61 protein-coding genes and 2 tRNA genes (1 of these 63 cut by a window edge) are annotated in these 54,449 nt (G+C 54.0%); 30 read left to right on the top strand and 33 right to left on the bottom strand.

Annotation, left to right across the window (positions count from 1 at the left end):
• Window positions 1-216 precede the first annotated feature (216 nt).
• Together M0644_RS05240 and M0644_RS05235 are read left to right on the top strand one after the other, a co-directional pair.
• Window positions 217-537: a DUF1815 family protein gene (locus M0644_RS05240; protein ID WP_149818796.1), complete on the top strand. Its 321-nt coding sequence runs from the start codon at window positions 217-219 to the stop codon at window positions 535-537.
• Between the two features lie 84 nt (window positions 538-621).
• Entirely contained in the window at window positions 622-1,497 is an 876-nt protein-coding gene (locus tag M0644_RS05235; RefSeq protein ID WP_149818795.1) for an alpha/beta fold hydrolase, read from the top strand.
• Window positions 1,498-1,555: 58 nt separating this feature from the next.
• On the opposite strand, the gene M0644_RS05230 is transcribed toward M0644_RS05235, so the two are convergent.
• Window positions 1,556-2,794 carry a DUF4912 domain-containing protein gene (locus M0644_RS05230; RefSeq protein WP_149818794.1) on the bottom strand — a complete coding sequence of 413 codons (1,239 nt, stop codon included), beginning with the start codon at window positions 2,792-2,794 and terminating at the stop codon, window positions 1,556-1,558.
• Window positions 2,795-3,122: 328 nt separating this feature from the next.
• Here M0644_RS05230 and M0644_RS05225 point away from each other — a divergent pair, with 328 nt between their 5' ends.
• Window positions 3,123-4,373: a SufS family cysteine desulfurase gene (locus M0644_RS05225; protein WP_286626904.1), complete on the top strand. Its 1,251-nt coding sequence runs from the start codon at window positions 3,123-3,125 to the stop codon at window positions 4,371-4,373.
• Here M0644_RS05225 and M0644_RS05220 read toward each other — a convergent pair.
• Genes M0644_RS05220 through M0644_RS05200 form a run of 5 tightly spaced genes read right to left on the bottom strand, consistent with a single transcriptional unit; the run spans window position 4,370 to window position 7,637 of the window.
• A complete protein-coding gene (locus M0644_RS05220; protein WP_286626903.1) occupies window positions 4,370-5,728 on the bottom strand; it encodes an OB-fold nucleic acid binding domain-containing protein in 1,359 nt (452 codons plus the stop codon). The genes M0644_RS05225 and M0644_RS05220 overlap by 4 nt on opposite strands.
• A 27-nt stretch (window positions 5,729-5,755) precedes the next feature.
• On the bottom strand, window positions 5,756-6,388 hold the full coding sequence (locus tag M0644_RS05215; protein WP_286626902.1) for a hypothetical protein: 633 nt from the start codon (window positions 6,386-6,388) through the stop codon (window positions 5,756-5,758).
• Entirely contained in the window at window positions 6,385-6,786 is a 402-nt protein-coding gene (locus M0644_RS05210) for an HI0074 family nucleotidyltransferase substrate-binding subunit (RefSeq protein ID WP_286626901.1), read from the bottom strand. The genes M0644_RS05215 and M0644_RS05210 overlap by 4 nt, the downstream gene beginning before the upstream one ends.
• On the bottom strand, window positions 6,762-7,073 hold the full coding sequence (locus tag M0644_RS05205; RefSeq protein WP_286626900.1) for a nucleotidyltransferase family protein: 312 nt from the start codon (window positions 7,071-7,073) through the stop codon (window positions 6,762-6,764). The genes M0644_RS05210 and M0644_RS05205 overlap by 25 nt, the downstream gene beginning before the upstream one ends.
• Window positions 7,074-7,091: 18 nt before the next feature.
• Window positions 7,092-7,637, bottom strand: a complete 546-nt coding sequence (locus tag M0644_RS05200) for an Npun_F5560 family protein (RefSeq protein ID WP_286626899.1) — start codon at window positions 7,635-7,637, stop codon at window positions 7,092-7,094.
• Between the two features lie 59 nt (window positions 7,638-7,696).
• On the opposite strand from M0644_RS05200, the gene rsmH reads away from it, so the two are divergent.
• The 7 genes from rsmH (at window position 7,697) to M0644_RS13115 (ending at window position 12,040) form a co-directional block, all read left to right on the top strand.
• On the top strand, window positions 7,697-8,569 hold the full coding sequence (rsmH, locus tag M0644_RS05195) for a 16S rRNA (cytosine(1402)-N(4))-methyltransferase RsmH (RefSeq protein WP_286626898.1): 873 nt from the start codon (window positions 7,697-7,699) through the stop codon (window positions 8,567-8,569).
• An 88-nt stretch (window positions 8,570-8,657) separates the two neighbouring features.
• Window positions 8,658-9,098 carry a hypothetical protein gene (locus M0644_RS05190; protein WP_190278241.1) on the top strand — a complete coding sequence of 147 codons (441 nt, stop codon included), beginning with the start codon at window positions 8,658-8,660 and terminating at the stop codon, window positions 9,096-9,098.
• Between the two features lie 9 nt (window positions 9,099-9,107).
• On the top strand, window positions 9,108-10,874 hold the full coding sequence (locus M0644_RS05185; protein WP_286626897.1) for a penicillin-binding protein 2: 1,767 nt from the start codon (window positions 9,108-9,110) through the stop codon (window positions 10,872-10,874).
• A 24-nt stretch (window positions 10,875-10,898) separates the two neighbouring features.
• Complete coding sequence (psbP, locus tag M0644_RS05180) at window positions 10,899-11,450, top strand: photosystem II reaction center PsbP (protein WP_149818780.1); 552 nt, start codon at window positions 10,899-10,901, stop codon at window positions 11,448-11,450.
• Window positions 11,451-11,460: 10 nt separating this feature from the next.
• Window positions 11,461-11,533, top strand: a tRNA-Ala gene (locus tag M0644_RS05175).
• A 1-nt stretch (window position 11,534) separates the two neighbouring features.
• Window positions 11,535-11,810 carry a hypothetical protein gene (locus M0644_RS13120; protein WP_149821683.1) on the top strand — a complete coding sequence of 92 codons (276 nt, stop codon included), beginning with the start codon at window positions 11,535-11,537 and terminating at the stop codon, window positions 11,808-11,810.
• Window positions 11,798-12,040, top strand: a complete 243-nt coding sequence (locus M0644_RS13115; RefSeq protein ID WP_315863011.1) for a hypothetical protein — start codon at window positions 11,798-11,800, stop codon at window positions 12,038-12,040. The genes M0644_RS13120 and M0644_RS13115 overlap by 13 nt, the downstream gene beginning before the upstream one ends.
• Before the next feature lie 16 nt (window positions 12,041-12,056).
• Here the strand turns inward: M0644_RS13115 and M0644_RS05165 are convergent, their stop codons facing one another.
• From M0644_RS05165 to M0644_RS05150, 4 genes are all read right to left on the bottom strand, one after another.
• Window positions 12,057-12,797, bottom strand: a complete 741-nt coding sequence (locus M0644_RS05165) for a hypothetical protein (protein ID WP_286626894.1) — start codon at window positions 12,795-12,797, stop codon at window positions 12,057-12,059.
• Window positions 12,689-13,270 carry a CRISPR-associated endonuclease Cas3'' gene (locus tag M0644_RS05160; protein ID WP_286626893.1) on the bottom strand — a complete coding sequence of 194 codons (582 nt, stop codon included), beginning with the start codon at window positions 13,268-13,270 and terminating at the stop codon, window positions 12,689-12,691. The genes M0644_RS05165 and M0644_RS05160 overlap by 109 nt, the downstream gene beginning before the upstream one ends.
• Window positions 13,271-13,512: 242 nt before the next feature.
• Window positions 13,513-14,634 carry an aldo/keto reductase gene (locus M0644_RS05155; protein ID WP_286626892.1) on the bottom strand — a complete coding sequence of 374 codons (1,122 nt, stop codon included), beginning with the start codon at window positions 14,632-14,634 and terminating at the stop codon, window positions 13,513-13,515.
• Window position 14,635: 1 nt separating this feature from the next.
• Entirely contained in the window at window positions 14,636-15,151 is a 516-nt protein-coding gene (locus tag M0644_RS05150; RefSeq protein ID WP_190278239.1) for a bifunctional nuclease family protein, read from the bottom strand.
• Window positions 15,152-15,412: 261 nt separating this feature from the next.
• Here M0644_RS05150 and wecB point away from each other — a divergent pair, with 261 nt between their 5' ends.
• Window positions 15,413-16,537 (top strand): non-hydrolyzing UDP-N-acetylglucosamine 2-epimerase, encoded by a 1,125-nt coding sequence (gene wecB / locus M0644_RS05145; protein WP_149818770.1) that lies wholly within the window; start codon window positions 15,413-15,415, stop codon window positions 16,535-16,537.
• A gap of 26 nt (window positions 16,538-16,563) precedes the next feature.
• Window positions 16,564-17,214, top strand: a complete 651-nt coding sequence (locus M0644_RS05140; protein WP_190278238.1) for a diacylglycerol/polyprenol kinase family protein — start codon at window positions 16,564-16,566, stop codon at window positions 17,212-17,214.
• Here M0644_RS05140 and M0644_RS05135 read toward each other — a convergent pair.
• Together M0644_RS05135 and M0644_RS05130 are read right to left on the bottom strand one after the other, a co-directional pair.
• Entirely contained in the window at window positions 17,201-17,845 is a 645-nt protein-coding gene (locus M0644_RS05135) for an alpha/beta hydrolase (protein WP_149818768.1), read from the bottom strand. The genes M0644_RS05140 and M0644_RS05135 overlap by 14 nt on opposite strands.
• Before the next feature lies 1 nt (window position 17,846).
• The gene (locus M0644_RS05130; protein WP_315863010.1) at window positions 17,847-18,803 is read right to left on the bottom strand and encodes a LysR family transcriptional regulator; all 957 of its coding nucleotides are present in this window, start codon (window positions 18,801-18,803) and stop codon (window positions 17,847-17,849) included.
• Between the two features lie 95 nt (window positions 18,804-18,898).
• On the opposite strand from M0644_RS05130, the gene M0644_RS05125 reads away from it, so the two are divergent.
• A complete protein-coding gene (locus M0644_RS05125; protein ID WP_190278236.1) occupies window positions 18,899-19,645 on the top strand; it encodes a pentapeptide repeat-containing protein in 747 nt (248 codons plus the stop codon).
• A gap of 9 nt (window positions 19,646-19,654) precedes the next feature.
• Here the strand turns inward: M0644_RS05125 and ispF are convergent, their stop codons facing one another.
• The 3 genes from ispF to uvrB all read right to left on the bottom strand — a co-directional run bounded on the left by ispF (window position 19,655) and on the right by uvrB (window position 22,895).
• Window positions 19,655-20,137 carry a 2-C-methyl-D-erythritol 2,4-cyclodiphosphate synthase gene (gene ispF / locus M0644_RS05120; RefSeq protein ID WP_149818762.1) on the bottom strand — a complete coding sequence of 161 codons (483 nt, stop codon included), beginning with the start codon at window positions 20,135-20,137 and terminating at the stop codon, window positions 19,655-19,657.
• Window positions 20,138-20,217: 80 nt separating this feature from the next.
• Window positions 20,218-20,727, bottom strand: a complete 510-nt coding sequence (gene apcB, locus M0644_RS05115; RefSeq protein ID WP_149818761.1) for an allophycocyanin subunit beta — start codon at window positions 20,725-20,727, stop codon at window positions 20,218-20,220.
• 158 nt (window positions 20,728-20,885) lie between these two features.
• The gene (gene uvrB / locus M0644_RS05110; RefSeq protein ID WP_286626885.1) at window positions 20,886-22,895 is read right to left on the bottom strand and encodes an excinuclease ABC subunit UvrB; all 2,010 of its coding nucleotides are present in this window, start codon (window positions 22,893-22,895) and stop codon (window positions 20,886-20,888) included.
• Between the two features lie 360 nt (window positions 22,896-23,255).
• Here uvrB and pyrR point away from each other — a divergent pair, with 360 nt between their 5' ends.
• Both pyrR and M0644_RS05100 read left to right on the top strand, forming a co-directional pair.
• Window positions 23,256-23,798: a bifunctional pyr operon transcriptional regulator/uracil phosphoribosyltransferase PyrR gene (pyrR, locus tag M0644_RS05105; protein WP_190278235.1), complete on the top strand. Its 543-nt coding sequence runs from the start codon at window positions 23,256-23,258 to the stop codon at window positions 23,796-23,798.
• Between the two features lie 15 nt (window positions 23,799-23,813).
• Window positions 23,814-24,608 (top strand): site-specific DNA-methyltransferase, encoded by a 795-nt coding sequence (locus M0644_RS05100; RefSeq protein ID WP_286626884.1) that lies wholly within the window; start codon window positions 23,814-23,816, stop codon window positions 24,606-24,608.
• A 113-nt stretch (window positions 24,609-24,721) separates the two neighbouring features.
• Here the strand turns inward: M0644_RS05100 and M0644_RS05095 are convergent.
• Window positions 24,722-24,808, bottom strand: a tRNA-Ser gene (locus M0644_RS05095).
• Window positions 24,809-24,945: 137 nt separating this feature from the next.
• Between M0644_RS05095 and M0644_RS05090 the strand changes: the two genes are divergently transcribed.
• Both M0644_RS05090 and M0644_RS05085 read left to right on the top strand, forming a co-directional pair.
• The gene (locus M0644_RS05090) at window positions 24,946-25,935 is read left to right on the top strand and encodes a cysteine synthase A (protein ID WP_149818753.1); all 990 of its coding nucleotides are present in this window, start codon (window positions 24,946-24,948) and stop codon (window positions 25,933-25,935) included.
• 88 nt (window positions 25,936-26,023) lie between these two features.
• Window positions 26,024-26,863, top strand: coding sequence for a M48 family metallopeptidase (locus tag M0644_RS05085; RefSeq protein ID WP_226972018.1), 840 nt, complete (start codon window positions 26,024-26,026; stop codon window positions 26,861-26,863).
• Here M0644_RS05085 and shc read toward each other — a convergent pair.
• Window positions 26,860-28,803: a squalene--hopene cyclase gene (shc, locus tag M0644_RS05080; protein WP_286626882.1), complete on the bottom strand. Its 1,944-nt coding sequence runs from the start codon at window positions 28,801-28,803 to the stop codon at window positions 26,860-26,862. The genes M0644_RS05085 and shc overlap by 4 nt on opposite strands.
• An 87-nt stretch (window positions 28,804-28,890) precedes the next feature.
• On the opposite strand from shc, the gene M0644_RS05075 reads away from it, so the two are divergent.
• The 4 genes from M0644_RS05075 (at window position 28,891) to cobT (ending at window position 31,877) form a co-directional block, all read left to right on the top strand.
• Complete coding sequence (locus tag M0644_RS05075; RefSeq protein WP_286626881.1) at window positions 28,891-29,604, top strand: phycocyanobilin:ferredoxin oxidoreductase; 714 nt, start codon at window positions 28,891-28,893, stop codon at window positions 29,602-29,604.
• 79 nt (window positions 29,605-29,683) lie between these two features.
• Complete coding sequence (locus M0644_RS05070; protein ID WP_286626880.1) at window positions 29,684-29,977, top strand: nucleotidyltransferase family protein; 294 nt, start codon at window positions 29,684-29,686, stop codon at window positions 29,975-29,977.
• A gap of 44 nt (window positions 29,978-30,021) precedes the next feature.
• A complete protein-coding gene (gene pgeF, locus M0644_RS05065; protein WP_149818742.1) occupies window positions 30,022-30,792 on the top strand; it encodes a peptidoglycan editing factor PgeF in 771 nt (256 codons plus the stop codon).
• Complete coding sequence (cobT, locus tag M0644_RS05060; protein WP_286626879.1) at window positions 30,789-31,877, top strand: nicotinate mononucleotide-dependent phosphoribosyltransferase CobT; 1,089 nt, start codon at window positions 30,789-30,791, stop codon at window positions 31,875-31,877. The genes pgeF and cobT overlap by 4 nt, the downstream gene beginning before the upstream one ends.
• 29 nt (window positions 31,878-31,906) lie before the next feature.
• Here the strand turns inward: cobT and M0644_RS05055 are convergent, their stop codons facing one another.
• From M0644_RS05055 to M0644_RS05015, 9 genes are all read right to left on the bottom strand, one after another.
• Complete coding sequence (locus M0644_RS05055; RefSeq protein WP_286626878.1) at window positions 31,907-32,443, bottom strand: hypothetical protein; 537 nt, start codon at window positions 32,441-32,443, stop codon at window positions 31,907-31,909.
• Window positions 32,440-33,408, bottom strand: coding sequence for a metal-binding protein (locus tag M0644_RS05050; RefSeq protein ID WP_149818737.1), 969 nt, complete (start codon window positions 33,406-33,408; stop codon window positions 32,440-32,442). Before M0644_RS05050 ends, M0644_RS05055 begins: the two co-directional genes overlap by 4 nt.
• A 43-nt stretch (window positions 33,409-33,451) precedes the next feature.
• The gene (locus tag M0644_RS05045) at window positions 33,452-35,242 is read right to left on the bottom strand and encodes a serine/threonine-protein kinase (protein ID WP_286626876.1); all 1,791 of its coding nucleotides are present in this window, start codon (window positions 35,240-35,242) and stop codon (window positions 33,452-33,454) included.
• 94 nt (window positions 35,243-35,336) lie between these two features.
• The gene (locus M0644_RS05040) at window positions 35,337-36,137 is read right to left on the bottom strand and encodes a tetratricopeptide repeat protein (RefSeq protein WP_286626874.1); all 801 of its coding nucleotides are present in this window, start codon (window positions 36,135-36,137) and stop codon (window positions 35,337-35,339) included.
• 38 nt (window positions 36,138-36,175) lie between these two features.
• The gene (locus M0644_RS05035; RefSeq protein WP_149818733.1) at window positions 36,176-36,658 is read right to left on the bottom strand and encodes a 2Fe-2S iron-sulfur cluster-binding protein; all 483 of its coding nucleotides are present in this window, start codon (window positions 36,656-36,658) and stop codon (window positions 36,176-36,178) included.
• 51 nt (window positions 36,659-36,709) lie between these two features.
• The gene (locus tag M0644_RS05030; protein ID WP_286626872.1) at window positions 36,710-37,381 is read right to left on the bottom strand and encodes a V4R domain-containing protein; all 672 of its coding nucleotides are present in this window, start codon (window positions 37,379-37,381) and stop codon (window positions 36,710-36,712) included.
• 56 nt (window positions 37,382-37,437) lie between these two features.
• Complete coding sequence (locus M0644_RS05025) at window positions 37,438-37,923, bottom strand: phycobilisome protein (protein WP_286626871.1); 486 nt, start codon at window positions 37,921-37,923, stop codon at window positions 37,438-37,440.
• 9 nt (window positions 37,924-37,932) lie between these two features.
• On the bottom strand, window positions 37,933-38,508 hold the full coding sequence (locus M0644_RS05020; RefSeq protein ID WP_190278233.1) for a hypothetical protein: 576 nt from the start codon (window positions 38,506-38,508) through the stop codon (window positions 37,933-37,935).
• Window positions 38,489-39,226, bottom strand: coding sequence for a V4R domain-containing protein (locus tag M0644_RS05015; RefSeq protein WP_149818725.1), 738 nt, complete (start codon window positions 39,224-39,226; stop codon window positions 38,489-38,491). Before M0644_RS05015 ends, M0644_RS05020 begins: the two co-directional genes overlap by 20 nt.
• Window positions 39,227-39,558: 332 nt before the next feature.
• Here M0644_RS05015 and M0644_RS05010 point away from each other — a divergent pair, with 332 nt between their 5' ends.
• Both M0644_RS05010 and larC read left to right on the top strand, forming a co-directional pair.
• Window positions 39,559-39,939: an MGMT family protein gene (locus M0644_RS05010; RefSeq protein ID WP_149818723.1), complete on the top strand. Its 381-nt coding sequence runs from the start codon at window positions 39,559-39,561 to the stop codon at window positions 39,937-39,939.
• A gap of 72 nt (window positions 39,940-40,011) precedes the next feature.
• A complete protein-coding gene (larC, locus tag M0644_RS05005; protein WP_286626869.1) occupies window positions 40,012-41,211 on the top strand; it encodes a nickel pincer cofactor biosynthesis protein LarC in 1,200 nt (399 codons plus the stop codon).
• Here larC and M0644_RS05000 read toward each other — a convergent pair.
• A complete protein-coding gene (locus M0644_RS05000) occupies window positions 41,203-41,421 on the bottom strand; it encodes an Hfq-related RNA-binding protein (protein WP_149818719.1) in 219 nt (72 codons plus the stop codon). The two genes, larC and M0644_RS05000, sit on opposite strands and share 9 nt — an antisense overlap.
• 29 nt (window positions 41,422-41,450) lie before the next feature.
• Between M0644_RS05000 and dapF the strand changes: the two genes are divergently transcribed.
• Genes dapF through M0644_RS04980 form a run of 4 tightly spaced genes read left to right on the top strand, consistent with a single transcriptional unit; the run spans window position 41,451 to window position 45,055 of the window.
• Window positions 41,451-42,311: a diaminopimelate epimerase gene (dapF, locus tag M0644_RS04995; protein ID WP_149818717.1), complete on the top strand. Its 861-nt coding sequence runs from the start codon at window positions 41,451-41,453 to the stop codon at window positions 42,309-42,311.
• Window positions 42,312-42,318: 7 nt separating this feature from the next.
• Window positions 42,319-43,221 carry a VWA domain-containing protein gene (locus M0644_RS04990; protein WP_149818715.1) on the top strand — a complete coding sequence of 301 codons (903 nt, stop codon included), beginning with the start codon at window positions 42,319-42,321 and terminating at the stop codon, window positions 43,219-43,221.
• Window positions 43,222-43,230: 9 nt separating this feature from the next.
• A complete protein-coding gene (locus M0644_RS04985; protein WP_149818713.1) occupies window positions 43,231-43,950 on the top strand; it encodes a peptidase in 720 nt (239 codons plus the stop codon).
• A complete protein-coding gene (locus M0644_RS04980; RefSeq protein ID WP_286626868.1) occupies window positions 43,943-45,055 on the top strand; it encodes a DUF819 domain-containing protein in 1,113 nt (370 codons plus the stop codon). Before M0644_RS04985 ends, M0644_RS04980 begins: the two co-directional genes overlap by 8 nt.
• Here M0644_RS04980 and M0644_RS04975 read toward each other — a convergent pair.
• Window positions 45,047-46,366: a class I SAM-dependent methyltransferase gene (locus M0644_RS04975; RefSeq protein WP_286626867.1), complete on the bottom strand. Its 1,320-nt coding sequence runs from the start codon at window positions 46,364-46,366 to the stop codon at window positions 45,047-45,049. The two genes, M0644_RS04980 and M0644_RS04975, sit on opposite strands and share 9 nt — an antisense overlap.
• An 80-nt stretch (window positions 46,367-46,446) precedes the next feature.
• A complete protein-coding gene (locus M0644_RS04970) occupies window positions 46,447-47,718 on the bottom strand; it encodes an FAD-dependent hydroxylase (protein ID WP_286626866.1) in 1,272 nt (423 codons plus the stop codon).
• A 120-nt stretch (window positions 47,719-47,838) separates the two neighbouring features.
• Between M0644_RS04970 and M0644_RS04965 the strand changes: the two genes are divergently transcribed.
• A complete protein-coding gene (locus tag M0644_RS04965; RefSeq protein WP_286626865.1) occupies window positions 47,839-48,429 on the top strand; it encodes a DUF3318 domain-containing protein in 591 nt (196 codons plus the stop codon).
• Here M0644_RS04965 and M0644_RS04960 read toward each other — a convergent pair.
• A complete protein-coding gene (locus tag M0644_RS04960) occupies window positions 48,426-49,583 on the bottom strand; it encodes a DUF445 domain-containing protein (protein ID WP_255451733.1) in 1,158 nt (385 codons plus the stop codon). The two genes, M0644_RS04965 and M0644_RS04960, sit on opposite strands and share 4 nt — an antisense overlap.
• Window positions 49,584-49,709: 126 nt before the next feature.
• On the bottom strand, window positions 49,710-50,024 hold the full coding sequence (trxA, locus tag M0644_RS04955) for a thioredoxin (protein ID WP_149818701.1): 315 nt from the start codon (window positions 50,022-50,024) through the stop codon (window positions 49,710-49,712).
• Between the two features lie 128 nt (window positions 50,025-50,152).
• On the opposite strand from trxA, the gene M0644_RS04950 reads away from it, so the two are divergent.
• Window positions 50,153-51,799, top strand: coding sequence for an AarF/ABC1/UbiB kinase family protein (locus M0644_RS04950; protein ID WP_286626864.1), 1,647 nt, complete (start codon window positions 50,153-50,155; stop codon window positions 51,797-51,799).
• A 4-nt stretch (window positions 51,800-51,803) separates the two neighbouring features.
• Here the strand turns inward: M0644_RS04950 and M0644_RS04945 are convergent, their stop codons facing one another.
• The gene (locus M0644_RS04945) at window positions 51,804-52,085 is read right to left on the bottom strand and encodes a DUF3593 domain-containing protein (protein WP_149818699.1); all 282 of its coding nucleotides are present in this window, start codon (window positions 52,083-52,085) and stop codon (window positions 51,804-51,806) included.
• The gene (typA, locus tag M0644_RS04940) at window positions 52,085-53,875 is read right to left on the bottom strand and encodes a translational GTPase TypA (RefSeq protein WP_149818697.1); all 1,791 of its coding nucleotides are present in this window, start codon (window positions 53,873-53,875) and stop codon (window positions 52,085-52,087) included. The genes M0644_RS04945 and typA overlap by 1 nt, the downstream gene beginning before the upstream one ends.
• 139 nt (window positions 53,876-54,014) lie before the next feature.
• Here typA and M0644_RS04935 point away from each other — a divergent pair, with 139 nt between their 5' ends.
• A protein-coding gene (locus tag M0644_RS04935; RefSeq protein WP_286626863.1) for a sigma 54-interacting transcriptional regulator crosses the window boundary here: on the top strand, window positions 54,015-54,449 show its 5' end (the start). Its footprint extends 2,034 nt past the window's final position; 435 of the gene's 2,469 nt are visible here — the first part of the coding sequence; its start codon is at window positions 54,015-54,017; the stop codon falls past the right edge of the window.

Here is a 54,449-nt window from a genome sequence, read left to right as displayed (position 1 = left end):
CTAGAGGACTCTCCCCAACGGGCAGCTGTCAAGTCTCCTCTTTCATAAGATTGTCTCGATAACAAATTTTAGCTTTTCTGATTTTTCTATCAAATTTTACAAATGGCTGCAGGGTTTTAACAACGTTGGTACAGCATTGCCCTTTCTTAAGATTGTCTTAATATTTCCCTAGCAGCTGTGCTATAACTTTGTTCATTGCTTGGAGTGAATCGTCCTATGTTTTACCGCTTAGCCGAACAACACCGCCAGTTTATTCGCGATTTAGTGCTGAACCTGCAAGCTCTGGCAATCGCCCTAGAAAATCGAGGCTACATGGCCTCCTGCTACACCTGTGGCGGTGAACTCAACAGTGCCTCCTTCATGGTCAGTTTGGCCGACAACCACCTGATTCGCTTTTTGGTCTCTGACTATGGGATCACTTGGACTGAAATGCGCGATGACCGCGAACTCATGAAACTCGAAGGGGCAGAGGCCATCAATCAACTGCAAGAACTGGCCAATCTCCTCAAGGAAGTCCGTATCCCCACTGCGGTTTAACCCTGTCGGGGCTATCCTTCGTTCTTTTGTCGGTGCTAGCTTAAAAGTAGCTGGACTTTCCTTCTACTTTGATCCCCACCCTCAATGACTGAAGCGTCCCTTAGTTGGCAACACCAGTACCTCAGCGTTAACCAAGTACGCCTGCACTATGTCACCCAAGGCAGCGGTGATCTTGTGATTCTGTTGCATGGCTTTCCAGAGTTTTGGTACTCTTGGCGATTTCAAATTCCCGTGCTGGCTCGTCATTTCAAGGTTGTAGTGCCAGATCTACGGGGCTACAATGACTCCGAGAAGCCTGCCCACGGCTATGATCTCGATACCCTCAGCCAAGATGTCACGGCGCTGATCCAAGAACTGGGCTATGAACGCGCCCACATTGTCGGTCATGATTGCGGTGGCCTGATTGCTTGGCATGTGGCGGCACGTTTTCCGCAGAGGGTGCAGCATTTAGCCGTCTTGAATACCCCCCACCCCTACCGTGTGGGACTGGAACTCTGGCAACAGGTAGAGCATTTTTGGCGCAACTGGCCACTGTTGGCCTGCCACATCCCCGGCTTAGCGGAATACTGGCTAGGGCATAATCTGCAGAGTTTTTTACAGGATCTCTTTCAACGCTACTCCATCCGCAAGGCTGCCTTCTCGGCAGAAACTGTGCAACTCTATCAAGCCGCCCTTGAAAAAGCGGGGGCGATCGCTGCGGTGCTCAAAAGTTATCGCCATCTTTTTTCACCCCAACAGTGGTGGCACCTACTGCAACAGCACACGGAAGCCATTACCAGCCCCACCCTGATTCTCTGGGGCGCCGATGATCCCCTCGCCCAACCCAGCCTTGCCAATGGCATCGAAGCGTGGATCCATGCACCGTGGCGGCTGAAATATCTGCCCGACTGTGGCCACTGGGCACAACAGGAAGTGCCGGGGCTAGTCAATCGTGAACTGCTTGCCTTTTTGCGTGCCTAAAAAAATCCCCCCACCCATCGGCAGAGGGAAAGGCATGGATTGAGCTAACCATCTTAGCTTAGGCTAGCCACTCCAGCACCGCTTCTTCCTTGGTATTGGTGCGACGTTCGGGGGTTTCGCGGGTGAACTTCATGTGAATGGCGCGGTTTTGTTCCCCATCTGCCGCCACTGCCAAGATCGGGAAGTCGATGAGGCCATCTTGGAAGGACATCTGGAAGCGGAAGGTGCCATCGGGATTGAGTTTGATCGGGCGCCCACCAATGGTGACGGTGGCATCTGGCTCCGTAGCCCCATAGACAATGAGTTCAGCATCCGCCACCAACCAGAATTTGCGGGGACGAATGGGAGCCGCCGAAGCTGAGAAGCCAACGCCCGACATCGTCAGACCCGAGACCGTCGGCACAGCCCATAGGCCAACCCCCGAGGGGAAGACGTAGGAACTGATGGCCATTTCGGGCAACTGGGAGATGGAGCCGGGGACTTGGTGCATGGAACCAAAGAGAGAACCTGCCACCCGCTGCGCTTCGGCTCCTTCGGCCATGGCAAAGATGCCTTCGTAAATGGGATGGGGTTCGGCAGTGCCCGCCAAGGGTGCCCCCAGATCAAAGAGGGTTTTGCCCCGCAGATCCATATCCCAATCCACCGTAATGAATTGATCCCAGACCCAATCTGAGGGGTAGGTGGGGGGAATATGCACAGGGGCAGAACGGGCTAGAACCAACCAGCGGCCATCGGCACAGCGGTAACCAATTTCCACCACATAGTCGCGATCGCTCACGGGGATGGGCAGATACCACTCCCGCGCCAACTCATCGCAGGGGTACTCCTGAACACTGTGGGGAATTTGGCTATCGAGGTTGATATTCGTGGCATCGTAGAGCCGTAGAGCCAGTTGCTGACCCCCTTGCCGCCGCAATTCTTCGCGGTGCTCGTTGGGCACATCCCAATAGGCGTAGGCCCACTGCGGATCCCGGGGCATGAGGACAATGCGGCTTTCACCATAGCCCCCCGGCAAATCCCCAAGGCCTTCATCTACAGAGGCCAAGAGAACATCCTCTTGAGCAGGACCGAGGTCAAATTTTGCTGCTTCCACTTTTTCTTGCGACTCCAGATTAGAGGGGACAGGTTGGACAGAAATGGTAGTGGTGGATCCGTTGGCTTGCGCCTGCTTTTCACGGATGGCAGCGAGGAGTTGATCTTTGCGCATACGGCTATAACGGGACACTTGCAGTTCACTGGCGACGCGCCGCAACTGCCGCAAGGTCATTTCTTCTAAAGGGGGGCGATCTTTCGGCATGGGTGCCTCCTTATCGTGGGTTGATAGACAGAGCTATCCTTTGCCCTTGATCTTTGGCAAAAAAGTCTTGGGGCGTCAAGGGAATTCGGGCATACTTCTAGGAATTTATACGCAGTTTAGTCTTTTGCAGGGATCAAATGTCAAGATTTCATAACATTTATTCTGCACGGGGATCAAGATAGCGGTTTGCTATTCCTGTTCAGCCTCAAACCACCTTCTGCGAGGGGGAAGGGAGTATAGTGAGAAATGTATCCCTGCAAATGCCGTGGGGACTTGCCAGGAAATTCCTGAATGTTACTGATGTCACCACAACCACACCACAACCACTATGACGATCGCCCCGAGCCGCTCCCTCGCTGACCTTTGCCGTGCTGACTTTCCGATTTTGGCGCGACAGGTGCACGATCGCCCGTTGATTTACTTTGACAATGCGGCCACCTCCCAAAAGCCCTTGGCAGTTCTCAATACCCTTGAGGACTACTATCGTCGCTACAACTCGAATGTCCATCGGGGCGTACACACGCTGAGTGCTGAGGCGACCACGGCCTACGAAGGGGCACGGGAAAAAGTGGCGCGTTTTGTCAATGCCCCCCATGCCGAGGAGATTATCTATACCCGCAATGCCAGTGAGGCGATTAACCTCGTGGCCTATAGCTGGGGCATGAATACGCTGCAGGAAGGGGATGAAATGATCCTGACGGTGATGGAGCACCACAGTAATTTGATTCCGTGGCAGTTTGTGGCTCAGAAAACCGGTGCTCGCCTCAAGTTTGTCGAACTGACGCCAGAGCAAACGTTTGATCTTGACCACTACGCAAGTCTTTTGAGCGATCGCACGCGGTTAGTGGCCGTCGCCCATGTATCCAACACGCTGGGGTGCCTCAACCCGATTCCCGAGATTGTGCGTCTTGCCCATGCCAAGGGGGCGCGGGTACTGGTGGATGCCTGCCAAAGTGTGCCTCACCTCCCCATTGATGTGCAGCAGTTGGGCTGCGATTGGCTGGTGGCCTCCGGTCATAAAATGTGTGCACCCACGGGCATTGGTTTCCTCTGGGGACGCGCGGAACTCCTGCGGCAAATGCCCCCCTTCTTGGGCGGTGGCGAAATGATTGCCGATGTCTTTTTTGAACATGCCACCTATGCGGATATTCCCCACAAGTTTGAAGCGGGAACGCCAGCGATTGCGGAGGCGATCGCCCTTGGTGCAGCGGTAGATTACCTGAGTCAGTGGGGAATGGAGCGCATCCATGCCTACGAACAGGAACTGACGGCTTATCTCTTTGAACGCCTCCAAGAGCTTCCCGGTGTCACAGTGTATGGCCCCAAATCGGGCGATCGCGCTGCCTTGGCCAGCTTTACCGTTGGTGAGGTGCATCCCCACGATCTCTCGACCATCCTTGATCAGTCGGGGATTGCCATCCGCGCAGGACACCACTGCACACAGCCCTTGCACCGCTATTTAGGGGTTCAGTCCACGGCACGAGCCAGCCTCTATTTCTACAACACCCGTGCTGAAATTGATCAGTTTATTGCTGCCCTTGGAGAAGCCATTGCCTTCTTTAGTGATGTCTTTGCCTAGAGCTTGAGGCTCAGCAGTTCACTGGCTTGGGCGTGAAAACCGGCACTGGTGAGGGCATGGCGGGCGCGATCGGCATCTTCAACGCGAAACTGCGGTCCTAGGCGCACGTACTGGGCATGGTAGCCATCGGTAACTTTGACCACCACCGGCACCTTGGGCATGTCACCCACCTGTTGTTTGAGCACTTCCGAGAGGCGACTTTGGGCTTGAATGTCCCCCGCTTGCTCAACAGGCAAATCCACAAGCACCAGTTTCACTTCTTCAAGGGGTTCGGCATCTTCAATAAGGAGTTGGGGGCGATCGTCGCGCATCTCTAGGGTGCCCCACAGCAGTAGCCGATGATCAAGCTGCAATTGGCCATGAATCCGCTCGTAGGCTTTGGGAAAAACCACGGCCTCTGCCTGGCCCGTGAGGTCTTCCAACTGGACAATGGCCATTCGCTCGCCGCGCTTGGTGGTAATGGGCTTGAGGCCCGTCAGCAGGGCAATGACACTCACCATCCCTTGACCTGTGTGCTGCTCGAGATCCGCCAAGCTAATAGGGGCAATCATGGCCGCTGGTCGGTGAATATCTTTGAGGGGATGGTTCGACACATAAAATCCTAGGAGGTCTTTTTCTTGGCGGAGCTTTTCGGCATCCGGCAAATCATCCACTGGGGGCGCACTGGGGGCTGGGTCATAGCTACCGCCGAATTCATTGCCGGAGCCACCCGCCAACATATCAAAGAGGTTGACTTGCCCCACCGCCCGATCCTTGGCGCGCGCCTGTGCCCACTCCAGCACAAGGGGGAGATCCTGCATCAGTTGGTTACGGTTGCGCTGGGGATGGAGACTATCCATGGCACCACAGGCAATGAGGGATTCAAGGGCACGACGGTTGAGAATGCGGCTATCGCCCCCCGCACGCGGAACCCGTTCGCAAAAATCCGCCAAACTTTGAAAGGCGCCCCCCTCTGCCCGTGCCTGTAAAATGGCCTCAATCACCCCCTGACCGACATTGCGCACTGCCGACAGACCAAAAAGAATTTTGTCCCCCACGGGCGTAAAGTCAATATCCGAGCGATTCACATCGGGGGGAAGAACCTCAATCCCCATGCTCAGGCAAGTGGCAATATAGCGCTGTACCTTGTCTTGGTCGCCACTATTCGCCGTGAGCAAGGCGGCCATGTACTCGACGGGAAAGTTGGCCTTGAGAAAGGCGGTTTGATAGGTCACATAGCCGTAGGCCGTGGAGTGGGACTTGTTGAAGCAATTGGCGGCGATCGCTCCATTGGCCAAGAGAAAATTGTGATCCCCAGCTAAACCAATGTCATAGACCGCTTGCCAACCCACTAGCCGCCGGCGGACAATCTTCACGCTTCACCTTGCCAAACGCTGCGCTCTCTATTCTAATCGTCGCACTGTGTCGCGAGCAGGAATCCGCACATCCCGCAATGGTATCCCCCTGAGACACTGGTAGTGAGCCGTCAACCAGTCGGGGGTTTGCACACCAATACTGGCTAGAGCCGCCACGGTTGGAAAAGGCCACAGCTGCTCAAAGATCACTTCCCCCTGCCAGCCAAATTGCAGAAAATAGCAGCCCACCGGTGCCTGTAAGTGATCTAGGAGTCGCCGTCCGAGGTCATAGAGGGTTTGTCGCTGGCGATCGCTGGCATGGATGGGTAACTGCCATGTCCCTTCAAGGCAGCCAATGATTTCGCCAAAGAGCGTCCCCTTTGCCGTTTGCGCTAGTGGCAACTGATAGAGACCCCCTGTGCTGGTTCGTATCCCCCACTGGGTAACCAAGGCACGCAACGCTTGACACTGCTGCCAAAGCTCGGATGCTGCCCAATGGGTGAGGCTATAGTCTAGCACCTGCGGTTGGGGAGCGATCGCGATCGGGGCATCGAGGGGACAGATGGCAATCTCGGCACTGTCCTGACACTGTTGCAGCAGGGGTACCACTTGGGTCACGACTTGATCCGCAGACAGTTCGGCTTCCCTTGGCTGTGCCGCACACCAAATCCGTATTTTCAATCCTCTAATCCTCCTGCTGTGAGGGCAGCTAACCAGCGATCCATGAGCATGGCGTGCTGTGCTAACCGCGAGAAAATTGCATCTGCCAAGGTCTCATTGTAGGTGTAGACGGCTAAGTTGCGATCGTCCACCATTTTTAGCGCTAAACGGCCTTCCTCTGGAGTAAGTAGGCCAACAGCCAAGCAAGCACGGATCACGCCCTTCGGTGAGGCGATGTCTAATCCTTCGCGTTCCCGTAGATATAGCTGTGCTGCTTTCCAGACGGCTTCTAGGGTGTATTCAAATCGCTGAATTGCAGCATCACGAATAATCGTATCTGTGCGCTTGCCCAAGGGCAATTCTTGCAAAGTAGCTAGTGCTCTTTGGGCAACCACTAATCGTTCCCTGAGCCGATCCACTCAATTCCCTCTGCAATCACTCGCGATCGAAAGTCGGCGGACACTTCTGATAAATCCACGACATCGACTGGATAGATCAAATTGGACATCTCTAGGTGCTCCCGCAACTCACTCAACAGCCCCACGGGCAGTGGTGCAAGGGGCAAAATCCCGACATCTAAGTCAGAGCTTTGGCGCAGAGCACCACGGGCAGCCGAGCCGAATAGATAGACCTTGACGGGAAGCCCTGTAAAAAAGTCTTCTAGTATTTTTTTGAGTTCCCGCAGATCTTCGTTGGCAGCGGTCACGCTTTGATTCCTGTCCACCTAGGTATTAAAGCTGGGAATCAAGCCAACACGCGCAGGTTGCAATGAGGGGAATCCCTGCTGTTGTTGCTGGCGGGCTTGAGCGGCCAAGAGGGTTTGCAGATTCCGCAGTTCGGCACGCAGTTGGGCATTTTCTTTTTCGAGGCTTTCAATCTTCAGTTTGACTTGACTGAGCCGCTCACTAAATTTTTGCCGATAGACTTCGGGCATTTCTTGGATGACGCGCTCTAGCATCTCATTGCGATCGCTCAATTCAATGACTTGAGCTTTCAATTCATTCATTTCCGCTTCACGACTTTGGCTCTGCTGCTGGTAGGCAAGGATCTGTTCTTGATAGGCAGCAATTTGTGCTTCCACCTGTTGCACTTGGGCTTGCAGCAACTTCAGAGCTTCGGCATTGGCGGCCTCGGTCTTGCGGGCTTGGTAAAAGCGCACAAATAACTCAGGATGCTGCACCATGAGTTGATAGAGTTCCTCTGAGAGTTGCTGCACGAGTTGATCCCGTATCAGCAGTTCATCGGCTAAGTTGAGGGAAGTATCGTTCACGGCGGCTGCTCTCCAAGGGACTGTGCTGTGGCAAATTTTACGCTGCTTCTGATCCACTCATGCAAGATTTGGAATTTTCCACCTACCATCAACCGGTGCTGGCAACTGCGGTGCTTGCGGCACTCCAGCCCAAGGCCGGGGGACTATACTTGGATGCAACGGTGGGGGGTGGCGGCCACACGGCGCTGCTCTTACGGAGTGAACCCACTTGTCGGGTGCTGGCGATCGATCAAGACCCCATGGCCTTAGCGGCGGCTCAGGAATTCCTCGCCCCCTTTGGCGATCGCGTCCAGTTTTGGCACGGCAACTTTGCTGATCTGCCTGTGGCTGAGCCGATGTTTGATGGCATTCTCGCAGATTTAGGCGTGAGTTCCGCCCAGTTGGATCGTCCAGAGCGGGGCTTTAGTTTTCGCTTTGATGCCCCCCTCGATATGCGCATGAACCCCAATAACCCCTTGACCGCCGCAACGGTGATTAATCACTACAGCGAGCGAGAACTGGCGGATATTTTCTATGAGTATGGCGAAGAACGCTTTGCCCGCCGCATTGCCCGCCACATTGTTGCCCGTCGTCCCCTTGCCACCACCCAAGAACTGGCGCAGTTGGTTGCCCACTGCCTCAAGGCTTCTCCGCGGCAACGCATTCATCCAGCCACACGGGTTTTTCAGGCCTTGCGTATCTATGTGAACCAAGAGCTAGCGGTGCTCGACCAATTTTTGGCGCGATCGCCCCAGTGGTTAAAGCCCGCAGGGCGCATTGCCGTCATTAGCTTCCATAGCTTGGAAGATCGGCGGGTGAAGCAGGCGTGGCGTGGCAATCCCCTCTTGGCAGTTGTGACTCGTAAACCGATTGTGGCGGATGCAGCGGAAGTTGCTCTCAACCCGCGATCGCGATCGGCAAAGCTACGAATTGCAGCGCGTACTTTTGCATGAATTGCCCGAATGATGGTTTATTTATGGGTATCTTTACAGTGCGTCATAATCTTTTAGGGTAATAAATTGCTGAGGAGTGCTGGCGTCTATGGTTGCTGCCCCTAAATTCAAATCCCGATTTATTCCCCAATCGTCGCCAACCCTAACGGAAATTCGGCCCCTCCCCAAGCCGCAAATGCCCCTGTGGCAAAAAACTTTGCTGGGGATTCAATGGGTTTCTGGGGTGGCGGCCACCAGTGCCCTCGTGGCTGTACTGCCTCTCTATGGTTGGTCAGCCCTCTCTGAGCGGCAGTGGAGTCAAGCCTATGACCGCTTAGAAACCCTCAAACGGCAGGAGCGGGAGCTATTGGTGAGCAATGAAACCCTCCGCTATCGGGTGACGCAGCAAGTGCAACGCGCTCCTCAAGGGCTTGTTCCCCAAACGCCGCAACACGTTCTTTTTGTGCCCAATGAGGGCAAGATTGCTGCCAAAACTCATTTTGAACGCCCCCCCGTGACACCACCGCCGCAGCGCACTGTCAATTACTGATCGCTCTCCATGACAACGGCCCGCCCCCAAAACCAATCCCTGCCACCCTTGCGAGTTGGCTTGATCTTTGGCTTTTTGCTGATGGTGATGGGGGGTGTGGTTGCTCGCCTAGTTTATTTGCAAGTGGTTCAGGGGGAAACCTTAGCGGCACGGGCACAGCAACAACAACGGCGCTATACTCCGCCAACCTTGGCACGCTACCCAATTACCGATCGCCGAGAGACGGTTGTTGCCCTAGATCGGCCTGTGTTTACCCTCTTTGCCCATCCAATTCAGTTCAAAGTTGAGCGGCGGGCGATCGCCCGCGATCTGGCCCCTTTACTCAAGCAATCTCCAGAGCAACTGTTGGCCAAATTCAGCACCTACCCCACAGGCGTCCCCATTGCCTACGACATTGACGAGGAAACTGCTGCTAAAATTCGTGCTCTCAACCACGATGGTTTGGAACTGAACCAAGCGTGGCAGCGCATTTATCCGCAGCAGGAACTCATGGCGGGCGTTGTCGGCTATGTGGATCGAGAGCACCAAGGTCAAGCGGGGATTGAGTTTAGCCAAAACCAGTTTTTACTGGTTCCCCATAACCGCCAGCTCCTGTCAACCAATGCTTTGGGTCAATGGTTACCTGCCCTTGCCCCTGCGGATCCCCGTGCTTTGAGTCAGGGGTACCATGTGCGCCTCACGATTGATACTCGTTTGCAACAAACAGCACGCCAAGCCCTGCAACAGCAGTTACGCAAATTCAACGCTAAGCGGGGCACGGTCATTGTCCTAGAAGTGAAAACTGGTGCACTGCGGGCACTGGTCTCAGAACCTTCCTACGATCCCAATCATTACTACCGTGCTGATCCGGCACTGTTTCGCAACTGGGCGGTATCGGATCTCTACGAGCCAGGATCAACCTTTAAGCCGATCAACACCGCGATCGCCCTTGAACTCAATGCCATTACTCCCGATACAGTGCTACCCGATGAGGGGCGGATTACGGTGGGGGGCTGGCCAATTCAAAACAGTGATTTTAGTCAGCGGGGCGGCCGCGGTGCCCTCAATATTGCCCAAATTCTTGCCTACTCCAGCAATGTGGCCATGGTGCACATGATGAACCGCATTCCCGCCCGCCACTACTATCGCTATCTGCATCGCTTGGGGCTGACCGAGAAGGTGGGCAGTGATCTCCCCTTTGAAACCGCCGCTCAATTAAAGCCCCCGGAGCAATTTATTAACTACCCCATTGAACCGGCAACAACGGCCTTTGGCCAAGGCTTTTCCCTGACCCCGCTGCATTTGGCTCAACTATTGGGGGCGATCGCCAACGGCGGCGAGCTGGTCACTCCCCATGTCATTGATGGCCTCTACGATGAAAATGGCCAACTGCAAAAACGCCTTGAGCAACGCCCCCCTCGACGGGTCTTCTCGCAGCGCACCAGTCAAGCAGTGGTCAAAATGCTGGGAGAAGTTGTGCGCTTCGGTACAGGGAAACCCGCCCATATTCCCGGCTACCGCTTGGGGGGTAAAACCGGCACAGCACAAAAAGCAATTGGCGGTACCTACAGCAATCTGCGCATCACGAGCTTTGCGGCTATTTTTCCCCTTGATCAGCCGCAGTATGTGATTTTGGCGGTAGTGGATGAACCCAAGGGGGATGATGCCTATGGCTCAACGGTGGCGATTCCCATTGTGCGAGCGGTAACGGAGTCACTGATTACGATTGAGGGCATTCCCCCCTCACATCCAGAGGAATTGCGCCGCCCCGCTACGCCAGCTTCGGTGTCACAATAGGGAAGAACAGCGCAAAAGGACGGTATGATTCAACGGTTTTTTGCCACAGCGTTGGCGATTCTTGTGGTGCTGCTGGGAGGGTGTTCGGCCACCAGTGGGCTACAGGCCTATGTGGATAGCTACGATGGCTATGAGTTTCTCTACCCCCGCGGTTGGGTACAAGTACAGGTGGATGACCCCGTGGATGTGGTCTTTCACGACATTATCGAGACGACAGAAAACGTCAGTGTGGTCGTGAATACGGTTTCCAGCACAAAGTCTCTTGAGGAATTGGGGTCACCAGAGGAGGTGGGCGATCGCCTGCTGCGCAATATCATTGCCCCAACTGAAAGCGGGCGCAGTTCTGCCCTGATTTCCGCTAGCTCCCAAAAGGCAGATGATAAGACCTACTACATTCTGGAGTATGCCGTCACTCTGCCGGGGGATGGGGACAATGCTCAGCAGCGACACAATTTATCGAGTATTGCTGTGAGCCGAGGAAAGGTCTATACCTTGAGTGTGTCAGCTCCCGAGGAGCGCTGGCCAAAGGTAGAAGACCAATTTAAGACCATCGTGTCCTCGTTTACCGTATATTAAAGAAAGAATCGGGGAGTTAGCTCAGTTGGTAGAGCGTCGCGATCGCACCGCGAAGGTCAGGGATTCGAGTTCCCTACTCTCCATATTTTTGCCCCCTTTTCAATTGAGGAGTATTGGCAACGGCTGCTCATCAAGCACCCTGATATTGAAGAGTTGGAAGATTGTGTGCGGTTAGCTCTTTCTACACCAGATGAGGTTCGTCGCAGTAGCCGAGATTCAGGAGTATTATTGTTTTATCGGGTACAGCGAGAAAAACGTTGGGTTGTTGCAGTGGCACGATGCTTAAATGGAGATGGTTTTTTAATCACTGCTTATCAAACTGACGCCATTAAAGAAGGGGAGACAGTGTGGCTCAAATAAGAGTATTTTATGAGCCAGAAACAGAGCTGTTAAGTGTATTCTGGCAAGTTCCACGAAGAAACCAGGTTGCGACAGAACTTGGAGATGGGGTGATTTTGTTCAAGGATGGGGTGACTGGGGAGCCAATTGGTTTAGAAATCCTGTCATATCGTCCCGGGGACGATCGCTTTGATGCTGTCAGTGTCGTTTCAATCCTCGATCGCCCCGAAGGACGATCGCAACTCCTCTAGTTTAACTCTGGTTGACCTAAAAAATAAGATCGCTGGGATCTGCGACGATGGGGCTTGTTGCGATCGCAATCCCTTTGAGAGGGTCATAGTCACCCTGCCAAGCCCAGAGGCCGGCAGCAATCAGTTCCCGCAGGTGCTCAGTGTCATGAAATTCCTTGGTGCGTAGGTTGACAAGGTAAGGCTGCAATGCGCGGATCTCTTTTGCCCTTAAGCCGCGTTGCTGAATACGGCGAATTAACTGTTTTACTTGATTGTGTTCATCTTTATTTTTTGCTTGATCGGGCACAATGACAACTGGATACGTGTGATCCTCGATGAGACGAAAGCGTTGCGCAACTTCGGGAAAATTGAATGACTGACGATACTGCTGAATTTTTTCGGTATCAAGATCACGAACTTGGTAAAGCTGCTGGAAATACCTCTGAAAAACTGTAGAGTCATTTAGGTCAACCATGGCTTGCCTGAGTAAAGTGCGAGTAGTTTCAACAGCGCTGCAATACTCCCGTTGAGGCGTGCGACCCTCTTGGGGGTCAAAAATCACGACCCGTCCCAAGGATGAACGTTGCCCTTCACGGTTACAGCGACCTGCCGCCTGCACAATGCGATCCAGTGGTTCCATGGCGCGATAAACGACCGCAAAATCTAAATCTACACCCGCTTCGACCACTTGAGTAGAAATAAGCCAGCAGGGTTGATTGTTTCGCAGGCGATCGCGCACCTCCTGTAGGACGGCTTGCCGATGGGCACCGTAGAGCAATGTTGAAAAATGTCTAGCTCAGGGCTAGCAATGGAAGTTAACTCTTTTTGAAAATCTGCTGACGGGTCTAAATCAATCCCATCCGCCTTGGCTAGGCCTTTAATATGCTCGTAGGTTACCCGATCAACCTCCGCCAACCGATTCTGCAAATCTGCCATATTAGGCAGGCCGCTATGGTGGCCATAGATCATTGGTGCAAGAGGCTGACACTTCTGAAAAGCGAGGAGCGCACCATACTTAGCGTGAGGGAGTTTCTCTTTAACAGCTTGATTTTGGGCACAGGCTTGGAGATAAGCCTGAAAATCAGGGTTGTATTTGCCTAAGTCGTGCCAAAGGCCACCATAGTTGCCCAGTTGAGGTGTACCTAACTTTCCAACCAGCTTCGACGCTCTACCAGCCACTTTAGAAAGATGCGCTGACAGGGAATGCCATTGACCATCTTGGTTTGGAGTATGAGCATAGTAATTTGACATAATTTCACATAATTCTTTCTCAGCTTATATACTTCACATTGACATTGAGAGCAAGAATTTTGACCCGACCTTGACAATACTGCGCAACATCGTGGCGGGATGACAAGCTATCTTCACTTTAGATTTTAGCGAAGCCCTTGAGTTGGGAACAGGACGGGAATATTGGGATTGACCCATACTTGACAGTCGAGTTCGGTACTGGGTGGGAAAATAGGAAGTTTTTTCGATTTTTGATTATTTGATTAAATGTTCTGCCAAAGGCGCGATCGCGAGGTGCCCTGCAACTGCTCATGGGTTTCGCGCAATAGCCGAGGAATCTCCAAGCCACTGGGACAGCGGGGCAAACAATCGCCACATTCAGTACAGCGGTTGGCGGGTTGACCGGGAAACCAATGCCCGGCACGACCAAACATCCCATAGCGATACTTGCTAAATTCTGTCATGTCGTAGGCGACGGCTAAGTTGTGAAGCCGCAGCACTTCGGGGATGTGAATTTCCTCAGGGCAGGGCAAACAAGCATAACATTGTTGACACAAATCGGTGCCCAAGGTTTCCTGCATCACTGCTTGCAGGCGATCGCCCACCGCTTGCTCTTCAGCGCTCAGGGGTGCCACCTGATCAGCCACGGCCAAGGGAAAGGCCAACTCGGCAACGGTGGCCGGTCCAATACTCAAGGTGGTGATGGCAGGCTGACTCAGCAGCCAGCGATAGCTCCAATGGAGAGGGTGAAAGGGCGCACAGAGATCTTGGAGCCGTTGGGAAGGCCGGTAGAGTTGTCCCCCTTTATCGGCTGGCGAAATGATAAAAATCCCCATATCCCGCTCAGCGGCAGCGGCGATCGCTGGGGCATTGCGTTGCTGAAAGTAGGTGTAATGCAGATTGACAAAATCAAATTGATTGCTGGCGATCGCCCGCGAAATCACAGACAACGATCCATGACTGGAAAAGCCTAAAGCACCAATTACCCCCTTTGCTTGCAACTGCCGCAGCATTGCCATCCCCTCAGTGCTCAGCCATGCGAGATGCTCAGGGGTGTTGAGGCCATGGAGGGCGACACCATCTAACCGTGAGACTTGAAGACGCTCAAGGGATTGAGCAATTTGCCGCTGGACGTGATCCGCATCCCCTTGGGGCAAGAGTTTAGTGGTGATAAAAACGGTGGGCTGACCCAGTGCCTTGAGGGCACGACCAATATAGGCCTCACTGGCACCGTAGGCGGCGGCGGTTTCAATGTGGTTAATGCCGTGGGCGATCGCCCCCTCAATGACCGCCTGCATCACCTCTGGACTGCCCAAGGCGCGCATCGTTCCAAGGGAAAAAACCGAGAGGTTCAGCCCCGTGCGACCAAAGCGGCGGTAGCGCATTCTAGCCTGCGGAGGAATCCTCTTCCATTCCCCGGCCCTGCTGAATAAAATCTTCAGGGCGAATCGAATCTAAAAAGCGGCGAAAGGCTTGGCGTTCTTCCTCGTCAGCATCGCGATCGACGGGAATCGAGGCATCGGCAACAACCGCTTCCATCACCCAAATCGGGCAATCACAGCGCAGGGCAAGGGCAATGGCATCGCTCGGACGAGCATCAATCTCTTTACGAATGTCTCCTTGGCGCAGGGTGAGCACTGCATAGTAGGTGTTGTCTTCCAAGGAATGGATGACCACCCGTTCTAGGGTCATATTCCATTCGTTGAGAATGTTGACCATCAGATCATGGGTCATCGGTCGCGGTGCTCGTTGATTTTCCAAGGCCATTAAAATTGCCCGCGCCTCATTATCACCAATCCAGATGGGCAGTGCTCGCCGTCCAGCACCGTCTTTGAGTAAGACAATTGGAGTGCGACGGTTAGTGGCATCGAGGGCAATCCCAGCAACGGTCATTTCAATCATGGCCACCTCAGCGAGCGCAATGGCGGTGCATTCCCTTCTATTATTAACATACAGTCCTTCCCACCAAGATGGCACACCCCTACCACTGTAAGACTCCCTATGGGAGAAGTAACGGAGGGGCGACGCGCAGGCATTCCTTAAGACTCCATGCTTTAGAAAAAGACTGGCGAACGACGGAATCATGGGCAGTGGCAACTAGACACTTTTTTGACGCTCGCTTCTCGGTACACTAAAGTTATTATTTTTGGTATTTAGACGGCTATGATTGCTTCCTCGATCCCGATCTGCATTACGTTGGGTACGCGCCCGGAGGCAATCAAATTGGCACCGGTCATTCAAGCTTTCCAGCGATCGCCCCTGTTTGAACCCTACGTTGTCCTCACGGGACAGCACCGCGAAATGGTGGATCAAGTGATGGCACTGTTTGACCTGCGGGCAGATCGGGACTTGGCCATTATGCAGCCCAAGCAAACCCTGACCGAAATCACCTGTCGTGCTCTCCAAGGCCTTGAGCAACTCTATCAAGAACTCCTGCCCCGTCTTGTTTTGGTTCAGGGGGATACAACAACCGCCTTTGCCGCTACCCTTGCCGCCTTTTATCAGCAGATTCCTGTCGGCCATGTGGAAGCGGGCTTGCGCACCGACGATCTCTACAACCCCTATCCAGAAGAAGCCAACCGCCGCCTTATTTCCCAATTAGCGCAGTTGCATTTTGCCCCTACGGAACAAGCCGTCAAGAATCTTCAGGCGGCCGGGGTCACGGGTAGTATTCACTTGACGGGCAATACCGTGATTGATGCGCTGCTGCAAGTGGCCGATCGCCAGCCAGTGTGCCATGTCCCCGGCCTTGACTGGCAACAGTATCGCGTGATCCTCGCCACCGTTCACCGACGGGAAAACTGGGGTGCCCCCCTAGAAGACATTGCCAATGGTTTCCTGAAAATCTTAAACACGATTCCCGATACCGCTTTGCTCTTGCCCTTGCACCGCAATCCCACCGTGCGTGAACCCCTCAAAGCCTATTTGGGGCATCATCCTCGCGTTTTTCTGACGGAGCCACTGGACTATCCTGCTCTTGTGGCAGCGATTAAGGGATCAACACTCCTGCTGACGGATTCCGGTGGTCTCCAAGAGGAAGCCCCTAGCCTTGGTAAACCGGTACTGGTGTTACGGGAAACCACTGAGCGGCCGGAAGCGGTCACCGCTGGCACTGCTAAACTGGTGGGCACGTTTGCAGATACGATTGCAGCGGCAGCCATTGAACTGCTCACGGATCCAGTGGCCTACAACCGCATGGCGACGGCGATTAATCCCTTTGGCGATGGTCATGCGAGCGATCGCATCCTTGAGATTGTGACCCAGTTTTTTGCCCAGCAGACACAGTAAGGAGCCACGGCCATCTGAGGATAGCAATGACAATGTTCTGGGCAGGAATTTTGGTCACAAGTTGGCTGGGCTTGGTGCTGTTAACCGCAGAACTGATTCACGCTTGGTTTCCCAATGCCAAGGAATGGTCACGGAAAGTGGTTCACATTGGTGCGGGTCAAGTGATTCTCATTGCCTATGCCTTGGGGGTACCCACGAGTTGGGGAATTGTGGCCGCAGCGATCGCTGGCGTCGTCACACTGCTTTCTTACCGCATACCGATTTTTCCCAGTATTAGTGGCGTGGGGCGCCAAAGCTGGGGCACCTTTTTTTATGCGGTGAGTATTGGCACATTAATGGCGCTCTTTTGGAACACGCTGCCGGAACTGGCGGTTCTGGGAATTTTAGTGATGGCTTGGGGAGATGGCTTGGCTGCCCTTGTGGGGATTAACTGGGGACGCCATCCCCTGCCGCGAACCAGTAAAAGCTGGGAAGGAACCCTGACCATGTTCTGTGTGAGTACCGTGGTGGCGGCTCTATCCCTCACCCCCATTGCGGCCTTAGAGTTGCTCTGGATTGCCCCCTTAGTAGGTCTGGGTGCGACCCTTTTGGAACTGATTGCTTGGCGAGGGGTTGATAATCTCACAGTTCCGATCGGTAGCGCTTTGCTTGCCTATGGGTTACTCAATTTGAGTTGATGTTAGGCAGGGTCTTCTCAATAAACTGGCGGGCGATCGCGATCGCGTCTCCATTAATTTCATGGGCCATGGGTAGGGCATGAAACGCTCCCTTCACTCCTGCGGCTTGCAAGGCTTGCCAACTGGCTTGGGCACTGGCAAAGGGCACCACAGGATCCGCTGTGCCATGGATCATCAACACGGGTGGCGAGGTGGCTGTCACCACTGGCGGGCGCACTAAATAGCCACTAAAGACCAATAATCCCGCTAAAGGCAACGTTAACCCCACAACCAATGTCAATGCTCCCCCTTGGGAAAATCCCCCTAAAATTGTGCGGCTGAGATCAATGGGCAAGCTGGCAATCCACTCCCGCAGTGCCGCTTCACTGGTGGCTAGATCCGTTGCCCGCTCATCGAGCAGTAATGAGCCACTGCGGGCATCGTGCTGATTCAGGTCGTACCACATCCGCCCTTGGGGGACGTAAGGATGGGGAAAGGGAGCTTCCGCTGCATAGGTTTGGGCTTGGGGAGCCAGCAACGATCCAAGGGAAATCAGATCTGCGGCATTGGCACCCCAGCCGTGGAGCAATAGAAGGCTGTGATCGGCCGCGATCGGCGGATCGGGAAAGGTGAGAAATTGGAGGGTTGTCATGCTAGACAGGATTGAGTTCCTTGGTCGGCGCCGCCACACTGGGATAGGTGAGGCTCGATTCAATCATCTCCCGACCCTCAGTGGACACATAGTCAAAGAAGGCCTGAGCCACGACCGACAGTTGTTTGCCCGCAGGATAGACCAAATGCCAGTGCCGCTGAATCGGGAAATGTTCGACATCGAGAATCGTCAACTGGCTGGACTCGCGATCAAGGGCTAAGCAGTGGTGAGACAGGACAGAAATCCCTAGGCCGCCAGCGATCGCCTGCTTAATGGACTCGTTACTTCCCAGCTCAAGGCGGATATTGATCGGCACACCGTGCTCTGCAAAGAGCTTCTCCACCGCTTGGCGGGTGCCCGATCCCTGCTCCCGCATAATAAAGGGTTCTCCCGCCAGTTCTTGGATCGGGATTTTACTGCGGCCACTGAGGCGATGGTGACTGGGGGCAACCACCACTAAGGGATTATCCAAAAAGCGGTGGCACTCCACATCCACATTCTCCGGTGGGCAACTGGGAATATAGAGATCGTCCATATTGCCTCGAATGCGCTCTACCACCTGTTCATGGTTGGTGACCGTCAGGGCGACATCAATCCCCGGATAGCGCTGGCAAAATGGCCCCAGCAGCCGCGGAATCACATATTTGGCCGTGGTAATGACACACAGCCGCAAGTGTCCCTGCTTGAGACCCTTGAGATTGGCAACGGCCATTTCAAACCGCTCAAGGCGCTCAAAGATGTCTTGGCAGGTGGCCAGTAGTTCCTTGCCGGCTTCTGTGAGATAGAGCCGCTTGCCCACTTGCTCAAAGAGGGGCATACCAACGGCACGGGTCAACTGCTTCATTTGAATCGAAACGGTGGGCTGCGTCAGAAAGAGTTCCTCGGCAGCGCGGGTAAAACTTCCGTGGCGAGCAGTGACCTCAAAAACCTTAAGCTGATGTAGGGTTGCTTGTTTCAAACCCATTCTCCTTTCGTCAGCGATAGGGCTACATAGACGAAATTCTATCAAATTTCGCGCCATGATAACGAAATGTGAAGAATCTCAAGGCAAGAATGATGATCAAAGGGCACTTAAATCAGGTAATGAGCGATCGCCTGCGGGGGGGAAAACACCTCTGGAACGAATGGCGGCGAGCTTATCCTCAGCTTACTGTAGATTTGAGTGAAATGAATCTTACGGGCATGGATCTGCGGGGCTATGACCTGCGGGGCTGCAATCTCAGCCGTGCCTGTCTGCGAGAGGTGAACCTTGCCCACGGGGATTTGCGCTTTGCTAACCTCTATGAGGCGGATCTGACAGCGGCGAACCTCGATGATGCCGATTGCCGAGGGGCGTTGTTCTTAAAAGTGGTGGGCGATCGCGCCACTGCCCAGCGGGCAAATTTTCAACTGGCCAACTTGCAGTACGCTCGGTTGACCTATGCCGATTTCTCTTGGGTCACCCTTGAGCAGGCGGATTGTCGCCACAGCAATTGGTGTCAAGCAGATCTCAGCCATGCCCGCGCCGCTGCCAGTGATTTTTCCTTTGCGCTGTTGATGGCAGCCAGTCTCAATGAAGCTACGCTGCGGTTTGCGCAACTGGTGCAGGCTTGTCTTGAGGGGGTTCAGGCTTACCGCTGCAACTTCTATGCGGCCAATTTAGCCTATGCAGGACTGACGCGGGGCTATTTCTCCCATGCCCTTTTTGTGCGCGCCAACCTCAGTCATGCCATCTGTCGCTGGGCCAATTTTCGCCATGCCAATCTCCAGCAAAGCCAGTGCGAGCAAACGGATTTTCACTACAGCCTGTATGTTAGCTAGTAGTTCATCTTAAGCTTCTGACTGGAGCAGCGCCACGGCATAGGCAGCAATGCCCTCTTCACGCCCCACTGGCCCCAGTTTTTCATTGGTGGTGGCTTTGATACTAATCTGGTCGCGATCGATCCCTAGGGTGGTTGCAAGGCGATCGCGCATCTGGTCGAGGTAGGGTTTCAGCTTCGGACGCTCTGCCACCACTACGGCATCAATGTTGCCCACTTGCCAACCCCGTTCTGCAATCAGTGCCGCTACTTTCGCCAGCAAGACTTGGCTATCTGCCCCTGCCCACTGCGGATCACTGGGGGGAAAGTAATGGCCAATATCGCCAAGGCTGAGGGCCCCCAAAAGGGCGTCCATAATGGCGTGGGTGAGGACATCGGCATCACTGTGCCCCAAGAGTCCCAAGGTGTGTTCTAGTTTGATACCGCCTAAAATCAGAGGCCGCTCGGGCACCAATTGATGGATGTCGTAGCCATTACCAATGCGAATTTTCATACTTGCTGCACAGGACAACGAAGGGGCGATCGCCAATGCCACCGCCCTCTATTGTTGCAGAGTCTTCTACCTTGGCCAAACTAGATATTCACTTCACTCAGTTGCCGACACATGTAGTCAAAGGGTTGTTCGACAATACTCGTGTCCTCGATGCCCGCCGCTGCCACGCGATCGCGCACAATCTCCTTCATGATTTGAATACCGCGCACCGTTGGTCCAATGGGCACCCCAAGGGAGTTGTAGGTTTCCCGCAGACCTTCGAGGACGCGCTCGTTGAGGACATCCACATCCCCGGCCACAATGGCGTAGGTGGCATAGCGTAGGTAGTAGTCCATATCCCGCAGGCAGGTGGCGTAGCGGCGTGTGGTGTAGGCATTGCCGCCGGGTTGAATCAGTTCCGGCTGCTCTGTGAAGAGGGCAGAACCCGCTTCCTTCACAATGGCTGCGGCATCGCCATTGATCACTGCTGCCGCTTTAACCCGTACCGCACCGGAATTAAAGTAGGAGCGCAAACTGTCAACAGCATCGCGATCGAGGTAGCGACCGGTGGAGTCATAGTTTTTAATCAGTGTGGTGACGGCATCACGCATAGGTTTTTCTTACTCCTAGAACTGGTAAAACTAGCGTCAACCCGAACGCCAGCCGAAATTGCGCGGATCTAAAATCGTACTTAGCTTATCACGGTAGGGTTTCTCCCCCTTCGCTCCTGTTTACGGACTGTTGCGAACTATTACAAAAGTTCATAATTCTAGGGGTGCCCCACGAGGCGATCGCGCAAACGCTTAATTTGATCGCGGTAGCGGGCAGCCTCCTCAAAGGCCAATTCTTGGGCAGCCGCCTTCATTTTCGCCTCAAGGTCTTGGATCAGTTGGGGGATGTCCTCTAGGCTCAGTTCCTGTAAGGTTTGGGAAGATAAGACAGGCACCGACTCGGCATTGAGGCGGCGAGACACATCCAAAAAGGCCAAGATGGCATTGCTGGTTTTCTTGACAATGGGCTGGGGAGTAATGCCGTGGGCTTGGTTGTAGGCCAGTTGAATGGCGCGGCGGCGCTCCGTTTCTTGGATGGCTTTTTGCATACTGTCGGTGAGGGTGTCGGCATAGAGAATCGCCTGTCCACGGACGTGCCGGGCAGCACGGCCAATGGTTTGAATCAGCGATCGCTCCGCCCGCAGGAAGCCCTCTTTATCTGCATCAAGGATGGCCACCAAGGACACTTCGGGTAAATCCAGTCCCTCCCGCAACAGGTTGACACCAATCAACACATCAAAGTCCCCTTGGCGCAGGGCTTCAAGAATTTCAATGCGCTCAATGGCATTGATTTCTGAGTGCAGATAGCGCACTCGTACCCCCCGTTCTTGGAAGTATTCCGTGAGATCCTCGGCCATTCGTTTCGTGAGAGTGGTCACCAGTACCCGCTCTTGGCGATCGCACCGCAGGCGAATCTCCCCATAGAGATCATCCACCTGTCCTTGGGTGGGACGGACAAAAATTTCTGGATCCACGACCCCCGTCGGCCGAATAATTTGCTCGACAACTTGCCCTTCAGACACCGCCAATTCCCAATCGCCGGGGGTTGCCGAGACAAAGATACATTGCTTCACCTTTTGCCAAAATTCCTCCGCCTTCAGGGGGCGATTATCCGCCGCACTGGGCAACCGAAAGCCGTGATCAATCAGCACTTTTTTCCGCGCTTGGTCGCCATTAAACATCCCGCGAATTTGCGGCACCGTTACATGGGACTCATCCACCACCAACAGCCAATCCTCAGGAAAATAATCAATCAAACACTCCGGCGGTTCCCCCGCTGCGCGGCCTGCGAGATGGCGTGAGTAGTTTTCGACACCGTTGCAGTAGCCCACCTGTCGCAGCATTTCCAAGTCATAGCGGGTACGTTGACTCAGGCGCTGTGCTTCAAGGAGTTTATTTTGGGCTTCCAAGTAAGCCACTTGGGCTTGCAGTTCCGCTTCAATGGCAGCACAAGCCGCTTCAAGGCGTTCGGCAGGGGTGACAAAGTGCTTCGCGGGATAGATATTCAGGCGTTCGACACTCTGCAATGTTTCCCCCGTCAGGGGATCGAGATAGCGGATGGCTTCGATTTCGTCACCAAAAAACTCCACGCGAATGATGCGATCCTCATAGGCTGGGCCAATTTCTAAAACATCTCCCTTGACACGGAAGCGCCCCCGCCCCAGTTCCACATCGTTGCGCGTGTATTGAATTGTCGCCAATTGCCGCAGTAGTTGCCGCAGATCCATTTCACTGCCCACTTCGAGGGGAATCGCGGCTTTGAGGTACTCTGCTGGAATACCCAAGCCGTAGATGCAACTAATCGAGGCAACCACAATCACATCCCGCCGTTCAAAGAGGGAGCGGGTAGCGGAGTGCCGCAGCATATCAATTTCCTCATTAATCGAGGCACTTTTTTCGATGTAGGTATCGGTAACGGGAATGTAGGCCTCAGGCTGATAGTAGTCGTAGTAGGAGATAAAGTACTCGACGGCATTTTCTGGAAAGAAGGAGCGCAGTTCATTGCACAGTTGCGCCGCAAGGGTTTTGTTGTGAGCCAGCACAAGGGTTGGGCGACCAAGAGCCTCGATCACGCGGGCGATCGTGTGGGTTTTGCCAGTGCCCGTTGCCCCCAGCAATGTTTGGAAGCGATATCCCGCCCGTACGCCGGCGACGAGCTTTTGAATGGCTTGGGGTTGATCTCCCGTCGGTTCAAAGGGAGCGTAAATACGAAAGGGAGTGCTGGTCATTGCCCAATTTCTAACGAATTCTTACCTAGCTTTTAGGGTAGTCGAGCAACAGAGGAGCGAGCCACCCAAAATCTTGTTCAGAAGGATTGAAGGCGCTTGAAACGGTCAAAACCACGTCCTCGCCCATTTGAGAAAGCAGCCCTAAGATTTGGTATTCTAAATAACAGTTTATTGTGTATTGTAACAGTTAATTGCGCCAAATCTAAAGAATTGGTAAAAGCTTTCGCTCCCCCAAAATATCGGCAGTATCGTAGGGAAGCAAGATACCTCCTAACTGCGTCTTTGGCCCTACCCGCTTGGCGTAGGGTCTCTTTTTGCGGGAATTTCGCTAAAATCTGTGAATTCCCTACCGTGACGGCTATGGCTGGTGAAGTCGTTGAAATTCTCAGTGCCGATGATCTACGGCGCACTGTCACGCGCTTAGCTTCCCAAGTGGTGGAGAAGGCTCGCGATGCCCTCGACAAATTAGTGTTGTTGGGGATTCATACCCGTGGGGTTCCCCTTGCCAAGCTGTTGGGGCAACAAGTTGAACAACTGGAAGGAGTGAGCCTCCCCATTGGTGAGTTGGATATCACGTTTTATCGCGATGACTTGGATCGCATTGGCCCGCGCACACCGCGTCAGACCCTGATTCCCGTGGATCTCTCTGGGCGGATTGTGGTCTTGGTGGATGATGTGATTTTTAGTGGCCGCACGATTCGCTCTGCCCTCAATGCCGTTCATGATTACGGTCGCCCCAGTGCCATTTGGTTATTGGTACTCATCGATCGCGGGCACCGCGAATTGCCGATTCACCCCGACTTTACGGGTAAAGTACTGCCCACGGCTCGCGATGAAGTGGTCAAGGTACTCTTGCAGGGGATTGATCAGCGGGATGGGGTAGAGCTATGGAAACCCTCTTAATCTTGGGAAAACTCAATGCCATTCATCTCAAAAAAAGAAGCCTTCTTTCAAATGAAAGATACATGGCTATTCAATGCCAATAGCCTTGATGCTGATTTATTTACTGAGCCTTTTATTGACCTGATTGTGACTTCCCCGCCCTACAATGTGGGTCTTGAATATCGCTCAGTCAAAGATGATGCCCCCTACAGCGATTATCTAGAATTTAGTCGCGCTTGGCTGTCCAACTGTTTTCACTGGACAAAAACGGGCGGACGGTTTTGCCTTAACATTCCCCTCGATAAAAACAAAGGGGGACAGCGCAGTGTTGGCGCGGATTTGACGGTTTTGGCTCAAGAGGTTGGCTGGAAATATCAGTCCACCATTGTCTGGAATGAGGGTAATATTTCGCGGCGGACGGCTTGGGGATCGTGGATGTCGCCCTCAGCACCCTATGTGATTGCGCCTGTGGAGTTAATTGTGGTGTTGTACAAAGAGGAGTGGCGGCGCAAGTCCGATGAAAAGGCCGATATTACTCGGGAAGAATTTATGGAATGGACAAACGGGCTATGGACATTCAGCGGCGAAAGCAAAAAAAAGATTGGTCACCCTGCACCGTTTCCAAGGGAACTGCCGAGACGATGTATCAAGCTCTTTAGTTTTCCGGGGGATATCGTCTTCGATCCCTTTTGTGGCAGCGGCACAACACTGGTGGAAGCTTTTGCCAACAAACGAAAAGGCGTCGGCGTTGAAATTGATCCTCGATATGCAGAACTGGCAAAGGAGAGACTCCTGAATGAGATTACACTTTTTGATGTAATCAATTTATAGGACTTTTCGAGCTTGATAGGTTCTATTAGCCAAGCTTCTAGATCAGTCGTGCCACTACATCTATCGCTAGCTAAAGCGAGGTATCCATTTTTCTAAGCCATCGCCGACATCAACGGAGAGGGGGGGATTCGAACCCCCGTTAGGTGTTACCCTAAACTTGATTTCGAGTCAAGCGCATTCAACCACTCTGCCACCTCTCCAAGGATCTCCAATCATAGCAAAGGTGAATGCCAAAGGCACACTTCGCGATTGACTCCGTCACGCTCCCCCTCAAGGCAATTCTGGCGGCAAACCCCTTTACGATAAAAGTATTCAGTTAACTTAAAACAACGACGGCATGGATATTAAACAGGGTTTTGTCGGCACCGTCGGGCAGACGCCGCTGATTCGCCTCAACTACTTTAGCGACCTCACGGGCTGTGAAATTCTTGGTAAGGCAGAGTTCCTCAACCCCGGTGGCTCTGTTAAGGATCGGGCTGCCCTCTACATTATTGAAGATGCTGAAAAAAAGGGCCTTCTCAAACCCGGTGGTACGGTGGTCGAAGGCACAGCAGGCAATACGGGCATTGGCCTAGCCCACATCTGTAATGCCAAGGGCTACAAGTGTCTGATTGTGATTCCCAATACCCAATCCCAAGAAAAAATTGATCTGTTGCGTACCCTGGGTGCCGAAGTGCGCCCCGTTCCCGCTGTGCCCTACAAAGACCCCAATAACTATGTGAAGCTCTCTGGCCGGATTGCTGCTGAGATGGAGAATGCCATCTGGGCGAACCAGTTCGATAACCTTGCCAATCGCCAAGCCCACTACGAAACCACAGGACCGGAAATTTGGCAGCAGACCGATGGCCGCATTGATGCGTGGGTGGCAGCAACGGGCACAGGGGGCACCTATGCAGGTGTGGCGATGTACCTCAAGGAAAAAAATCCCACCATTCGCACTGTGATTGCTGATCCCATGGGCAGTGCCATCTATAGCTATGCGAAAACGGGCACCCTCAGTAGCAGTGGCAGTTCCATTACCGAAGGCATTGGCAATAGCCGCATTACCGCCAACTTAGCAGGCGCTCCCATTGATGATGCGATTCAAATTGAGGATCAAGAGTGCCTTGAGATCATTTATCAACTGCTGCACTACGATGGCCTCTTTATGGGTGGCTCCGTCGGGATTAATGTGGGGGCAGCGGTACGCCTCGCCAAGGAACTCGGACCCGGTCACACAATTGTTACTGTGTTGTGCGATGGGGGTTCCCGCTATCAATCGCGGCTCTTTAATTCAGAGTGGCTGGCCAGTAAAGGGCTACGGGTGCCAGAGATTAAAAAACGTTAAGCCTTGGGAACAATGTCTAAAATAGAGGGGTCAGAAGGGGGCAAGTAGCCGCTAGGCGTGGGTGTGGATTTTACGCGAAATATTAGCCGTGAAAAAACAACGTTGGTTTCTCCTCTTTGCGAGCTTGGTCTGTGGGGTGGCGATCGCTCTCCATCCTGTGGCTGCGCAGGCCCAAAATCTCTGGCAGCGGTTACTGTTGCAGGGGATTCAGGTCATCCAACTATCGAATATCTCGCCCCGCCAAGAGGTGGCCTTGGGGCAACAGATCCATGAGCAGATGCTGCGGCAAGGGATGCGCCTTGTTCGCAATCCCGCTGCGCAAAACTATGTGAATAGCATTGGTGACCGCTTGGTTAATGTCGGCGAACGTCGAGGTGTGCCCTACCAGTTTCACATCATCCAAGACCGCCAAGTCAATGCCTATGCCACAATGGGGGGCTTTGTCTATGTCACTACAGGGCTAATGCTGCGGGCGGAAAACGAGGCGGAACTAGCCAGCGTCATTGCCCACGAAATTGGCCATATTGATCAGCGCCATGTGATTCGTCAACTGCAACAAATGGCGATCGCCCAAGGCTTAATGACGGCTGCCGGCTTGGATCGCGATCGCGGGCTACAAATGGCCATGGAACTTGCCTTTCGGCGTCCCCGCAGTCGTGAGCAGGAACTAGAGGCCGATCGCTATGGACTGGGGCTATTGGCTCGCAGCAACTATGATCCACGGGCGATGGTGACATTTCTCCAGAAATTGCAACGGGAGGGAGGGGCACCGCCAACGATTTTGAGTACCCACCCTGCGCCGCGCGATCGCCAGTTGCTTGCTGAAAATTTAATTCGCTCTGGTTTGAGCAATGACTGTGTGGTTGCCCCCCAACCCCTGTGTGGCACCGATCCCTTGGCCTACCAGCAACAGCTGCGCTCCTTCTAGCCTGATTTTTTCTCATTAGCCAAAAGACCCCGCCAGCGGGCATAGCGCCCCAAGGCCGTCAGCGGAAAGTGCTGCTGGTAGTAGTGGTACTTCAGGTAAAAGTGGCAGGGAAAGCCCGTGCCGGTGAAGTAATCCTCGTGCCATGTGCCATCGGCGCGCTGGGTCTGCAGCAGGTAGGCCATCCCCTTTTCAATAGCTTCTGTGGCGTAGTCTCCTGTGGCATCGCCAGCGGCCAAAAGGCCAATAATGGCCCAAGCAGTTTGGGAAGCGGTGCTATCCCCTTTGCCCTTGAGGGAAGGGTCGTTGTAGCTCCAGCAGGTTTCACCCCAACCACCATCGGCATTTTGACACTGCACCAACCACTCAGCGGCACGGCGAATGCGCCAGCGATCGTAGCGAGGGGCAACAAGGGAGAGGGCTGCCAACACCCCACTCGTGCCATAGAGGTAGTTCACCCCCCAGCGGCCAAACCAACAGCCTTCCGGTTCTTGCTCATTGCGCAAGTAAGCAAGGGCGCGATCGAGGGCACCACTGTCAAAGGCCAACTGACACCGCCCCACCATCTCCAGCACCCGTGCCGTGACATCAGCAGTATTCGGGTCAATCATTGCCTTGAGATCGCCGTAGGGAATGGCATTGAGCCAATCTTGGTCATTGTCCACATCAAAGGCTGCCCAGCCCCCCGGCCGACACTGCATTGAGGCAATCCAAGCGACTGCCCGCTCAATGGCTCGCCGTTTGAGGTTTTCGTCAGGCAAGGTCACAGCATGAAGCGCCATCACCACCACCGCTGTATCATCCACATCGGGGTAGAAGCGATTCTCAAATTCAAAGGCCCATCCCCCCGGCTGACCTTTTTTGTTTTTTACGTGCCAGTCCCCATAGTCAAGGATTTGCTTGGACAGCAGCCATTCGCCAGCTTTGACCAGAGCGGGATGATCGGGGGCGACGCCTGAATCCACCATGGCGCGCATGACCAAGGCAGTATCCCAAACTGGCGAGACACAGGGCTGGACGCGATACTCGGTCTCGGTTTCAATCGCAAAGCGATCCACTGCTGCCATCCCCCGCTGCACAATGGGGTCATCCACAGCATAGTCAAGGGCACGCAATGCCAATAGGGAGTTGAGCATCGCCGGAATAATGCCGCCCCAGTCGCCACTGGCTTCTTGACGCTCGAGCACCCATTCTTCGGCGGCCTTTAGCCCCTGTTCTCTAAGGGGATTAATGTTTAGGATTTCAAAGAGCTTGAAAACGCGATCGAGACCAATAAAGACATCACTCCAGTCGCCTTGGCGGGGCAGTTCCCAGATCACATTTGCCCGCCCTTCGGCATAGAGTTCATCGAGGGTAATGGGCGGATCCATGGCATAAACGGGCTTGCGATCCATGACAATCAACAGCGGCACGGTGCTGCTACGTGCCCAACTAGACATCTCATAAATAGTGAAGGGGCTACCCTCCGGCAGGAGCATGATCCAAGGGGGGAGGGAGGGAATCCCACGCCAGTCGTAGCAGCCAATGAGGGCAAGGTGCAGTTTGGTAAAGATGCGAGTTTTGCTAATGCCGCCGCGGGCAAGGATAAATTGCCGTGCCTTCACTAGGGCGGGATCCGTTGCGGGGACGCCCAAGAGCCGCAGTCCCATATAGGCTTCCACACTGGTGCTGAGATCGCCGCCATCGCCATAAAATAGCTCCCAACCGCCGTGATCCCGCTGATGGTTGCGCAAATACTGTTCCGCTTTGGCCAAGGGTAGCCGCTGTTCGGTGCCCCAGATTTTGTGGAGCAGGATCACCTCTGCGGTCATGGTCACATTGGACTCTAATTCCGCCCACCAGTAGCCCTCAGCATATTGCTGTGAAAAGAGAAAGTCTTGGCTGGCGCGAATCGCCTGTTGGAGTTGCTTTGGGTCAATGGCAGCGGCAATTTGAGTTTGCATGATTCCTCGGCTGTTAGACTCTTGGTTAGTTTAGCGGGGGCGATCGCTCCCTCGCAAGCGGCACAGACTTGGGTTAGGATCAAGGCTATGTCTCTCCGTCAACACCAGCATCCCCTAATTCAGCGGCTCGCCGATCGCATTGAGCAGATTTGGCAGAGCACTTTGCCCTTAGCCCCCTATACCCTGCCTGAGGATCTCGGTTATGTCGAGGGCAAACTGGAAGGGGAGCGGCTAACGATTGAGAACCACTGCTACCAAGCGCCGCCCTTTCGCAAACTTCACCTTGAACTGGCACGGGTGGGGGAGAGTCTGGATATTTTACACTGTGTCATGTTTCCAGAGCCGCGCTACGATCTGCCAATGTTTGGCTGTGACCTCGTGGGGGGCCGAGGGCAAATTAGTGCCGCAATTGTGGATCTCTCGCCGGTGACGGGTGAGTTGCCCGCTGCCTATACATCGGCCTTAAATGCTTTGCCAAAACTCACCTTTAGTCAACCCCGTGAGTTGCCCCCTTGGGGACAGATCTTCTCCCCCTTTTGCATTTTTATTCGGCCACAGGGAGACACTGAGGAACAGCAATTTCTTGATCGCATTGGTGAGTACCTCACGCTCCACTGTCAACTTAGCCAGCAAGCTGTGCCCACGGATCACCCGGAAGCGGTTATGGCCGGGCAACGGCACTACTGCCACCAGCAACAGCAGAACGATAAAACCCGCCGTGTGCTGGAAAAAGCCTTTGGTGCTGCTTGGGCAGAACGCTATATGACCACCGTTCTCTTTGACTTGCCCCCTGCTGCCTAGAACCCCTTAAGGACTCTCTCCCCGATGAACCGCATCAGCCAGTGGATCAGTCAGATTAAAAGAATAAGGAAACATTGGAATGGTGACTCCTCAGTTAGTGATCAATACCTTAGAAAACCATCGAGAATCCCTTAAAAAATTTGCAGTAAAGACCCTGCAGCTGTTTGGTTCAGTGGCACGGGATGAAGCTCACGCTGAAAGTGATGTTGATTTGTTAGTAGCGTTTGAAAGGCCTGTTGGATTATTTACCTTCATTGAGTTAAAAGAATATCTGGAGGAAATCTTAAACTGTTCTGTTGATTTGGGCACACCTCAATCTTTACGTTCAAGGCTTAGGGAGGAGGTATTAAAGGAGGCGATTCGTGCCTTCTAGGGAGCTACGAGAACGCCATAGTTTAGCTGTCATTGGATCTGACAATGTGGCACTGGCAAACCACTGACCTCGGGCGCTTTCTTACCTGCGATCTTTTGCAGGGGTTTTCCCATGGCTTCTTTACTCGCGATTGGCAAGGACAAGACCTCAGCACCCTCACCGCAGCCCTAGGCACGACAGCAACACCGCTACGAACCCAACAGGTGCATGGCGATCGCGTTGCTTTGGCAGCAGAAGTTTTAGCCCGTGATGAACGATTGGCAGCGGATGCCCTTGTGGCCACAGGGTCTGATCAAGCCCTCTGGGTGTGTAGTGCTGACTGTGTCCCCTTACTAATTGCCGATGTGGCGAGTGGACGGGTTGCGGCGATTCATGCGGGATGGCGGGGGACAGCGATCCAAATCTCTAAGGCCACGCTCCAGCAGATGCAAGCATTCGGCAGTGATCTTGCTAATTTACGGATTGCCATGGGGCCTGCGATTCGCGGTGAGGTCTATCAAGTGGGGCTGAATGTGGCCCGTGCCTTGGCGCAGACCATTCTTGAGGGGGTGACGGAAACCACTGACCGCGATGATCTTTACCAGCGTCTCGCTGCCTTAGACCCAGAGATGATCTTTCTTGATCCAGACCCTGAGCGACTTCGGGTGGATGTGGCACGGGTGAATCGTTTGCAATTGCTGCAATTGGGGCTAAGGGACGAGCAAATTGCCCTGTCTCCCCACTGTACGTTTCGCGATGCTGAATGCTTTTTCTCCTATCGCCGTGAACACCTCAAGCAGGTGCAGTGGTCGGGAATTATTAGTCGATTAGTATGATTGGCGTTGCCACGGGAGAATCCATTGCCCGCGCTTGGGGCGATCGCCACTGCCAGCACCCCGACTTTCCTGCCCTAGTCTGTGTTCTTGGCTTTACGGAAACGGCATTGATTCCCGGAATCTCGGCAGCGGGTCAAACCCCCAGCGATCGCCGAACCACAGCCCTAGCGGATGGCGAGTTCCTGCTGCGAGGCATTCAACCCCACTACCACTATCCCCTGCCGCCGCTGACGGCGGGTGCTTCCCCTGCTCTAATTAGTCGTGCCCTTCTTGAGGCTTTGGCGTTGCCCCTCTACGTCTTTGATGCGGGTTTACCTTTGCCGCGTCTGCCCGAGATGATTGACTTGGGGGGCGCCCCGGCGCGCTGCCTAACGACGGGTGAAGCGATGGCACCACAAATGGTGGCGCATCTTTGGCAACAGGGGTGGTCTTGGGGCGCCAAGCTGAGTCAGCATCACCCGTGGCTGATTATCGCTGAATGTGTGGTTGCCGGCACCACTACTGCCCTTGCCCTCTGTGAAAGTTTGGGCATTGCTGCTCGCGATTGTGTGGGCAGCAGCCACCGCCAGAGTAACCATGCCCAAAAGTGGCAACTCGTGCAACAGGGACTTGCCCATCTACCTGCTAATGCGGATCCTTTCACTTGTGTAGCGGCGATTGGCGATCCAATGCAGGTGGTTGTGGCGGCTATGGTCCTGCGGGCAAGTCAAACCTGTGGTGTGTTGCTGGCGGGGGGGTCACAAATGATGGCGGTCTATGCCTTGGCACGGGCGATCGCCCAGTGGCGTCAGCTTCCTTGGTGTCCCGAACAAATCGTGGTGGGCACAACCCGCTGGCTGATTGAAGATCAAACGGCTCAGATTCACCGCTTGGCAGAGCGTGTCCAGTGTCCACTCATTTACACGCAACTTGATTTCAGCGCATCCCGTCATCCTGCCCTGCGTGCCTATGAACAGGGGTTTGTCAAGGAAGGGGTTGGTGCGGGGGGGTGTGCCATTGCTGCCCATCTGCTGGCGGGCTGGAGCAATTCAGACATGATGCATATTATTGACAGGTTGGGCGATCGCTGGTCTAAAGGGATGTGATCGCGACTTTCTTGGGGAAAAGGGGGAAGTTACTGGGGATTCAGCCACTCGATACTGCCCGGAAGCTGTCTTAGAATATCGGTTTCGACTAAGATGAGGCGATCGCTCCGCCCTGAGCGACGGTACACAGGATATTTGCCTTGATGTTTTTTTAGGGCCTCTGTAGGTTGGGTCACTAGAACGGCGAGATCGACATTCTTTTGCACAAACGCTATCAGTGCTGTGCGCTGCACCAAAATAAATGAGTTCAACGTTTGAAAGGCAATATAGTCTGAGTGACCGCCAAACAACCAGCCTCGATCACGTACCCCCTGCAATTCTATCCAAGTGTATTGATCTTGGGGCTGCGGGTCTTGGCGTTGAATTTTCTTGACTGCCTTGATGTCCACTTTCAGGGACTCATGCCCCTTAATCAACAAACAATCCCAGTGCTCATGAATATCAGCAGCTTCGCTCGCGTGGTGAACTTGGAATCCCTGCTTGCGGGCAAGCTCTAAGAAGGCGTCCTCTGCTTTGAGACCACGTTTGAGATTTTCGCCCTGACCGTCATACTGGTTGGGTTTCATGGCTCACTTTCGGTTCCCTCATCTCCTCTCAGCGGTTCACTCATCGCCAACTGACAGGCCCCAAGACTGGCACTGCTGTACATCTGCTCTAGGGTGGCCATTAACTGCGCCACTTCACTGGGAACCTCATGGGGAAAGGGGGGTAACACTGAAAGCACCGCATGGGGTTGACCACTGGGGACAAGCACCACTAACTCTGGGGGTAGGGGCTGGCGATATTGGCAAAAGGGAGCATCGGTTTTCAGTGGCTCATAGAGGGGTGGGGGGGTGGGCACCATAGAGGGGGTAGTCGCCGTTGCCCGATAGTGGCGCAGGCGTTGGAGAATCTCCTCTTTGGTTTTGCCCCGCAACTGAAAGAGCAAAAAGGGATCGTCATTAAAGTACTGCCCCAGTAAGTAATAGACCGCGCCAATGTGCTTACAGGGATTCACCGGGTCAGGGCAATTGCAGCGGCTGTGGATGTCAAATTTGGTAAAGGGAAATAAACTGAGTCCGGCTTGGGTGAAAACCTCCTCAATACTGGGGGGCATCTCCCCGGCGAGGAGCTTGGCCGCATAGAAAGCCTTTTGAGCCATGCCGTCAATGGCATATTGCCACTGCTCTTCACTAAAGGCATCGAGATGCAGTTTGACGTGATAGGGTTCGGGAGCCGTGCCTTGAACTTGAGCATGGACTTGGTTGCCCTGGAATTCCAAGGTGAGCACCCGTCCTTCACGGACATAATTGCGTGCCCGCTCTAGCCGTCGGCGCCAGCCAAAGGACTCTAGCACACCAATCCAGCGTTCACTCCACCAGTGTTGGTGACCCTCGGCATTGTGGCGATCGCCCGCTGCTACCTCAACGACGGGTTCAGAGGCTACCGTTGTCGCTGTAACATCAAGGGTGGTGGGAGATGACTGCTGCTTTTGCTTTTGTTTCAGACTGGCCGCTTTGCGGGTAATTTTGAGAATCTGGGGCTGTTTCATGGGGCATATCCCACGGCTATTCTTTCTATCATAGGCTGCTGGCTTAGAGGATGAGGTCAATCTCCCACGTGGCAATGTCCCACGTTTGCAAGACATACTTGTCCTGGTAGTGACGAATCAACCAAAGGTGGCGATCGCCCGTAAAGCCGAGGCCACAAATCTCCTGTTCACTTTCAGCCGTGCCGACAATTTCGCCGCCATGGGTTACCAAATTCAAACGATGGCGACCGGCCACGACGTATCCCCAAGGGGTAGCACAGAGAAATTGGGGACGAAACCGCAGCCCCAAGCGTTGAACCCGCCAAGGGCGCAAATGTAGAAGCATCAACAGGGGTTGCTGCGGATGGTCTTCAAAGGCCGCTAGTTGCCATGGCTGGTGGTGGGCAGGGGTGAGCAACGTCAGGTGGGCAGGCAGTTGAGTGTATAGCCGCCAGTGTCCGCGGCGGTCAAAGAGTTGAAAATGGGTGGTGGCATGCTCCGTCTCAGGATGGTGCGATCGACTAATCACCACGCCATAGCGACGATTGAGGAGCAGGGTATCCACAAACGTTCGTCCATACCATTGACAACGGAGAGTCCGCTGCCCTTGACCATTGATCAGTTGGACATGAAGCTGTAATTCCGCTGCTGCGCTATCAATCTCGGTTTCTGCACACCAGTAACCAGTGGCGTCAATGGCTAATTGGTTGAGGCTAGAGTGAAGACGACAGTCTAGGGGGATAAGCTGGTCATGGATGCAGAAAAGCTGGGGGGGTAGCACATTGATTCGCAGCCAAGTACTCACTTCACCGCCATAGAGTTGAATGGGCAGCGGTGGGAGCGGCCATTGACCCATCTCTTCGGGCACAGTCTCCCTAGCTTGCCAAGCCCAGAGGCGATCGCCCACCACCCCATAGAACCTTGTGGCCGTACTAGCAACCTGTTGGGGCGGTATCGCTAAAGAATAGCCTTGGGGTTCCCCCAGCCAAACCGCCGCCGGTGACCTAGAGAACAACAACGGCTGCTCATGACGCTCTGCCTCGATCACCTCTAGGGCTAATTGCACCGCCATCGTCATTTCCGCTGCACTTTTATAGCGGCGCTGCGGTAATTTATCCAACGCTTTAGTAATAATGCTCCGCACCAGAAAGGGCAAGCCTTCAGGAAGGGTATAGGGACGGCTAAGGTGGGCGGTCATGAGTTCAGCAGGTGTGCCGTGAAAGGGGCGATCGCCAACGATCATCTCGTACATGAGAATCCCCACTGCATAGAGATCCGAAGCGGGCAGCGTCTGACCATAGAAACGCTCCGGCGCCATATAGGCAGGAGATCCCGTTTGACCGCTGCCCTTGACATCCTCAATGAGGCGTGCGACACCAAAATCGGACACCTTTGCCTGCCAGCCCGTAGCAGTCACCTCCAGCAGGATATTTTCCGGTTTGAGATCGCAGTGGAGAATGCCGCGATGATGGGCATAGGCCAAAGCTGCGAGAATATCCAACGTGAGGCGCAAAGCGGTCGTCAGGGGTAAGGCCTGTTCTTGCTCTAGGAGCGATCGCAATGTCCCGCCGGCACAATAGTCCATTACCAAACTGCGGCTTACTTGGGGGCTATGGCGCACGCGAATATAGTCAATCGCCTGACAACCCACCACATGGGGATGCTGTAGCGTCAGCAAAAAGTTCAACTCCCGCAAAAAGCCACGGGTCAGCAACTGCTGCTCGCTGAGCACCTTAATCGCCACAAGGTCACCGGACTCACGATTGACCGCCAGATAAACTTTTCCGTACTGGCCTTGACCGGCTAGATCCACCAGTCGGTAACGGGAGGTTTGGGCAGTACGAGCCGTGGCCAACAACGAGCCTCAACCATCAACGAAAAACATTTCTCAGAATGATTCGCAATCTCGCCCCTGTCCATGCAGATTGAGCCGCACAGCCAATCGGTTCTTAGGAGAAAAGAATTTCTAAGGGGACTTCCTTGTCTTCCTGTTCAATACTCCCCACCTCATGGATGCGCTTGGCCAGATCCCGTGCCCGCTGATAACTGCTAATGTCCCCTTGTTCAAAGAACAGCTTTGCCGCTGTGCGCAAATCCTCTACTGCTCCCTTGCGATCGCCAAGGGTCGAGCGAGCAACGCCGCGATTGTGGTAGGCCTTGGCATAGTTCTCATTAATGCGAATGGCTTCGGAGTAGTCGAGAATCGCCGCTTCGGCATCCCCTAGCCGCTGATGGGTGAGACCGCGATTGTAGTAGGCCTTGGCATGGCTGGGGTTGGTTTGAATCACTTGGGTATTTTTCTCAATTTCCCGCAGGCACTCGAGAACCTGTTCAATTTGTTTTTGCTCCGTGTCGAGAATGCGGGTATAGTCGTGGAGATGCTGCGTCCCTTGACCCAGCTGTGCCAGCTGTTGTTGCACATCCTCAAGGCGATCGCGCACCTGACTAAGGGCAAGGGTGAGGCCGCCGACCTCTGACTGCTGCTGTTCTTGGGACGCCACCAATTCAGCAATTTTGGCCTCCTGTTGCTGCACAAAGGCTTGGAACTGGTCATCCAGTTTTTTACGGCTCACTAAGTTTAAGCCCACCGCCAGCGAAAGGGGCAAAGGGGCGATCGCTGTCAAAATGGCCTGTTGGGTCGCAGCCGCCGCCACCGACAACACAACCGTTAGCCCTGTTGCGCCCCATTCTAGAGGTGCTAGCCCCCTGCGAGATGGCGTGTCATGGGAATTTAAACTACGGTCTTCCATAAATGGTGCCTCCCTGAGGATGAAAATGAAGTGGTTGGTTAGGCATCCGACGTATTGGCGAGATATTGCCCCACCTGCACTTGGGTATCTTTCAACTGGGTAATCATCGTGCGGGTAATGAGCTTGCCCGCTTCCACCAAGACGCGGCCATCGAGGGGGTGCAAAATATCCTGCTCAGCCCGCCGCCCAATCAAAGACTCAATATCTTCAACCGCGTTGACATACATCCCTGAGGGTAGCTCCACCACTACCCCCGGCCCCAGTACCCGTGCCTGACAGGCCAAGCGAGAGGTGGCATTTGCCGTTGTAATCACCTCAAGGGTGCGTTGCTCACGCTTATTGATTGGGGAGAGGCTCTCCATCCCCTCTTTGATATAGACATGGCAGGTGGCACACATTCCACGCCCGCCACACTCCTTGAGCACATGGAGTTCAGAGTCCAATAGAGCAGACAGCAAATTGTCATTGGTATTAATCGTGGTTTCCCGCGAGATGGGTTCAAGTTTGACAACTTTGGCCACTGCTCTTTTCTCCTTATTAATGACGCATCGAGAGTTACTTTAGGATCATACTCAAGCCGCTTGAGTGCGACACAGCCGCTCCATAATCGTGTCATGATCCTGTCCCTCTTGCAGCCAAGCCTTAGCCGGTTCGACCCGCTCCCGCAAGCCCAAGACAAAGAGGTTATTGGTTGCCCCTAGGGTTTCACAGGCGGTTTGCACACAGTGGAGATCGCGACCAGTCAATTGGCTAAAGAAGGATTCTAAAATCCCCGCCTCGGCAGCGCATTGGGGCTGACCCGTATTTTTGGGAGCCGCCGCCGCAAAGGGGGAGTCCCACGTTTTCACCACCAAAAAGCCCTGCTGGTAGAAGCTCACATCGAGATCAATCGTGCCCCAACCGTGGGTCTTCCAGCATTCCTTGAGACACTGGAGAAACTCCACCATTTCCATTTCCGCAAGGGGACGGCGATAGTACTCGCTGACCTCCTCGACAAAGCGGCGATAAAAGTTCTTGCCCCACCAGCGACCACAGTTAAAGAGAACCACCCCACTGGCCTGTCCCACTTCCTGATCGAGGCCGGCATAGATGGCTTGGAGCAAAATATCCGGTAGGGCAATGAGACGGGCACCTTTGCGGTTTTCAATCAGACCTGTTTCAAAATCCCCCTGTACATAGGCATCGGCAGCGTAGTAGTTGCCGGGGATGATGGGGTCTTTGACCAAATCAGCAACAGAGATCATAGGACATCCTCATTCGTAGGCATAACAAGCACTTTCAGCAGACTTCCAACCCTAATCTAGGCGTGGACAGAGACCACCGCTGGCAGACCCACAAGGGTCGCTTGGGCGTGATCCAACAGCGGCAAAATCAAGTCCTGTTCAGCCTCGGTGAGCATTTCCTTGAGGCGGGCACTGAGAAGCTCGTGGCAACTGCTCCATAGGGTTTGGGTTTGGTGGGCGTTGACCACTTCCGTGAGCCACTCGAGGAGCCGATGCTGCAAAAACTCGGGGTTATTCAGGAGCATGGCCATGGCGGCATAGCGCAGTAGGGCGATCGCTTGACGCAACACTTGCTCAAGGGTTTGGGGATTTTCGGTGGGGTATTTCTTTTGCAGAGTGTCGGCCACAGGCTGGAAGATTTCAATTTCATGATCCCGCAGAAATTCATAGGTGTTCAACCGCTGCTGGAGCGATTCGATGTGGTGGCGGAAGACTTTGATGTCCACATTGCTGAGGTAGTTTTCTTCGGCTTTGTAGTAGAGATTCATTAACTCGGTGTGCATAGGGATCTCCTAAAACAGGTTTGATAAGTCTGAGAGGGTGACTTCGGGTTCCACGGGGGCAGGGGGCGGGGGTTCCACTTTCCTCACTTGGGCAATTACGGGTTGGCCTGCCCAAGGCAGGCTGGCACAGAAGTCTTTGACCGATAGGCGCCAGAGGCACAGACTCGGCTCGAGGGAAATGGCCTGATCCGGACGGCCTTCCCAATTGAGTTGGCGGAAGAAGGTTTCTACCGACCAAGCAGCCCAAGGGGTGGCAGGGGCAGCAACGGGGGGAGCCGCCATTTCCTCCGCGTAGGGGGGTGAGATCGCAGGCAAGATGACCCTAATCCCTTCCCAGTTGATGTGACCAAAGAAGTCCTTGACGCGATAGCTGGGCCATTCTGTGGGACTCGTGGGAGCGATCGCCCCTTTGACTTCAAGCCCCAGCCAATTGACCCGCTGCCAAAATTCGCCAACTTTCAGGGATTGCCAATTGAGTACCACAGCTTCCGCCACCGGTTGCTGCCGCACCAAGCCCAGCCAGTTCAGTTCCTCAAAGAATTCAGCAACGGCTTGCTGTTGCCAATTACCGTTTAGGTTTTTCATAGACCAGTTCTCCACTGCGGAGCCGTTTTTCAATATCTTTGGCGGAGGCTCCTTCGTTTTGCCAGAAGGCAGCGGCATCAATGCGATCCTGCTTGCCGAGCAGGAACTTGCAGTAGGTTTCTCCCATAGCGTAGCACTGGATTTCAATACAACTGAGTTCTTTTTGAATCAGGCCGCTAAAGAAACCGGCAAAGAGGCCTGCGTAGAGGTGGCACACGGGTCGGCCAACATCCCCCAAGGTACGCGCCACAACGGAATCAAAGATATTGATGAACATAAAGCCATGTTTTTGCTCGCTGAGATCCACTTCCCAGTTGCCCCAGCCTTGGGTTGTGCAGGGCCACCACCAAGCTTCGAGGACATAGGGAAGCCGCATTTGCTTGATCCCCTGCTCATAGCCATATTCCGTGGGAAACCACTCTTGGAAGAAGCGGGCATCGCGGCGTCCCCATTCTTCACCAATTTTGTACATGACGACGCTGGAGGCAGGGCCAACTTCCTCTTCAAGGCCTTCAATGAGGCCAATGATGAAGTCTTCAGTCACTAGGAGGTTACGGGCATTGTTCCAATCGGTATAGGTACCGCGATCGCTATCGAATTGAAAGAAGTCCCAAAAAGCATAGTGATGGTGGCGTTTCGGGTATTTTTTGCGCAGGAGATGGTTAACACCGTAGCGATCGCCAGCGGCGGCTTGGGGTCGGGAACTGGTCATGGTCATAGGGCGACTCCATCAAATAGCGTCAAGAATATCGACAAAGACAATTGGGAGCTCAAGTCAAAAAAGCATAGAAGCAATCATTCAGCAAAAAACAATTAGATGAGAAACACATCATGGTTCAACACAAAGCAAAGAATTCCACCCTCCCCTGCCTCAGCATTGCTGCTGCTTAAATCATGACCGATCTATCTTTTCGGGGGCAGGTGTTCTTAATTGAATTTAGTAATCCTGTTACCACCCTTAATGTTTAATCTAGGGGGTTCATTTTGATGCTTTCCTCCGTAGGAATACGGATTTAGAGGGGTTGAATGTGCCTTAAAATATGAAATCTTATGAAGACAGATACACAGGCACTGACGTTTCAACAAAAAATTTATTGGTTAGTGAAGCAAATCCCCGTAGGACGTGTGGCCACCTATGGCCAAATTGCTGCCCTGTGTGGTTGGCCACGGCATGCACGCTATGTGGGCTATGCCCTTTATCAAGTGGCACCGAATTCTGACATTCCATGGCATCGGGTGGTTAATGCCCAAGGCAAAATCTCCTACGCGCCCCAACGCCAAGGGACGGATGAGTTACAGCGCTGGCGCCTAGAAGCAGAGGGGATTATTTTTGAGGCGGGCGATCGCATTAACTTGAGGCGCTACCAGTGGCAACCGTCGGTTATAGTTGATGAGCTGTTGATCGCCACAGAAACCTCAGCGGTAGGGTAAGTCTCCTCGCAGTTTCGCTCACTATAAACCCGGTATCATAGTCCTTAGTGCCGCTGCACCTGTGAGTTTGCTATGACGGTTGCCTATTTTGACTGCCCTGCTGGGGTGGCGGGGGATATGTGTCTGGGTGCCCTCCTTGATCTGGGGGTTCCCCTCAACTACCTCCAAAGCGAATTGGCAAAGCTCGGGATTACCGATGAGTTTGAGTTGACCACAGAAACAGTGCAGCGCAAGGGACAGCGGGGATTAAAAGCACAGGTGCATCTGCGCGATCGCCACTCCCATCACCATCGCCATTGGCCAGACATTGCAAAGCAAATCCGTGCCGCCCACCTTAGCGATCGCGCCCGTGACTGGAGTCTCAAGGTTTTTGAAGCCTTGGCCATTGCTGAGGGCGCCGTGCATGGCATTGAGCCAGAAAAAGTACATTTCCATGAAGTGGGAGCGGTGGATGCGCTTGTGGATATTGTCGGCACCTGCTTAGGGCTGGATTACCTTGATGTGAGCCGCATTTACTGCTCTGCTTTACCAACGGGCGGCGGAATGGTCAAAGCTGCCCATGGTCAATTGCCGGTGCCCGTGCCTGCGGTCTTACAACTGTGCCAAACCTACCAAGTGCCCCTCTACAGCAACGGTATTGAAAAAGAATTGGTGACACCCACAGGCGCTGCCCTTGTCTGTGCCCTCAGTGAGGGCTTTGGTGCGCCGCCAGCGATGACATTGAAACGGGTGGGCTTAGGCGCTGGGAGTCAAGAGTTGCCCCTACCGAATCTCTTGCGTCTCTGGTTGGGAACGCTGCCGAACTCAGCAGAAACAACTACGGCAAAAACCATTGTCGAACTGCAAACCCAACTGGATGACATGACACCCCAAGCCCTCAGCTATACTCTTGAACAACTTTATGCTGCTGGTGCGATTGAGGTCTTTTACCAACCCATTACGATGAAAAAGTCACGCTTGGGGGTGTTGCTCACGGTGCTGTGTCCCCCCAGTGTTGAGGCCGCCTGTGTCCAGACCCTCTTTCGGGAAACAACGACGCTGGGGCTGCGGCGGCAGGTACAGGAGCGCTATATCCTTGAACGCCAAATTAAAACCATTGCAACGGTCTTTGGTGAAGTACGGGTGAAAGTAGCCGAACACCAAGGACAGCGGCTCAATGTCCAGCCGGAATACGAAGACTGTGCCGCCCTTGCCCGTCAGCATCAGCAGCCTTGGCAGGTGGTCTATCAAGAGGCCTTGGCAGTGGCGCTGCAACTGTGGTCCTTAGGCTAGCTTGGGTTTAATAAAGACAATGGCCTGCTTCCAAATAATGGTGGGTTGATCATAGTGATCGACAACGCAGAGGCAATTCATATCCTGCCAGCGCACCTTACCAACCACGAGATCACTGGTGCTGAGCTTGACTTCAACCTCGGTGCTATCTTTAATGAAGGTCTGCAACTGGCGAATGCTGGGCAGTGCCGTATTGAATTCGTCGGTCATGGATTTCCCTCTCATACCTTTTCAATTTTATGAGCCTATCTTTTCAGAAGTACCAAGGGTTAGGTAACGATTTCCTACTCATTGACAACCGCCATCAGGAAGAGCTGCTCTTAACCCCAGAACAAGCGCAACACTGGTGCGATCGCCACTTTGGCGTGGGCGCCGATGGCGTGATTTTTTTGCTGACAGGCACGGGGGATACCGACTACCGCATGCGGATGTACAATGCCGATGGCTCAGTGGCCGAAATGTGCGGCAATGGCATTCGCTGTTTGGCCAAGTTTATTTTTGCCCTTGAGGGTCGCTCCGCCGGCGAAATCGTGCGCTACCGCATTGACACCCTTGCCGGTCTCATTGTGCCAGAGGTACAAGCGGATGGTCAGGTAACGGTGGATATGGGTAAACCCCAACTCTTGGCGCAGCAGATTCCCACCACCTTGGCAGCCGCAGATCAAAAGGTGATTGATGTGCCCCTAATGGTGGGCGATCGCCCGTGGTTGGTGACGTGTGTGAGTATGGGCAATCCCCACTGTGTCACGTTTGTCGAGGATGTCGCTGCGGTTGATCTGGCAACCCTTGGCCCACAGTTTGAACATCACCCCGTTTTTCCCCAGCGTACCAATACTGAGTTTGTGCAAGTCCTAGGGAGCGATCGCCTGCGGATGCGCGTCTGGGAACGGGGAGCTGGTATCACCCTTGCCTGTGGAACGGGAGCCTGTGCCACCCTCGTCGCTGCCGTCTTGACCCATCGCCTCAGTCCTGTGGGCGATCAAGCCCAAGCCACGGTTGAACTGCCGGGGGGAGATCTCCATATTCGCTGGGATTTGCCTAGCCAACATTTGTATATGACCGGGCCTGCCCTCGCAGTCTTTAGCGGTACCTTGCCTTAGGTGAGTTATGACTCGTCGGCGACAACTGTGGTATTACCCTCTTTTTCAGATTCCCCTCATTCTTTTCATAGGCTGTGTCCTGCTGGCGTTGCTCTTCTCACTGTTGAATTGGGGACGCCCTAGTGTCGCCGTTGTTCTCTCCCTTGATCTCAGCGGCAGTACGTTTGGCAATAATCCGTTGCAATTTAATCAACCGCAAACTGTAATGGCGCAGCAGGTGCTCGCTGCCAAGCTCTACTTACAACGTAACCAACGGGAACTCACCAACCCCAACGAAGTCATGATCCACGGCTTTGGTCGCAATGTGGTGTTTCTGACGCCGCGGTTTGAAACCAATAGTGATCTGCTCCTCACCCAACTGGATCAAGCCCTCAATCGCAGTGACTTGCTTGCCCAAGTGGATCCCAGTGCCACCAATCTTTCGGGGGCGATCGCCATGGCCACCCAACAACTGCAACAGATCTCGAATCGCTGCCGCCAACTGCTCCTCATTACCGATGGGGAAGCCCCAGTGGATGCAGGCGTGGTGGCCAATGCCCGCCAACAACGAGTCAAAATCAACGCCATTGTTGTCGGTGATCATGCTCCGCAACTCGCCGCCGCTACCCAAGTTACGGGTGGGCAATACCGCTCTGCCCCCGTCGCCATTCTCGAAGAACTGGTGGGTCAAACCTTTTTTGAGGGCTTCAATAGCAACGCCCGCTGGCCAATCTTTTGGGGCGGAATGGCCGTCATTTGTTTTATGTGGCTCTTGGTCTTGCCCTTGGATCGCTGGGTGCTGCAGGGATGGTTGCATTTGCCGATGAATCTGGCGGGTCAAATTGCCTTGCTCAATGCCTTTTTCTGGACAGTGGCAATTCCCATCATTCTCTGGCGATTTCCGGGCTGGCCCTTTGTACAGACCTGTTGAGGAGCAAAGATGAAGCGTCGCTGGTGGTTCTTGGTGTGCATGGTTGCCCTAGGATTGATGCTGGGCGGTACCCAAGGGAATTGGGAGTCTTTGGCAGGCACCGCAAACCTGACGCGCCAGAATATCCAACTGCCAGCAGCAGTGCATTATCCGTTGCCCCCCTCCCTAGCTGAGATTCCTAGGAAAGGTGAGGACTATTTTGATGAAGTCCAAGCGGTGGAAGTGGGCTATCTACTGTGGACAGAGTTCCCGGTCACCGTTGCCATTGAACCGCCGCCGTGGGATCCGAACCATGTGTGGCAAGCAGCGGCAGAACAGGCCGTAAAGGAGTGGTCCGCCTATTTGCCCCTAAAAATTGTGGATGCCAGCCTAGCGGCGAATATTCGCTTGCTCTCGCAGCGACCCACGGATCAAAATAACCGCCGCGCCCGCTTTGCTGAAACCAGCTACGAACTCTTTGTGGATAGCCAAGGGGTGCTGCGCCATCGCTGCCGTGTCGTGGTGCGTCCGACTCAAGCTGCCAAGTTTGTCCTTGCAGCGCTGCGCCATGAACTGGGTCATGCCCTCGGCATTTGGGGACATAGCCCCCTACCCACTGATGCCCTCTATTTTGCCCAAGTGGCGGATCCGCCCCCCATTTCACAGCGGGATGTGAATACCCTGCGGCGGGTCTATGAGCAGCCGACACGGTTGGGACAGCGGCTAGCGGAGTTGCCCCCCCATGGATGACTTGATCCTTTGGGGCATCCTATTAACCCTGACGGCTCTGGGGCTATGGCTAGAGCATCGCTTTCGCTGGGCGGCACGCTTGGGGTCTTCGCTGATCATTTTGATCTTGGCGGCCATCTGTGCAAATTTGGGTCTTATTCCCCAACAATCGCCGGTCTATGACACGATCTACGGCACCATCACCTCGTTGGCGATCGTCTGGCTACTACTGCTGGTGAATTTACAGGATGTGCGGCGCTTGGGGCGATCGGCCCTGTTAGCCTTTGGCCTTGCTAGTTTTGGAACCTTGGTGGGTGCGCTCCTTGCCAGTGTGCTGTTCCACAGTCGGTTTCTCGGGGATACCCCCCGCTTGGCGGGCAGTTTGGCGGCCAGTTATATTGGCGGCAGCATTAACTTTGTGGGGGTTGGGCGTGCCCTCAACCTTTCGGATTTGCTCTTTAGTGCGGCAACGACGGCGGATAACCTGCTCACGGCCATTTGGCTGGCCACCACGCTGAGTCTGCCTTCGCTGTTGGCACATTTTTATCCACCACGGGATCAGGGGGAAGCGGCTACGGTGACTCCCCTGCCCACCACCTCAGCGATCGCCCCCCTAGATCTAGCCATTCTCCTCAGCTTGGCTGTGGCTATCTTGGTCCTGTCAACGGCACTGCATCAGTTTTGGCCGCTAATTCCCACCATTGTCTGGCTTACCACCCTCAGCTTGGCGCTGGCGCAATTTAAGTGGATGCGCTACCTGCGGGGCACGGGCGCTTTGGGAATGTTTGGCCTGAATCTTTTTTTTACGGTGATTGGTGCCGGTACCCATGTGCCCTCGCTCATTCCAGTGGGACTGGAAATGATTTTCTTTACCACCGTGATTGTGTTTACCCATGGTCTTGTCACCTTCGGCCTTGGGACACTCCTGAAGTTGGATGTGGAACTGATTGCCCTTGCCTCCCAAGCCGCAGTGGGGGGACCAACCACAGCCGTTGCCCAAGCCACCGGTCGGCATCAGCCTCAGTTAATGGGGGTAGGGATTACCCTGGGACTGCTTGGCTATGCGATCGCCAACTATTTGGGACTAGCACTTGCCCAAGCTCTTGGCTGGATGGGCCTAGGGTAGGCTGACCAAAACAAATAAACTCACTTCCAAGCGGGTCAAGAGGGCTTGCAGTTGTTGCCGTGCCACCCTTGGTTCAATGGGGTCTAGGGTGACGGGGTCGAGGGGTGCCAAGCGTTGATAGCGATCGCACAGCTCTGGAAAGGGAAGGGGCTGATCAAACAAGGGCAGCAGTGTTGCCAATCCCAGCGGATCCACATAGACCGACGTGGGACTAGAAAAGGACATAAATGTGCCCAAGTCTACAATCATGCGGTCATTGAGATACCCTAGCCATTTTTCCTTGATTGCCTCAGTGCGCAGTTGCGGATGCAGATAAATCGTACTTTGATCCCACTGCTCCTCAGACCATTCCCCTAAGTCGGGTACCGCGGCACGGGGTTGCGGACTACACCAAAAATCCAAGAGGCGATGCACGGGATGCAAAAGTTCATACATCTCCAATTGCACCGCCTGCGGCACATCGGGCAAGCTCAGCGCTAAAAAGGTGGGCAGGTTCTCTGGGTCTTTGAAGAGATCCACCAGATTCCAGTGGCGCCAGTTAACCATGGAAATGAATTCCAGACCCGCTGCTTCTAGGTATTGAAAGAGTTGGGGAATCGTGCTGCCCTTATCGCCCACCAGTAAATGATTCGCCAAGAGGGTCTCATTACTCTCCTCCTTCTCATAGTGCGGATTCCAAGCGCGAACCTTCAGATCGACACCATCCTTGAGTTCTTTCATGATCTCGCGGACAATGTCCATTTCCATTTCTTCGGGATTGTCGTCCATCAAGCCCATCAGCTTAAAGAGGTTTTGGGCACGAAAGTAGGGGAAGCGTTGCAGCGCACTGTGGAGATTGGCGCGCAAGATACCATCGGGCTTAAGGACACTTTTGAGGGCATTGAGGCCTGCGACGGGGTCAGGCAGCAGATACAACACCTCATCGCAATTGATGTAGTCAAACTGCTCGCCCCAACTGGGTAAATCCAAAATGGAGCGCGCCTCAAAGTAAACGTTGTCAAACTGATGAAACTTAAGCCGCTCTGCCGCTAACTTCACAGACTCAGGGGATAGGTCAATACCGACAATTTCCGCGCCGGGGTTGGCAATGGCTAACACCAAGGACTTATAACCTGTCCCACAACCAGCATCGAGAATCCGCTTGCCCTTGGTCTCTGGCACCCGATGATCTCGCACATAAAAGGCGGTCACCAAATCGTGGACAAAGAGAACATTCGGCTCATCCTTGGGAGTTTTGTCAATGGCAACACGGGGATAGGGACCATAGTCAAACTGGCGGCGAATTTTCTCTAGATCATCCGTAGCAGCCATCTATTTCTCCCAAGTGGTTCGTTTCTCTGTCAAATTAATCCTACAGAATGACGGCGCTGGAGATAATTGCGCAGAAAGTTTTAACGCCCTCTGGGGAATTGACGATCGCTGGGTAGGGGTAGCAGGAGACCGGCCATAAACCGCAGCACCAGACGTTTGAAGGGGGCAACAGTTCGCAACAGCCACAAGCCCCAGCGGCGCACCCCCACCAAAGGCCACCACGCATTGGAAAAAAGCCGATTGAGCAGGTCGGTAAATCCAAGGGTTAGGGCATTTTGCCACCAACGTTGACGGTGGAATTGGATCAAGGACGGGCGATCGCCCAGTCTCTCACAAGGCGTAGCAAGAATTTGTTGCGCTAGTGCCCACACATCCCGCAGGCCTAAATTTAGCCCCTGCCCTCCCACCGGATGACAGCGATGGGCCGCATCGCCAATAACCACAAAGCGATCGGCCACATAGGAATTCACTTGCATTAATTGGGTTGGAAAGACAAAGCGATCGCTTACAGCGGTAATCTGCGCCATCTGTGGGTCAAGATAGGGCTGCAGTTTCGCTAGAAAGGCGCGATCGTCGAGGGCAGCAACGGCTTCCGCCTCTGGGTGGGGCAGTGTCCAAACCACGCGATAGCGATTCCCCGCTAGGGGGAGCACCCCCATGGGGCCTGTTGGCCAAAAGCGTTCATAGGCGATCACGGGTTGGGGATGGGCAACATCGAGAGTAGCAACCACACAGGACTGACCATATTGCCATCCCTTGGGTTCAATGCCCATTTGTTGCCGCAGGGGAGACTTGCCACCATCTGCTGCCACCACTAAACGCGCTGCCAAGTAAGCCACCTTGGGTGCGGCAGGATCACCAGAAATGAGCGTCAACTGAGCGCGATCGCCCTTTATCTCATTCGTCACCACCCGCCACGGACAATAGAACGTCACATTACCAACAGACTGTAGAACGCTCTGTAGGGTCTCAGCGATCGCGGCGTGCGCAGCCACATAACCAATGGCTTCTGTGCCCAAATCGGCGGGGGAAAAGCGAACCGTCAAGGGGAACCGTCCATCGGAGAGTTGTACCACCTCAAAGGGCTGCACGTGAGGCATCAACTGATCCCACACCCCTATCCCCTCAAAGAAACAACGAGACACTTGGTGCAGGGCATAGGCTTGGCCTTTGGTGTTTTCCCGCGCGTAGGGGGTTGCCTCAATGAGGGCGATCGCTAGACCACTGTTTCGCAGCGCACAGGCCAAACTCAGACCCACAATCCCCGCACCGACAATCGCCACATCCACGGCGGGCAATTCTTGGGGAGAAGCGACCAGCGATTGTTCTGCGGGGGCAAAAGCCGATGTCATGACCATTTTGATTCAGGCACAAAAAACACATGCCCTTTTATTTTAAGGAATGCAAAAGATTGCAGAAAAGGGATGGTAATGGCAGACTAAAGGCAGAGCAATGAGTGTATGAGTTTCCCTATGACCCCAGAGGTTGAGATTCCGCGCTTGCTTGATCTAATGCCCGCGTCGGCACGAATGCGCTGTAAGTTGGTTTCTCGACCACAGCAAAGCAAAGTGTTGCGCTATCAGCCCGCTCTTCCTTGGGGCGATCGCCCGATTGAAATTAACTTTCGCCTGTGGCAGCATCTCGATACCCCGGAGCGCGATCTTTTATTGCTGCGGGCAGTGGCTTGGTTTAACACCACGGGTTTGATCAAACTTGACCTCTACCAAGGACTCACGGTGGCAGGCTTGCTGGGTACAGTCTTACAAGTTGTCCAAGCAGACCCCGTAGGCATTTTGGTAGCGGGGGGGTTAACCACCTTGGCTGGCCTTCAGGTATGGCAAAATACGCGGGGGATTCCCGTGGAAGTGGCGGCCGATCGCCAAGCCCTGCAATTGGCTCAACGGCGCGGCTACAGTGAACAAGAGGCTGCCAAGGCTCTCCTTGCAGGCATTTCTCAGGTGGCAGAGTTGGAGCGTCGTCCTGTCCTTGATGTCACTGAACTGATTCGCTGCCAAAATCTACGCCAGTTGGCGGGTGAATCTGAGGTCAAAGTCCCAGTTTAGGACGCTTGCAGACTTTGCCAGTACAAAAAGCCCGCCTGCACGACACCAATCAAAAAGCCAAGAATGCCCCCCAAGCGGACAATGGCTTGCAACTCACTGCGAACAATGCCCTGAATAGCTAGTTCCAGATTTTCTGGCGAGGTGGCCTTGACCCGATCCACAATCACCCGATCCAAATCCAAAATCGGAATTGCCCGCTCAATAATCAGTTCCATATCCCGTTCCAGATAGCGATCGAGCACTAGAGCCAATTCATCACTAACCACTTCCAGCGAGGCACCCAGACTTGCCGAATCCCGCAGTCGCCGCAAAATACTCAAGGAAATCGTTTCCCACTCCACTGTTTGGCTTACCGTTTCAATAACGCTAAAGCCCTGCTCTTGGATATAGCTGCGCACCGTCTGCCGAAATAGTTGCCGTAGCTCCCGCACTGTACCGAGGGGCAAACTTTGCAGGGTGATATTTTGCAGCGCTTCCACCAAGCGTTGCCGCAGTGCCAATGCTGTGATTAATTCTCCGAGGCGGCGGTTACAGGCTTCGCGTTCATTGAGACAATACTCCCGCAGGCGAATTAACGTATTGCGCACCCCCACCAGATTAGCCACCACCCAGTAGGTGCCACTGGTATTTTGGCGTAGTTCTTGATCGAGGACATTAATCGTGCGATCGGTAAGGAAGTCAATGATGGCCAGTCGCAGGCGATCGGGGGGCAACATGACCGACAGCAGCCAATCTGCCAGTTTTTCCGCCTGCTCATCACTCAGTTGCAGCTCCACTAATACCTGATCAAAGAGTTGATTCAGTTGTGGTTCCAGAAAATCTTCCCGCCGCGACCACACTTTAATCAAACGGGGTAGGGCACTGCCAAAAAAATCCCGTAGAATATTGGCCAAAACTTGGGCCGATCGCTGCTCACTTTGAGCCTGAATTTGGCTCAGACTTGTTTGTAGGAGCCAATGGATGACCGCCTTCACTCGTTCCACTTGCAACAGACGCCGCGCTAAGTTTTGCAGCTCCTCTGGCGTCAGGAGAGAACCCAAAATGGCATCAGCAATGCGACGAGCCAGCCGCTCCTGATTGTGGGGAATCAGACCGGGGGTAAAGGGGAGTTGCTTGCCGCCGACATAAATAGGCTTGTAGGGGCGAAAGAGCATGGTAATGGCTAAATCATTCGTAAAGTAGCCAATGACGCCCCCCGCCAACGGTGGTACGAGCAATGTCCAATAGCTGATATTGGCCAATCCTGATTGATTCCTCAAACACCTTTCTTTTGAAGAATTTTACAGGCGGCGAATGGCGTCAATCAGAACTTCTGGCGGCTGAACCCCTTCCCAGCGCTGAACCTCACGGCCTCGGTGGAAGAGAATCAAGGTTGGCAGAGCGTGAACGTGGTATTGACTCGACAGTTGGGGATAGCGCTCGGAGTCAATTTTGACAACCTCAACAGCCGATTTCAAAACTTGCTTGACCTGCTCTAAAATCGGCGCCATCATGCGGCAAGGACCACACCAGTCGGCATAAAAGTCAACCAAGAGGGGTTTATCTGTGGTGGCTAGGAGATCGCTGAAGCTACTAAATTGACGTGTTGTCGCCATAGCAAATTCCGATCGGGACTCTAGTTCTCATCATAGACACGGCAAAAGAGAATCGGGGCGAGCAAGTCTGAATGCCCGTGAAAAAGGGAGTATTGTTGAGGTTGGGCACTTTTTGTGATTGCTGCTGAATGCTGGTTACTGCCTCTACCTATCGTCCCAGTCGCTGGCTCCTGTTTCGCCGTGTCAGCCAAATTGTGGGGGTGTTGGGGCGCTTTGGGAGTCAACTGCTGTGGGACTATACTTGGCGGCGGCGGAGCGATCGCGCCCAATCTCAACGTGCGCGTTGGCTCGTACAGCAATTATTGGTCTTGGGGCCAACGTTTATTAAAATTGGTCAATTTCTCTCGACTCGGTTTGATCTGTTGCCCCCCGCCTATATTGAGGCGCTGAGGAAACTACAGGATCAGGTGCCTCCTTTTGACTCGCGGCGGGCGATCGCCCTCATTGAGCAGCACTTGGGGCAACCCCTTGCCGATCTCTACGCCACATTTGATCCCAAACCCCTTGCAGCCGCCAGTCTCGGTCAAGTCCATCGCGCAACGCTCCACAGTGGTGAAGAGGTGGTGGTGAAGGTGCAACGCCCCCATCTAGAGGCGCAATTGTATCTGGACTATCTGGCCATTGGTGAACTCATTCGCTGGGGCGATCGCTGGCTCCCCTTTCTCCGTCCCTATGCTCTCCACGAAATCTATGAGGAGTTTTTTAGTATTCTGCTGCGGGAAATTGATTACGTTCAAGAGGGGCAAAATGCTGATCGCTTTCGGGCTAACTTTGCCCAAGACCCCCATATCCGCGTCCCCAAGGTCTATTGGACGCACACCTGCCGCTATGTCCTGACGATGGAGTATCTCCCCGGCATTCGCATTGACAATCGCGCCGCCATCGAAGCCTTTGGCTTGAATCCCCAGATGATTAACCAGCGGGGAATTTGTTGCTATCTCAAGCAATTATTGATTGATGGCTTCTTCCACGCTGATCCGCATCCGGGGAACTTGGCCGTGACCAAGGAAGGCAATCTCATCTTCTATGACTACGGCATGATGACAGAAGTGCCAGCCCTGAATCAGCAGCAGATGGTGCAAACATTTTTTGCTGTGCTGCAAAAGGATAGCGATCGCGTGATTGCTGCCTTAATTGAACTGGGGCTATTGATGCCTGTTACCGATAGAGTCCCCCTACAACGGATTATGCAATTGATTTTAGATCGATTTACCGAACGGCCTGTGGATTTAACCGCCTTTCGGGAGTTGCAACAGGATGTGTATGCCCTTTTTGAGCAGCAGCCCTTTCGCCTACCCGCAAAGATGACCTATATTCTCAAGTCCCTCACAACCCTCGATGGGATTGCCCGCAGTTTAGACCCTGAGTACAACCTGAGGGCGGCGGCCCAACCCTTTGTCAAGGAATTAATGCGTCGCTCGCGGGGGGGCTGGCGAGAACTGATTCACCAAACCCAAACCCTAATCAACCAACGATTACAGCAGCCCAGTCGCCTTGAAGTGCGGCTGCAACAGTTAGAGGATCGCTTGGCTTGTGGCGAACTGCAACTGTCGGTGCGCAATCCCACGATGGAGCGGCAACTGCGGCGCATTGAGAGTTTGTTAATTTGTTTAGTCTATTTGGGATTGGCTGGTTTTACCCTTTTGGCGGGGGCGATGTTGTGGTCAGCCAAAGCTTTGGGGGGTGCGATCGCTCTTTTTACAGTAGCAGCACTAGCGGGTTTGGCACTCCTGCGCAGTTGGCTGCGCTTTCTTTGGTTATGCCGCTGGCAATAGGCGGTTAGGAGGATTCCCTGAGGGCGCGGCGAAAGCCCAAGGCAATCAGGATATTGGCCAAGGTTAGAAAAAATTCTGCCCCCCCGTGCAACCCATCCACATTGGCCAAGGTTGTGCCATAGACCTGTTGGGCATAGAGTCCCGCTGGAATGGTGACAGCAACAAACACCAGTGTCCCATAGAAGCCAATGAGGGCTAAACGGGGGGTGTTGGGGTTGCGGGTCATGAAGTACAAGAACCCCAAATAGGGAAACAGCGAGAGGGCAAAAAAGGCATTCGTCAGCATTAGCGGCGTGCCAGCTTCTTGCTCATTTTCCGCAGTCGGATGGATTGGGGCGTTACCTCCACCAGTTCATCGGGGCCAATGTACTCCAGTGCCCGCTCTAGGCTCATTTCCACAGGTGCTTGCAGTTGCACTAGTTCATCCCCCGTTGAGGAGCGAAAGTTGGTGAGTTGTTTGGCTTTGCAGACGTTGATTTCGAGGTCTTGGGGACGGTTATGCTCACCGACAATCATGCCCTTATAGACTTTGGTGCCGGGGGTAATGAAAAAGACACCACGATCTTCGGCGTTTTTCAGGGCATAGAAGGTGGCCGTGCCCTCCTCAAAGGCAATTAAGACGCCATTGCGACGGGTGCTGATCTCGCCTGCCAAGGGACGATAGTCCAAAAAGCTGTGGTTCATAATCCCTTCGCCGCGCGTTAGGCGCATAAATTCGCCCCGGAAACCAATGAGACCCCGCGCCGGAATCACAAACTCCAGTTGCGTCCGACCATTGCCCCCCACCTGCATATCCTGCATTTCACCGCGTCGCTGGCCGAGGCGCTCAATACAGCCGCCAACGGCTTCATCGGGAACGTCGAGCACTAAGCATTCGTAGGGTTCGCAGGGCTGACCATTGACTTCACGATAGATCACCTGGGGCTGGGACACTTGGAATTCATAGCCTTCGCGGCGCATCGTTTCAATGAGAATGCCAAGGTGCAATTCACCCCGACCAGAAACGGCAAAGCGATCGGGGGAGTCGGTTTCTTCGACCCGCAGTGCCACGTTGGTTTCCAGTTCCCGAAACAGGCGATCGCGCAATTGCCGCGAGGTGATAAAGGTTCCCTCCTGACCGGCAAAGGGGGAGTCATTGACCGCAAAGGTCATTTGCAGGGTCGGTTCATCCACCTTGATCAGGGGTAGGGCTTGGGGGGTGTTGGGGTCGGTGATGGTTTCGCCAATGTTGGCATCACTAAAGCCAGCGATCGCCACAATATTGCCGGCACTAGCCATGTCCAATTCAATCCGCTTCAGTCCCTCAAAGCCCAAGAGTTTGGTAATCTTTGCCTTGACAATTTGGCCGTTATCCTTGACCAAGGCCGCCTGCTGTCCCACCTGCACCGTACCATTGTGAATTTTGCCAATAACAATTCGCCCTAGGTACTCCGAGTAATCCAAGGTGGTCACTTGAAGTTGCAGCGGCGCATCGGGATTGCCCACTGGCGGTGGAATATGGCGGACAATGGCCTCAAAGAGGGGCTGCAGATCCTTGCCCTCTTCGTCTAGATCTGTTTTTGCGTAGCCCGCCAAGCCCGAAGCAAAAAGATAGGGAAACTCGCACTGATCATCATCCGCCCCCAGTTCAATAAATAAGTCCAACACCTTATCAATGGCTTTGTAGGGTTCTGCCTGCGGCCGGTCAATTTTATTCACAACCACAATGGGGCGCAGACCTTTTTCAAGGGCTTTTTTCAGGACAAAGCGGGTTTGGGGCATTGGCCCTTCGTTGGCATCGACAATCAGCAGACAACCCTCCACCATGCCAAGGACGCGCTCCACTTCACCGCCAAAATCGGCGTGGCCGGGGGTATCCACAATGTTAATCGTCAAGTCTTTGTAGCGAACCGCTGTATTCTTGGCCAGAATCGTAATGCCACGCTCGCGCTCCAGATCATTGGAGTCCATGACGCACTCAGGAATGTCTTCCCCTTCACGAAAGGTACCCGACTGACGCAGTAGGGCATCCACCAGAGTGGTTTTGCCGTGGTCAACGTGGGCGATAATAGCAACATTACGAATCGGCAGACTCATAGCGACTTCCTGCGGGTTTTGTAATAGAGCGTTGAGGAGCGTAAGAAACCTTTACAATCCTAGCGTAGTTTGGTAAAGGAACTGAGCCATAGGTAGTGAGGTGTTTCCTCATCACTAATTTTGTTGGGGGGTGCCCTCGATGACCGATCGCCTGAGTTGGCTGCAAACCTATACTCCCCTAGGATCGCTTTCTTTGGCAGCATTAGAGGCGATCGCTGCCGCCCTGCGCACAGAATCCATTGCGGCCAATCGTCGCCTTGTCCTTGAAGACACAGCCGTTACTCATCTGATGATCCTGAAATCGGGAGAACTGGAAGCCTACCACACCACCCGCGATCGCCCCGCCACTATAACGACCCTGCCACCGGGAACGGTTTTACACTGGCCAGAATTAGTACTGGAGCAACAGGCACCGCAAACAGTGATTACCCTCACGGACTGTGAATTGTGGACATTGCCCCGCGAGGTGTTTGCCACATTGGCTGATCAATTTCCCGAACTCCGCCAACAGGTGTCGCAGCAGCTGCAAAGTACCCTCAGTGATCTTGCCCACGAGCAGGAGCGGCAGGCAGTC

The sequence above is a fragment of the Thermosynechococcus sp. B1 genome, from assembly GCF_030322985.1.
GTDB lineage: Bacteria > Cyanobacteriota > Cyanobacteriia > Thermosynechococcales > Thermosynechococcaceae > Thermosynechococcus.
The sequence above is the reverse complement of the archived record's forward strand: the minus strand, read 5'-3'. Positions and strand labels throughout refer to the sequence as shown.

Bases quoted from the DNA above. Each gene is read 5' to 3' on its own strand.
- M0644_RS05240 (WP_149818796.1), top strand. From the start codon at position 217: ATGTTTTACCGCTTAGCCGAACAACACCGCCAGTTTATTCGCGATTTA.
- M0644_RS05235 (WP_149818795.1), top strand. From the start codon at position 622: ATGACTGAAGCGTCCCTTAGTTGGCAACACCAGTACCTCAGCGTTAAC.
- M0644_RS05230 (WP_149818794.1), bottom strand. From the start codon at position 2,794: ATGCCGAAAGATCGCCCCCCTTTAGAAGAAATGACCTTGCGGCAGTTG.
- M0644_RS05225 (WP_286626904.1), top strand. From the start codon at position 3,123: ATGACGATCGCCCCGAGCCGCTCCCTCGCTGACCTTTGCCGTGCTGAC.
- rsmH (WP_286626898.1), top strand. From the start codon at position 7,697: ATGCAAGATTTGGAATTTTCCACCTACCATCAACCGGTGCTGGCAACT.
- M0644_RS05190 (WP_190278241.1), top strand. From the start codon at position 8,658: ATGGTTGCTGCCCCTAAATTCAAATCCCGATTTATTCCCCAATCGTCG.
- M0644_RS05185 (WP_286626897.1), top strand. From the start codon at position 9,108: ATGACAACGGCCCGCCCCCAAAACCAATCCCTGCCACCCTTGCGAGTT.
- psbP (WP_149818780.1), top strand. From the start codon at position 10,899: ATGATTCAACGGTTTTTTGCCACAGCGTTGGCGATTCTTGTGGTGCTG.
- M0644_RS05160 (WP_286626893.1), bottom strand. From the start codon at position 13,270: ATGTCAAATTACTATGCTCATACTCCAAACCAAGATGGTCAATGGCAT.
- M0644_RS05155 (WP_286626892.1), bottom strand. From the start codon at position 14,634: ATGCGCTACCGCCGCTTTGGTCGCACGGGGCTGAACCTCTCGGTTTTT.
- M0644_RS05150 (WP_190278239.1), bottom strand. From the start codon at position 15,151: ATGATTGAAATGACCGTTGCTGGGATTGCCCTCGATGCCACTAACCGT.
- wecB (WP_149818770.1), top strand. From the start codon at position 15,413: ATGATTGCTTCCTCGATCCCGATCTGCATTACGTTGGGTACGCGCCCG.
- M0644_RS05140 (WP_190278238.1), top strand. From the start codon at position 16,564: ATGACAATGTTCTGGGCAGGAATTTTGGTCACAAGTTGGCTGGGCTTG.
- M0644_RS05135 (WP_149818768.1), bottom strand. From the start codon at position 17,845: ATGACAACCCTCCAATTTCTCACCTTTCCCGATCCGCCGATCGCGGCC.
- M0644_RS05125 (WP_190278236.1), top strand. From the start codon at position 18,899: ATGATGATCAAAGGGCACTTAAATCAGGTAATGAGCGATCGCCTGCGG.
- ispF (WP_149818762.1), bottom strand. From the start codon at position 20,137: ATGAAAATTCGCATTGGTAATGGCTACGACATCCATCAATTGGTGCCC.
- apcB (WP_149818761.1), bottom strand. From the start codon at position 20,727: ATGCGTGATGCCGTCACCACACTGATTAAAAACTATGACTCCACCGGT.
- uvrB (WP_286626885.1), bottom strand. From the start codon at position 22,895: ATGACCAGCACTCCCTTTCGTATTTACGCTCCCTTTGAACCGACGGGA.
- pyrR (WP_190278235.1), top strand. From the start codon at position 23,256: ATGGCTGGTGAAGTCGTTGAAATTCTCAGTGCCGATGATCTACGGCGC.
- M0644_RS05100 (WP_286626884.1), top strand. From the start codon at position 23,814: ATGCCATTCATCTCAAAAAAAGAAGCCTTCTTTCAAATGAAAGATACA.
- M0644_RS05090 (WP_149818753.1), top strand. From the start codon at position 24,946: ATGGATATTAAACAGGGTTTTGTCGGCACCGTCGGGCAGACGCCGCTG.
- shc (WP_286626882.1), bottom strand. From the start codon at position 28,803: ATGCAAACTCAAATTGCCGCTGCCATTGACCCAAAGCAACTCCAACAG.
- M0644_RS05075 (WP_286626881.1), top strand. From the start codon at position 28,891: ATGTCTCTCCGTCAACACCAGCATCCCCTAATTCAGCGGCTCGCCGAT.
- M0644_RS05070 (WP_286626880.1), top strand. From the start codon at position 29,684: ATGGTGACTCCTCAGTTAGTGATCAATACCTTAGAAAACCATCGAGAA.
- pgeF (WP_149818742.1), top strand. From the start codon at position 30,022: ATGTGGCACTGGCAAACCACTGACCTCGGGCGCTTTCTTACCTGCGAT.
- cobT (WP_286626879.1), top strand. From the start codon at position 30,789: ATGATTGGCGTTGCCACGGGAGAATCCATTGCCCGCGCTTGGGGCGAT.
- M0644_RS05055 (WP_286626878.1), bottom strand. From the start codon at position 32,443: ATGAAACCCAACCAGTATGACGGTCAGGGCGAAAATCTCAAACGTGGT.
- M0644_RS05050 (WP_149818737.1), bottom strand. From the start codon at position 33,408: ATGAAACAGCCCCAGATTCTCAAAATTACCCGCAAAGCGGCCAGTCTG.
- M0644_RS05040 (WP_286626874.1), bottom strand. From the start codon at position 36,137: ATGGAAGACCGTAGTTTAAATTCCCATGACACGCCATCTCGCAGGGGG.
- M0644_RS05030 (WP_286626872.1), bottom strand. From the start codon at position 37,381: ATGATCTCTGTTGCTGATTTGGTCAAAGACCCCATCATCCCCGGCAAC.
- M0644_RS05025 (WP_286626871.1), bottom strand. From the start codon at position 37,923: ATGCACACCGAGTTAATGAATCTCTACTACAAAGCCGAAGAAAACTAC.
- M0644_RS05020 (WP_190278233.1), bottom strand. From the start codon at position 38,508: ATGAAAAACCTAAACGGTAATTGGCAACAGCAAGCCGTTGCTGAATTC.
- M0644_RS05015 (WP_149818725.1), bottom strand. From the start codon at position 39,226: ATGACCATGACCAGTTCCCGACCCCAAGCCGCCGCTGGCGATCGCTAC.
- M0644_RS05010 (WP_149818723.1), top strand. From the start codon at position 39,559: ATGAAGACAGATACACAGGCACTGACGTTTCAACAAAAAATTTATTGG.
- larC (WP_286626869.1), top strand. From the start codon at position 40,012: ATGACGGTTGCCTATTTTGACTGCCCTGCTGGGGTGGCGGGGGATATG.
- M0644_RS05000 (WP_149818719.1), bottom strand. From the start codon at position 41,421: ATGACCGACGAATTCAATACGGCACTGCCCAGCATTCGCCAGTTGCAG.
- dapF (WP_149818717.1), top strand. From the start codon at position 41,451: ATGAGCCTATCTTTTCAGAAGTACCAAGGGTTAGGTAACGATTTCCTA.
- M0644_RS04990 (WP_149818715.1), top strand. From the start codon at position 42,319: ATGACTCGTCGGCGACAACTGTGGTATTACCCTCTTTTTCAGATTCCC.
- M0644_RS04985 (WP_149818713.1), top strand. From the start codon at position 43,231: ATGAAGCGTCGCTGGTGGTTCTTGGTGTGCATGGTTGCCCTAGGATTG.
- M0644_RS04980 (WP_286626868.1), top strand. From the start codon at position 43,943: ATGGATGACTTGATCCTTTGGGGCATCCTATTAACCCTGACGGCTCTG.
- M0644_RS04975 (WP_286626867.1), bottom strand. From the start codon at position 46,366: ATGGCTGCTACGGATGATCTAGAGAAAATTCGCCGCCAGTTTGACTAT.
- M0644_RS04970 (WP_286626866.1), bottom strand. From the start codon at position 47,718: ATGACATCGGCTTTTGCCCCCGCAGAACAATCGCTGGTCGCTTCTCCC.
- M0644_RS04965 (WP_286626865.1), top strand. From the start codon at position 47,839: ATGACCCCAGAGGTTGAGATTCCGCGCTTGCTTGATCTAATGCCCGCG.
- M0644_RS04960 (WP_255451733.1), bottom strand. From the start codon at position 49,583: ATGCTCTTTCGCCCCTACAAGCCTATTTATGTCGGCGGCAAGCAACTC.
- trxA (WP_149818701.1), bottom strand. From the start codon at position 50,024: ATGGCGACAACACGTCAATTTAGTAGCTTCAGCGATCTCCTAGCCACC.
- M0644_RS04950 (WP_286626864.1), top strand. From the start codon at position 50,153: ATGCTGGTTACTGCCTCTACCTATCGTCCCAGTCGCTGGCTCCTGTTT.
- M0644_RS04945 (WP_149818699.1), bottom strand. From the start codon at position 52,085: ATGCTGACGAATGCCTTTTTTGCCCTCTCGCTGTTTCCCTATTTGGGG.
- typA (WP_149818697.1), bottom strand. From the start codon at position 53,875: ATGAGTCTGCCGATTCGTAATGTTGCTATTATCGCCCACGTTGACCAC.